The sequence below is a fragment of the Nocardia crassostreae genome, assembly GCF_001613405.1.
GTDB lineage: Bacteria > Actinomycetota > Actinomycetes > Mycobacteriales > Mycobacteriaceae > Nocardia > Nocardia crassostreae.
In genome coordinates this window covers 1-48,828 of the sequence record NZ_BDCH01000032.1, presented here as the reverse complement: position 1 = coordinate 48,828, position 48,828 = coordinate 1, and the positions used below count along the sequence as shown (strand labels likewise).

The following is a 48,828-nucleotide window of genomic DNA, read 5'->3' as shown; positions in this document are numbered from 1 at the left end:
GATGGCGTTGGCTTCGGCGGTGTCGCCCACCGAGGTGGCGGTGGCGTGGGCGTTGATGTGGGTGATGTCGGATCGTGACAGGCCCGGGATTTGCATGGCTCTGGTCATGGCGCGCGCGGCACCGGTGCCGTCCGGGTCGGGGGCGACCAGATGGTAGCCGTCGGAGGTGATGCCCGCGCCGAGCAGGCGGGCGAGGATGGTGGCGCCGCGGGCTCGGGCGTGGGCTTCGGTTTCGACGACCATGAGAGCGCCCGCCTCGCCGAAGACGAAGCCGTCGCGGTCGGCGTCGAAGGGGCGGGAAGCGCCCTTCGGGTTGTCATTGCGGGTGCTCATGGCGCGCATCATGGCGAAGGCGGCGATCATGACGGGGTCCAGCGGGCCTTCGACGCCGCCGGTGACGACGATGTCGGCATCGCCCATGACGATCATCTGCCAAGCCTTCGCGATTGCTTCCGATCCGGAGGAGCAGGCCGAGACGGGGGTGATGACCCCGGCGCGGGCGCACAGCTCGAGGCCGACCACCGCGGCCGGGCCATTGGGCATCATCATCTGCACCGCCAGCGGCGACACCTTCCGATAACCACCCGCGGTCATGGCGTCGCGTGCGTGCACCACCGCGTCCGCGCCGCCCTACCCCGTGCCGATCGAGACCGCCAGCCGATCCGGATCGACCTGCGGGCTGCCCGCATTCCGCCATACCTGCCGCCCGAGCACCGTCGCCAGTTGCTCCACATAGGCTATCCGCCGCAATTCCACCCGGCTCAGCAGACTCTCGGGCTTGACTCGCAGCGCACCCCCGATCCGCACCGGCAGCCCATAGGCCCGCACCCACGGATCGGTGAGCTCCTCGATCCCGGATTCCCCCGCGAGCAGCCCGCGCCAGGTGCCGTCGACATCACCGGCGATCGATGTCGAGGCCGCCAGTGCCGTCACCACGACATCCGGAAACATGCCGTCCTCCGCGAACGGATTGCGCACTCGCACGGTGCCCTCCCGCTTTTCCACCCAGTGTGAGCCAGGTCGTACTCGCGAGATACCCGGACAGCGGCGAATTTCTCCAGCTGCGGGGATTCTGCGTGTCGTACAGGTGAGTCCCCGCAAACATTGTCGGCTGCGCGACACTGGTACCTAGGCTGGTCGCGTCGATCCGCGATCCGCCCAGAAGAACGGAGGGATTCGGTGACAGTCATGGCGAATCGGCCGAAGGCTGCGGACCAGCCGCAGATGTCCGTCGCGGACTTCGAGGAGCTAGCGCGTCTGGCACGAAATGCCGAGTTGGGGGCCAGACTCGAATTCATCGACGGGAAGCTGGGGGCGAAGCCGATGCCGGACGGGGATCATGACGAGATCTTCCAATGGCTGCTCGACCAGTTCCGCGAACAGCGCGGTGAGCGCTCGGTGTATCCGGAGGTCGGTCTCAAGGTCGCGGGGTACCGGAGTGGTCGGGCACGCACCGACGCGGTGCTCGCGCCCAAGCGAGCCTTTGCCGGTCAGGGTGAGTGGAAGGATCCCGACCCGGTATTGATGGTGGTGGAAGTTACCTCCTTCGATTCCGATACGGACCGACGCGACCGCAGGGAGAAACCGCGCGCATATGCCGGGGCGGGCATCCCGGTCTATTTGCTGATCGACAGGGACGTCTGTGAGACCTTCGTCTACAGCGGGGTCGTGAACGGGGTGTACTCGTCGACGGTCCACTTGCCGTTCGGATCGAAGGTCGAACTTCCGAAACCGGTAGGGGTGGTGCTCGATACCGAGCCCTTGAAGGATCTCGTTCGCTGAGCCAGGGGTGGGCGGGCCCCGGGCCGGTGGGGGTGAAAACCCGCTGGACCGGGACCGGTAGGCTGGATACCTGTGCAGACCCACGAGATTCGACGGCGCTTTCTGGAGCATTTCGTCCGTGCCGGACATACCGAGGTACCCAGTGCCTCGCTGATCCTGCCCGACCCCAACCTGCTGTTCGTCAACGCAGGCATGGTCCAGTTCAAGCCTTACTTCCTCGGACAGGAAGCGCCGCCGTACTCTCGAGCTACCAGCGTGCAGAAGTGCGTGCGCACCGGTGATATCGAAGAGGTCGGCGTCACCACGCGGCACAACACCTTCTTCCAGATGGCGGGCAACTTCTCCTTCGGCGATTACTTCAAGGAAGGTGCGATCACCTTCGCCTGGGAGCTCATCACCAAGTCGCAGGAAGAGGGCGGCTACGGTTTCGATCCCGAGCGCATCTGGGTGACCGCCTACGAGTCCGATCCGGAGGCCGCCGAGATCTGGGAGCGCGTGGCCGGGATCCCGAAGGAGCGCATCCAGTTCCGCGACGGCAAGGACAACTACTGGGATATGGGCGTGCCCGGTCCCGGCGGTCCCTGCTCGGAGATCTACTTCGACCGCGGCCCGGCCTACGGCAAGGAAGGCGGCCCGGTCGCCGACGAGGATCGCTACCTCGAAATCTGGAACCTGGTGTTCATGCAGGACATCCGCGGTGAGGACAGCCCCAAGCTGGGCTTCCCGCCCATCGGGTCGCTGCCCAAGAAGAATATCGACACCGGTATGGGCGTCGAGCGCGTCGCCATGCTGCTGCAGGGCGTGGAGAACGTCTACGAGACCGATCTGCTGCGCCCCATCATCAACAAGGCCGAGGAGCTGACCGGTAAGTCCTACGGCGTCGAGCACACCGACGACGTGCGCTTCCGTGTCATCGCCGACCATGCCCGCTCGGCGGCCATGCTCATCTCCGACGGCGTGAATCCGGGCAATGACGGCCGCGGCTACGTGCTGCGCCGCCTGCTGCGCCGCATCGTCCGCTCGGCCCGTCTGCTGGGTGCGGACAAGCCGGTCATGGGCGCGTTCATGAAGGTCGTCAGCGACCTCATGTCGCCGTCCTATCCGGAGCTCGCCACCGATTTCAAGCGCATCGAGAATGTCGCCGTCGGTGAGGAGACCGCCTTCCTCAAGACGCTGTCCACCGGCACCAAGCTCTTCGACGAGACAGTCGACGAGGCCAAGGCGCAGGGCAGCAAGAAGATCAGCGGCACCGATGCGTTCACGCTGCACGACACCTACGGCTTCCCCATCGATCTCACCCTGGAGATGGCGGCCGAGGCCGGGCTCGAGGTCGACGAGGCGGGTTTCCGCTCGCTCATGGCCGAACAGCGTCAGCGCGCCAAGGACGACGCCCAGGCCCGTAAGCACGCGCACGCGGATCTGACCGTCTACAAGGAACTGGTCGATCGCGGCGCCACCGAGTTCACCGGTTTCGATGAATTGGCCACCGAGGCAACGGTTCTCGCGCTCATCAAGGACGGCGTGCGCGTCCCGGTCGCCGAGGCCGGTTTCGATGTCGAGGTCATCCTGGACCGTTCCCCGCTGTACGCCGAGTCCGGCGGCCAGATCGCCGACCGCGGCTCCATCTCCTCCTCGCACGGTCTGAAGCTGCGCGTCAACGATGTGCAGAAGATCGCCAAGAAGCTGTGGGTGCACAAGACCACCGTCGAGGCCGGTCAGATCACCGAGGGCGACACCGTCCTCGCGAGCGTCGATCCGGCGTGGCGGCGCGGCGCGACGCAGGGCCACTCCGGCACCCACATGGTGCATGCCGCGCTGCGACAGGTGCTGGGCCCCAACGCCGTTCAGGCCGGTTCGCTCAACAAGCCCGGCTACCTGCGCTTCGACTTCAACTGGCAGGGCGCGCTGTCGGAGCAGCAGAAGGCCGATATCGAGGCCGTCTCCAATGACGCGGTCGCCGACGACTTCGCGGTCAACACCTTCGTCACCGATCTGCCCAGCGCCAAGAAGATGGGCGCGCTGGCCCTGTTCGGCGAGAACTACGGCGACGAGGTGCGCGTCGTGGAGATCGGCGGACCGTTCTCCATGGAGCTGTGCGGCGGTACCCATGTGGGCCACTCGTCGCAAATCGGACCCATCACGGTGCTGGGCGAGTCCTCGGTCGGCTCCGGCATCCGCCGCGTCGAGGCCTTCGTCGGCTTGGACTCCTACAAGTACCTGGCCAAGGAGCGCGCGCTGCTCGCCGGTGTGGCGTCCTCGCTGAAGGTGCCCTCGGAAGAGGTCCCGGCGCGCGTCGAGCAGCTGGTCGAGCGCCTCAAGGTCGCCGAGAAGGAACTCGAGCGCACCAAGATGGCGGCCGTGCTGTCGAGCGCGGGCGCCTTCGTCGAGCAGGCGCAGCGGGTCGGCAAGGTGCTGCTTGTCGCGGCCGCCGCGCCGCAGGGCGTGGGCGCGGGCGATCTGCGCACTCTGGTGCAGGACATCAAGGGCCGCTTCGGTTCCGAGCCCGCCATTGTGGCGCTGCTCGGCAATGCCGACGGCAAGGTGCCCTTCGTCGTGGCGGTCACCAAGGCGGCGCAGGATCTCGGCGTGAAGGCCGGTGATCTGGTGCAGTCCTTCGGTCCGAGCATCGAGGGCCGCGGCGGCGGCAAGCCGGAGATGGCGCAGGGCGCGGGTTCCAACCCGGCCGGTATCGAGGCCGGATTGGCGGCCTTGCGGGCACGGGTGGCCGAGCTCGCCGGGTGATGCACGGTTCCGACTCCTCGGACACACCGGGCGCCTCTTTCGAGGGCGCCCGGACACCGGCAGAAAAAGACGCGCGGTTCGTCTCGGACCGTCCGTCGCCCGCCGCCGATCCCGGACGCGGACGGCGCATTGGCGTCGATGTCGGCACTGTGCGAATCGGTGTCGCCAGTAGCGATCCGGACGGTATTCTCGCCACTCCCGTGGAGACCGTGCCGCGCGCCAAGAAGGTCGCGCCCGGCACGCTCGCACCCGACCTGGCGAGGATTGCCGAGATTGTGCGTGAATACGAAGCCGTTGAAGTGATCGTCGGTCTGCCGCGCACCTTACGCGGAGAATCCGGCTCTTCGGCTAAGCTGGCGGCCACCTTCGCGGGGCGTTTGCGGACCTTGATCGCGCCGGTGCCGGTGCGGCTTTCCGACGAACGTTTGACTACGGTGTCTGCTGCACGCGCGTTGCGGGACAGTGGAGTTCGTGCGCGTGGGCAGCGGCAGGTCATCGATCAGGCGGCCGCCGTATCGATCCTGCAAGTCTGGTTGGACGAACGGAGTGCACTTTTGAAGCCCCGCGGGGATGATGCATGACCGACCGCTGGACGCGAGCCGAGGAACGCTATCGGCAGAACGCGGAGCGCCGCTACCGCCGGGATGATCTGGACTGGTCGGACGCGGACGATTACGAGGACGACACCACCGTCATCCCGCGCTACGAGGACGAGGACGACGAACCGCCGCTCGAGCCCGAGCCGCGTCGTCGTCCCGCACCGCAGCGGGCCGCCGGTGGTCGCCGTCCCGCCTCGCCGCGTTCCGGTGCCCGCTCCTCGGGCGGTCGCGCCGCCGGATCGCGGCAGAAGCGGTCCCGGGTCGCCTCCCGCAAAGCGGCCGAGCGCAAGCGCCGCCGCCGCAATCTGTGGGTCGTCGCGGTCGTATTCGCCCTGCTGATCGCCGCGGGCGTGGGCTTCGTCGCGTGGAAGTTCATGAATCGGCTCAGTCCCGCCGAGGATTTCGCCGCCGGTTCCGCCGGTCCGCTCGCGGTCGTGCAGGTGAAGGATGGCGATACCGCCACCCAGATCGCCGAGGCCATGTACGACAAGGGTGTCGTCGCCAGCAGCGCGGCCTTCTACGAGGCGGCGGTGCGCAACTCCAATATGAACTCGGTGCAGCCCGGGTACTACGCCATCGCCAGCCACAGCCCGGCCGCCGAAGCGGTGACGGCCTTGGTGGGCAAGGGTTCCCGCGTCGGCAATGTGGTCATCTCCGAGGGCCGCCAGCTGCACGACTCCACCGATGTGCACACCGGGGCGCGCAAGGACGGCATCTACCGCAAGATCGCCGACGCCAGCTGCGTGGGCGCCGGGACCGCCGCCAAGTGCGTGACCTACGAACAGCTCGAGGCCGCGGGCACGAATACCGATCCGGCCGCGCTGGGCGTGCCGTCGTGGGCCATGGACCGGGTGCGTTCGGTGCCCGATCGCAGCCGTCAGCTCGAAGGGCTGATCCGTGCGGGCACCCTGGATTTCGATCCCAGCGGCAGCCCGGAGCAGATCCTGAAGCAGCTGGTCACCGAGAGCGCCGCGAGCTACGAATCGACCGGGCTGCTGCAGTCCGGCGGCTCCAACGGCCTGTCGCCCTACGAGACGCTCATTGCCGCCTCCCTGGTGGAACGCGAAGCGCTGCCCAATGACATGTCCAAGGTCGCGCGAGTCATCGTGAACCGCTTGGCCGTCGACCAGCCGCTGCAGTTCGACTCCACCGTCAACTACACCCTCGACAAGACCGAGGTCGCCACCACCGACGCCGACCGGGCCACCAAGACGCCGTGGAACACCTACGCCATGGCCGGTCTGCCCGTGACGCCCATCTCCGCGCCGTCGCTGGATGCGTTGCGCGCCATGGAGAAACCGGAACCCGGTAACTGGCTGTACTTCGTGACCATCGACCAGCAGGGCACGACGCTGTTCACCGACGACTACAACGAGCACCTGCGCAATATCCAGAAGGCAATGCAGAGTGGAATTCTCGACAGTGGCCGGTGAGGTGACAGGGGCCGGTGAGGTTCGCAAGGCCGCCGTCCTGGGCAGCCCGATCGCGCATTCGCGATCGCCGCAACTGCACCTGGCGGCCTACCGCGCACTCGGTCTGAACTGGACCTATGAGCGGATCGAGTGCACCGGTGAGCAATTGCCGGGCCTGGTCGACGGCCTGGGACCCGAATGGGTCGGACTGTCGGTGACCATGCCCGGCAAGGTCGCCGCGCTCGAGTACGCGGGGGAGCGCACCGACCGCGCCGAACTGGTGGGTTCGGCGAACACCCTGGTGCGCACCGCATCCGGGTGGCGCGCGGACTGCACCGATGTCGACGGCGTGCGCGGCGCGCTCCAGGGCGCGGGCGTCGAGGAGATCGAGCGTGCGGTCGTGCTCGGCGCGGGCGGCACGGCCCGCCCCGCCCTGCTGGCCCTCGCCGAATTGGGCGCGCACACCGTCACCATCGTGGCCCGCGACAAGGGCCGCGCCTCCGACACCCTGGAACTCGCCGAGGGCCTGGGCATGTCGGCCGAAGTCATCGACTTCGACCCGGACGGCCTCGGCTTCGTCTGCTCCGACGTCGATGTCGCGGTGAGCACCGTCCCCGCCGATGCCGCTGCGCCCGTGGCGGATTCGGTCGCCAATGCACCTGTAATCCTGGACGCCATCTACAACCCGTGGCCGACACCGTTGGCGGAGGCCGTTATTCGCGCCGGGCACACCGTCGTGAGCGGCCTCGAGATGCTCCTGAACCAGGCCTACGGTCAGGTCGAGCAGTTCACCGGTCAGCCCGCCCCGCGCACGGAAATGGCTGAGGCCCTGAAGGATTGATCAGTTCTCGAAGTAGTGCCCCGCCTCGAGATCCTCGATGAGACCGGGCTGCACGGGCTTCCAGCCGAGTCGCTCCCGCGTCAGCGCGCTCGAGGTGGGGTTGTCGAGCGTGATGAACCGTGCCAGCCATTCGAAATGGCTGGGCGCGTCCGCCGCCATCGACCTCACCGGCAGGCCCAGTCCACGGCCGATCGCCGCCGCGATCTCCCGCACCGGCACGCCCTCGTCGTCCACCGCGTGCACCCGGGTGCCCGCCGGTGCGGGTTCGAGCGCCAGCCGGTATGCCTGTGCGACATCCAGCCGATGCGCCGCGGGCCATCGATTCGCGCCATCGCCGACATAGGCCGAAACACCCGTGGCGCGGGCGGTTCTGATCAATGCGGGGAGGAATCCGTGCCGATCGCCCGGCCCGTGCACCTGTGGCAATCGCACGGCGCAGACGCGCACCCCGCGCTCCGCCCACGCCAGGGCCGCCCGCGCCCCGGCGGTGCGCGGCTGCGCGCCGGTCTCCCCGTCCTCCTCGGTCCCGAGCCGCCCCTCCGGCAGCATGGCGGTCCCCGAGGTGACGATCAGCGGGCGGCCCGAATCCGCCAGTTCGGCGCCGAGCGCGTCGATGGCCGCGCGATCGGTGGCGCAGGCGGCCTCGTAGTCGGCGAAATCGTGAATGAACGCGAGATGGATGACGCCGTCCGCCGCCCGCGCGGCGGCGCGCAGGGAGTCGAGATCCTCCAGTGCGCCTCGATGCGCTTCGGCCCCGGCGGCGGCCAGGGCCGTGGCCGTCGCCTCCGACCGGGCCAGCCCGACCACGTGATGACCGGCCTCGATGAGTTCGGCCACGACGGCGGAGCCGACGAATCCGGTTGCGCCCGTGACGAATACCCGCATGATGTGTTCTCCTTCGCTGAGGATCCGGCGGTCGCCGGTGCCTCCACCCTGCGAGCCGGACGGGCGACCGGTCCAAGACCTGTTTCGCACAGCGCAATACATTTCGGGTATCGCCGCAGTTCATGCCATCTGTCCTGGTGCGGTGTGCAATCGCGGGCCGGTACTGTGGGGTCATGCCCGAATCAGCGCCGGTGGATCTGCGGCTGGTGCGCTACTTCACCGTGGTCGCCGAACACCGGCACTTCGGTCGCGCGGCGGCGGCGCTGCATATCGCCCAACCCTCGCTGAGCCGTCAGATCCGTAGTCTGGAACAGCAATTGGGTGCGCGGCTGCTGGAACGGACCCCGCAGGGCAGCACGCTCACTGAGGCCGGAACGGTCTTCCTGCCTCGGGCGCAAGCCTTGTTGCGCTCGGCCGCCGAGGCCGCGGCCACCACCCGGGCGGCCGCCCGCCCGGGCCGGATCGCCGTCGGCTACACCACTAACCTGATCGTCACGCCCGCGGTGCGTGACCTGCGCCGCCGCCACCCGGAGGTGGAAGTCCGTGCGCTGCACCTGGATTGGAACGATGTGCACACCGCGCTGCTCGAGCATCGGGTGGACGCGGTGCTGGCCCGGCTGCCGTTCCCGTCCGACGACCTGCCCATCACCGTCGTCTACGACGAACCCCGGGTGCTGCTTATCCCGCGCGGTCATCGCCTGGCGGGCAAGGAATCGGTGTCCCTCGACGATATCGCCGACGTACCCGTGCCCCGCCTGCCCGATCCGGCGTGGAATGCCTTCTGGCGCATCGATCCCCGCCCCGACGGCCGCCGCGCCCCCGACGGCCCGCTGGTCGCGGCCGTCGAGGACAAGCTCGAATACATCGCGGATGGGCAGGCCGTCGCGATCGACCCCGCCTGCGTTCCCGCCAGCCCGGACCTCACCACCGTGCCCCTGTCGGACGTCGGCCCCTGCCATGTCGTCGTCGCCACCCGCGCCGACGAGCGCAGGCGCGTGGTCGCCGACTTCCGCCGCTCCGCCGCCCGCCTGCTCGGCCCGGCGAAGACTCTCGCAGGGGCGTGATCAGCCGCTCCGACCTCACATACAGGCTCTCAGCACATCCACCTCGCCGCCGGGCATGAACGGATCGAACCCGTGCTCGACGAGCCAGCGGATCCCCAGCAGACTGCGCAACGACCACCACGCCCGGATCACGTCGAGATCGACCTCGTCGCCGTAACCGGCGACGACATCCCCGAGGCGCTCCCGGTGCCCGAGAGTCAGTGTGGCGAGGTCGAACAGGGCATCGCCCGGCCCCGCCTCGGACCAGTCGAGCACGCCGGTGACCTCGTCACCGTCGACGAATACGTGGGCGACCTGTAGGTCGCCGTGCGTGAAAACCGGTGTCCACGACCGGAGTGCGGTCTCGGCGACCTGGCGGTTGCGCGCGACGAGGTCGGCGGGAAGGACCTCGTTCGTGAGAATCCACTCGCATTCCTCGTCGAGATGCGTCGTGAGCTCGTCCAAACTCCGGCGGGGCCATGGCGGCAGCGGCGCGTCGTGCAGCATTCGAACGGCCGCGCCCGCCGCGGCCCACGCCTGCGGGGACGCGGTCGACGGCTGGCCGAGGCGGCCGAGAGCCGTGCCCGGGACGGGGGCGAGCGCGAGCACGGGCGGCTTCCGCCACAGGATCTCCGGAGTCGGGATCGGCGCCCAGGCCATTGCCGCGACCTCGAGGTCGGCGCGGGACTGATCGGCGTCGATCTTCAGGAAGACCTCCCCGACCCGCAGGGTGGCGCGCTCGTGATGGGCAATGATGACCTCGACCTCGTTCACTCCGACCATTATTGCGGGCAGACGCGGGGCTAGGCGGCCTGCTGGGGTTCGAAGGCGTTGCGGAAGGTGAATGCGTACGGAGTGGGCCCGTGCTCACGGAGGTGCTCCAGGCGTTCGACGCCCTCGTCGAGAGTTGGCTTGTGCCCCAGGGGAATCCACCACAGGGCGATGGGCGGCCGGCCGAGGGGAAGGAACCATTCGCGGCGGCGGCGCAGGAACTCCATATGCCCGCTGCGATAGGTGTAGTCGAACAGCGCGTCGCGCGATTCCCACACGCTCAGGTTCACGATGACGTCCGCATCCCAGCCGTCCGGGCGGAGCGAGAGCGCATTGTCCGACTCGCCGTCGACCATGCGCCAGACGAAACCGGGGGAAGTGTCGGCCAGTTTGTTGATCCGATCGAGGGCGTCGAAGAAGTCGGCGACCTTCGGATCGCCCTGGGGTGCGGCCAACCGGCCGATATTGAGCTCTGCGAGATGCATAATCGGGACTATAACTAACTTTCGTTTGTTTTAGAAAAGCTCACGCAGCATCGTCCCGGCGCCGCATCCATCCGGGCGGTCCATCCGGCCTCCGCGGCCGGGCGCTCGAGCAGCGCCAGATTCATACCGCAGACCAGCGGCGGGAAGTCGACCGCGAGCCGGTGAAAAGGGCAGTTGCGCAAGCGGATCACCGCGCCGTCGGCGAACGGTTCGTAGCCGCGCTCGCGCAGCACCTCCAGGAATTCGCGACCGTCCAGCGACGGACCGTGCGCGGCAGCGGTTTTCGCGATCGCATCCTCGAATCCGGCATGCTTCACCGCCTCCGCGAGCACCTCGGCGACCGTTCGATAGTCGCGGGCGGGCAGGGTGACCGCGAATTCCGCATCCGCGCGCCGATAGAACTTGGCGGGCCGCCCCGACCCGGGCCCGGTCCTGCCCTCCGGACGGCGGAACACCGCATCGAGCAATCCCGCCTCGGCCAGCTTGTCGAGGTGGAACACCGCCAGCGGCCGCTTGATCTCCGCCGCCTCCGCTGCCTCGTCCCGGCTCACATCGTGATCCGCCGCGGCCACGTAGTCGTAGAGCCGTCGGCGGATCGGATCCTGCAATAGCGCGACGGCGTCAATGCTCACCATGCATTTCTACCGCGCGTACCGCACCGGACCTCACCGCACCTCCAGCACCGCCTTGCCGTGCAGGCGGCGGGTGCGCAGCGCCTCGGCGGCCTCCGCGACCCGCGACCAGTCGCCGCGCCAGGTGATGGCCGGGTCCAACGCGCCCGCGGCGACCTGCCCGGCCAGCCAGCTCAGATCCGGCCCGAGGTTCGAACAGGTCAGCAGGAAGAAGGTGACGAGTGAGCGGTCGTGCCGGTCCTGATCGCCGAAAAGCGCTCCGTACGGGAAGATTTCGTCCGCTCCGGCCGAATGGCCGACCGAGACCAGCGTGCCGCCCGCGGACAACCGCTGATACGCGTCGACCAGTTGGCGGCCGCCGACCATATCCACCACGCCGTCGACGGGCGACCGCAGCTCCGCGGGATCGGCGAGAACCTCCGCCGCGCCGAGCGCCCGCAGGCTCGCACCGTGGGCGGCCGGATCACCGGTCGTGGCGATCACCTCCGCGCCACCCAGGCGCGCGAGCTGGACGGCATAGCGGCCGACGCCGCCGGTCGCGCCGGTGATCAGGACCCGCCGCCCGAGAATCGGGCCGAGCCGGTGCAATCCGCGCAGCGCGGACGCGCCCGCCACCGGAATCGTGCTCGCCGCACCGAGGTCCTCATCGGCGGGGACGATGCCGATGAGGTCGGTGTCCACCGCGCGCAGTTCCGCCCACGCCCCGTCCGGTGCGAGCGTCACCACCGGTGTGCCCGCCGCCGGGCCCGATCCGTCGGCGGCGGCCTGCACCACGATCCCCGCCGCATCCCAGCCGGGCACGGTGTCGTCGGGAGCTGCGGTCAGGACGGAGGCGACCTCGCCGTAATTGAGCGATATCGCCGTCACCTGGATCAGCGCTTGATTCGGGGCGGGCTGTGGGTCCGGGACCTTGTCCATGCGCAGGCCGGAGGGGGAGGAATGGTCGACTACCAATGCACGCATGCCAAGAATGTGCCACTGAGTGGCAAAAGCTGTCAAGGCGCGAAAGCCACTCGATGGCGACCGTCCGCTAAGCTCGCATGATGGCTGATGTTGCGACCGACCGGCTGCCGCTGCGTGAACGCAAGAAGGTGCGGACCAGGCAGGCCCTGGTCGACACCGCGCTCGAGCTGTTCACCGAACGCGGGTTCGGCGCCGCCACCCTCGACGAGCTCTGCGATGCCGTCGACATCTCCAAGCGCACGTTCTTCCGCAACTTCACCAGCAAGGAAGACGTCGCCATGGCGCCGTTGCAGGACCTGTGGTCCGCCTTCCTCGCCGAACTCGCGGAGCGCGAAAGTGGCGGCGGCACAGTGCTGGAGCTGGGTCAGGGCGCGCTGCTCGCCGTGGTGGATCGGATGCCGTCCGACGGCTGGGCCGAGCGGGCGCGGCGCAGCTATCGGCTCGCCGATTCGACGCCCGCCATGACCGCGCACAACCTGCAGTTCTGCGACCGCACCACGCGCGACGCGCTGTCGATCCTGCGGGAGCGCTTCGGTCTCGATATCGCCGCCGATCCGCGGCCGCGTCTCGCGATCGACATTCTCGTCGCGGCGTTTCACTGCGCGCTCGACACCTGGACCGTGCGCCCCGAACCCGCCGATGCCGCGAGCTTGTCCGCCGATCTGCGGACCGCGTTCGCGGCCATCCCCGGTGCGCTCACCCTGACCCCGGCTGGTGTCGGCTAAAGTTCTAGAACGAGTTTCAATTCGGCCGGGCGGCCGCGCGGGTTAAGGTGATCGACATGAATGCGTGGGTGTTGCGCGCCGTAGCTCTGGGGGCGCTGACCATTGTGCTGCGAACCCTGCTCGGCTTCGCCATGGTGTACTGGCCGACCGGTGGCTCCTGGATGCGGATCCTGAGTCTGATCATCCTGCTCGCGGCCATTGTCACCTGGGGCGTTCTGGACGGTCGCGCCGACCGCCGCGCCAATCCGGATCCGGAGCGCGGGGCCGACCTCACCATGCGCTGGCTGAAGGCCGGTATCGCGGGCGGGCTCGGCAGCGGGCTGGCCGCCTGGCTGCTGGACTACCTGCCCAAGTTCGACCTGGGCGACAACGGGCTGCTGTTCGAGATCAGCTCGGGCGCGTCGTTCATTATTCTGCTGATCTTCGTTCCCGCCATGATCGGCGTGACCATCGGCCGCTACCTGGTCGGGCGCGAATCCCAGCCCGCCGCGGCCGAGCCGGAAACCATTGCCCTGGAAAAGGAATCGGCCTCGGCCTGACCTCGTCCAAAACAGTGTGCCGATGTCTCCCGAAGTGACCATCCGCCCTGCCGCGCCCGGTGATGCCGACGCGGTCGGCCGGATCTGGTGGCACGGCTGGCGCGATGGCCATCTCGGCAATGTTCCGGATGCGCTGGTCGCCGTGCGCACCGAGGAGTCGTTCGGGACACGCGCGGTCGAACGGGTCGCGGATACCGTCGTCGCCGTGGCCGGTGATGTGGTCGCCGGGTTCGTCATGGTCACCGGCGACGAGGTCGAACAGGTCTACGTTGCGGGCGAGCATCGGGGGAGCGGTATCGCGAACACTCTGCTGGCCGCCGCGGAACAGCAGGTGGCGGCGGGTGGCCACACCCGCGCCTGGCTCGCGGTGGCCCCGGGGAATGCCCGCGCCCGGCGCTTCTACGAACGCAACGGCTGGGCCGATGAGGGCCTGTTCGATTACCCGGCCGCGAGTGCCGACGGGCCGATCGCGGTGCCGTGCCATCGGTACGTCAAACCTGTCGCGCCGCGCGACGCGTGAACGAACAATGCCCGCAGCCGCTTTCGAGCGACTGCGGGCATTGTGGTGCGTGGGTCAGAGCAGGATGCTGCTACCGCCGGGCGACTGCTCGCGGGCAATGGCCGAGTAAGCCGCGGCCAGCAGGCTCGGATCCGGGCCTTCCAGGCGGCCCGGCTTGGCCAGGCCGTCCAGGACGACGAAACGCAGCACGCCGGACTGGGTCTTCTTATCGGTCTGCATGGACTTGAGCAGATCGGGCAGCGCATCGGCGTCATAGCTGATCGGCAGGCCGATGCTGGACAGAATGGCGGCGTGCCGATCGGCCGTGGCATCGTCGAGGCGACCGGCCAGCCGACCGAGCTCCGCCGCGAACACCAGGCCCACCGAGACGGCCGCGCCGTGCCGCCAGCGGTAGCGCTCCCGGCGCTCGATGGCATGCCCGAGCGTGTGCCCGTAGTTGAGGATCTCGCGCAGATCCGATTCCTTGAGATCCGCGGCGACCACATCGGCCTTGACCTGGATGGCGCGCCGGATCAGTTCGGGCAGCACCTCGCCGGTGGGATCGAGCGCGGCCTCGGGATCGCGCTCGACCAGCTCGAGAATGACCGGATCGGCAATGAACCCGGCCTTGATGATCTCGGCCATACCCGCCACGATCTCATTGCGCGGCAACGACTCCAGGGTGACCAGGTCCACCAGCACCGCCGCGGGCTCATGGAAAGACCCGACCAGGTTCTTGCCCGCCTCGGTATTGATACCGGTCTTACCGCCGACGGCCGCATCGACCATGGCCAGCAATGTGGTCGGCACGTGCACGATGCTCACACCGCGCATCCAGGTGGCCGCCACGAACCCGGCCAGATCGGTCGCCGCGCCACCGCCGAGGCTGATGATCACATCCTTGCGGGTGAGCCCGATCCGCCCGAGCACATCCCAGCAGAACCCGGCGACCTGCAGATCCTTCCCCGCCTCGGCATCCGGAATCTCCACCCGATGCGCGTCGATCCCCTTGTCCGCCAACGCCTGCCGCACCGCCTCCGCGGTCTCGGTCAGCGACGGCTGATAGAAGATCGCGACGGTCCGCACCCCGGACCGCCCGGTCACCTCGTCGACCAGCTCGCCCAGCAACCCCCGCCCGACAATCACGGGATACGGGTCGCCGGTGCGGACCTCGATGCGGGTCGGCTCGCTCATAGGTGCTGCTCCGATTCTTCTCGTACGGATTGTTCTGGCATATGCCGCGCCCCGGCCCTCAGCTCTGGATTCTCCTGCGTCCCGGCCCGAGCGCGTGCCCGCGCCCGACGAGCCCGCGCCCGCCGAGAACGCCCCGCACCCGGCGGAGGCGTAGCCCCGGCCGAATCCTGCACGCCCCCCACGGAATCCGAGGAACTGCGGCCACTCTGATCGGCGCCGGATTCCGTGCTGCCGGTGCCCGAGGCGCGCCGGGATCGGCCCGCGCCCGAACCACCGGCGACTGCCATGGTCGGCGAATTGCCGAGTGCGGCGGGAGCGCCGTCCGCCGCGTTGTTTGAGGGCGAATTCGTGCTGGGGGCAGGTGGATTCGTGGGAGCGCCTGTCGCCCGCGAGGCGCGTCGGCGGCGGCGGTTGCTCGTCACGCCGGACCCGGTGGCCTGTGCGGTGCCGGACCCGGTGCCGTGTGTAGCGCCGACGGTGGAGGTGATTTCCGCTGCCGCAGCGGAGTCCGTCATCGCATCGACTCCGGTCGCGGATGCGGAGGTCGCGCCCGAGCGGCGGCCGCGGCGGCGGGAGCGACGGTTGCGCTTGGCGGGTTTCGCGGCATCGGAGGCGGGGTCACCGGCGGAGGGCGGTCCGGCCGCCGCGGCGGAGTCTGCCTCGGCGGTGGTCGAACCCGTTGTCGCGGTGGTCTTCTGGGCGTCGGTGCGGCCGCCGCGGCCACGGCGGCGGCGGGCGCGACGCGAGCGGGCGGCGCCGGTGGTGGGCGTGGTCGGCTCGGTGGCCGAATCCTCCGGGCGCACCACCGATTCCAGGCCGAGTTTGGCGAGGATCATGCGGACCACGCGGCCGGGGCTGCGGCCGTCGGTGCGGACTCGGACGGTTGCCACCTCGCGGTAGAGGGGGCGGCGGATCTTCATGAGTTCGCGGTACTTCTTGGCCGGGTCGTCGCCGTTGAGGAGGGGGCGGTTGGTGCTCGCGCCGGTGCGGCGGAGGCCTTCGCCCACACTGATTTCCAGGTAGACGACGGTGTGGCCGCGCAGGATTTCGCGGGTGGCGGCGGACAGCACGGAACCGCCGCCGAGGGAGACGATGCCGCGGCCCGCCAGGACGGCGTCGCGGACCACCTGTTCCTCGATGCGCCGGAATTCGGGTTCGCCGTCCTCGGCGAAGATTTCCGGAATGGTGCGGCCGGTCTGCTCTTCGATGCCGGCGTCGGTGTCGTAGAGGTCCACGCCGAGTTCACGGGCGAGCTTGCGGCCGATCGTCGACTTGCCCGCCCCGGGCGGACCGACCAGCACCACGCACGGCGGCGACCGGTCGGGCTCGCCGGTCACTGCGGCGCGTTCGAAGGCACGTGCGGGCGTGCGTTGATCCGCTTCAGGTAGGCGGCGATATTGTCGACCGTCTCCGGCAGCGAATCGCCGCCGAACTTCTCCAGCACCGCCTGCGCGACCACCAGCGCCACCATGGCCTCGGCGACCACACCGGCCGCGGGCACCGCGCACACATCCGAGCGCTGATGGATGGCGACGGCCTCGCCGCCGGTGGACATGTCGACGGTGGCGAGGGCCCGCGGCACGGTGGAGATCGGCTTCATGGCGGCGCGCACACGCAACGCTTCGCCATTGGTCATACCGCCCTCGAGACCGCCCGCGCGGTTGGTCGAGCGCAGCACGCCGTCCGGGCCGGGCTTCATCTCGTCGTGGGCCTGGCTGCCGCGGCGGCGCGCGGTCTCGAAACCGTCGCCCACCTCGACGCCCTTGATGGCCTGAATGCCCATGAGCGCGGCGGCTAGTCGCGAATCCAGGCGCGCCTCACCGCTGGTGAACGACCCGAGTCCGACGGGCAGCCCCTCGATCACGACCTCGACCACACCGCCGAGGGTGTCGCCGTCCTTCTTGGCGGCCTCGATCTCGGCGATCATGGCGGCTTCGCCGTCCTTGTCGAAGCAGCGCACCGGGCTCTCGTCGATGGCGGCCAGATCCGAACCGGTCGGCACCACACCGGAGGTATTGGCCGCAGCGCCGATGGACACCACGTGCGAGATCACCTCGACCCCGAGGGCCTGCCGCAGGAAATTCTTGGCAACGGTGCCCGCCGCGACCCGCGCGGCCGTCTCGCGGGCGCTCGCGCGCTCGAGCACATTGCGGGCGTCGTCGAAGCCGTACTTGAGCATGCCCGAGTAATCGGCGTGCCCGGGCCGCGGCCGGGTGAGCGGCGCATTGCGAGCCAGCTCGGCCAGCTCGGCCTCGTCCACCGGATCGGCCGACATGACCTGCGTCCACTTCGGCCATTCGGAGTTGCCGACCTCGATCGCCACCGGTCCACCCATGGTGCGCCCGTGCCGCACCCCGCCGATCATGGTGACCGCATCGGCCTCGAACTTCATCCGCGCCCCGCGCCCATACCCCAGGCGGCGGCGCGCGAGCTGCGCGGCAATGTCGGCAGAGGTCACCTCGACCCCGGCCACCATCCCTTCGAGGATCGTGACGAGAGCAGGACCATGGGATTCTCCGGCAGTTATCCAGCGCAACACGGGTTACATCTTTCCACGAGAATTCGCTCGGCCGGACACGCGGTCCGCCGTAAGGCGATACGACTCACCTCCACCCCTCGTTCAGCCCCTCCCGAGCTGCCCGCCGTGGTATGCCGACCGCTGCCGCACCGGGCCCGGGCTCGCCCGGCGGTGTCACTCGCCTGTAAAGAGCGCAAGGACACTCGCCGCTGTCGATCGGACGGGCCGCGGAGCGCGCCGTACTCCGCGCCACCCCGCCGTTGGTTCGCGTCGGGTAGCCAAAGGTGTGGCAATGCGGAGTCGGTGATCGGTCGTGGCGCAGCGAGGTGTCGTCGGCCGCGTGGCCGCCCGGAGTAGGCCGAGGCCAGCCGCCGCCGTCAGCGCGGGTGTGGCCTCGCCCGGCGCTGTCCCTTCGCCCAGTCCAAGCGCGAGAACACTCGCCACACACATGGCCGGGCCGTGCGGGAGCGTGCGGGGCACCACCGCGGATCCGGAACGGTCGCGGTGCGTGTCGTGCTCTGCGCCGCCCCGCCGGTTGTTCCTGGGTAGCCAGGGGTGCGGCGTCGCGGAGGCCGCCAGCAGTAGGCCCAGGCCGGTCGCCGCCGTCAGCACGGGTGCTCCCACCGCCGCCCACACCCAGGATTCGGCCCCGCCCAGCGCGGTCGCTCCGCCCAGTCTGAGAGCGAGTTTCACGTCACCGGCGCCGAGTGCCGCCGGATTCCACAGGTGCACGAGGAGATACGGAATCGCCAGTAGGGCCGCGCCGAGGACCGGGACCAAGGGCCGATCGGTGACAGTCCCGTAGACGAGGACGAGCGCTGCGCCGGGCAGGGTCAGGGCGTTGGGTAGCCGCCGGGAGCGCAGGTCGAACCAGCTCAATGCCGCACACCAGGCGGTGAATATCAGCAGGGGCAGGGGTTCCATGGTTCGAGCCTGCCGCGCCGAGCCCCCGCGCGGGCCGCCCATTCGCGAAATGTGGAGAACCGCTTGGCATGTGAACATCGCAGCTTTCGCAAGGCGGCGCCCGTCTTCGTGTTGGGTGTCGGAGATGCCGCGTGTCGGCGGTAGCTTGGACGCATGTCTGCTGATCACGATCCGGTCCGGCGTCCCGACTACGCACTGCGCCGCGCCTCCCTGCGCAATCTGCTGGTCGAAAATCGAGTGGACGCGCTATTGGTGACCGATCTGATCAATATCCGGTACCTGACCGGATTCACCGGCTCCAATGCCGCCCTGCTGGTCTACGCCTGGGACATCTCCGAGGACCGCACCGTCATCTGCACCGACGGCCGCTACATCACCCAGGTCGGCGAACAGATCCCGGACCTGCGCGCGGAGATCAATCGCGCCAGCGCCCGCCGCGTGGTGGAGATCGCGGGGGAGTGGCAGACCGGCCGCGTCGGTTTCGAGAGCCACATCCTCACCGTCGAACAGCATCAGGCCTTCACCGCGCTGGGCACCGTCCTGGACCTGGTCCCCGTCGCGGGCCTGGTGGAACAGCTGCGCATGGTCAAGGACGACTACGAGGTCGGCCGCCTGGCCGCCGCCTGCGATGCCGCCGACGCCGCCCTGGCCACCCTGCTCGAACGCGGCGGTCTGCGCCCCGGCCGCACCGAACGCCAGGTCGCCCGCGAACTGGAATGGCTCATGTTCGAGCACGGCGCCGATGCCGTCTCCTTCGAGACCATTGTCGCCACCGGCGCGAATTCGGCTGTCCCGCACCACCGCCCGACCGGTGCGGTGCTCGCCACCGGCGATTTCGTGAAGCTCGACTTCGGCGCCACCGTCGACGGCTACCACTCCGATATGACCCGCACCTTCGTGCTCGGCCAGCCCGCCGACTGGCAGCGCGAGATCTACGACCTGGTCAATGCCTCGCAGGCCGCCGGTCGCGAGGCGCTCACCGTGGGCGTGGCCACCAATGCGGTCGATGCCGCCTCCCGTTCGGTCATCGAAGCCGCGGGCTACGGCGAGTACTTCGTGCACGGTCTCGGACACGGCGTCGGCCTGCAGATCCATGAAGCGCCCGGAATCGCCAAAACGGGCACAGGTACACTGCTGGATGGCGTGGCGGTGACCGTCGAGCCAGGTGTGTATCTCCCCGGCCGCGGCGGCGTCCGGATCGAGGACACGCTCGTGGTTCGCAAGGGGGGCCCGGAACTGCTCACCCACACCAGCAAAGACCTGACCGTCGTCGACTGACGCGCGGTTTGACCGACTAGTAGGAGATCCGAGGACAGTGGCGGACACCAGCGACTTCAAGAACGGCCTCGTGCTGAAGATCGACAATCAGCTCCAGCAGATCGTCGAATTCCAGCACGTGAAGCCGGGTAAGGGTCCCGCCTTCGTGCGTACCAAGCTGAAGAACGTCGTCTCGGGCAAGGTCGTCGACAAGACCTTCAACGCGGGCGTGAAGGTGGAGACCGCGACTGTCGACCGTCGCGATATGACCTACCTGTACCACGACGGCTCGGACTACATCTTTATGGATGGCGAGACCTACGACCAGATCCACCTGGGCGAGACCACCCTGGGCAAGAACGCGGGCTTCCTGCTGGAGAACATGCAGGTCCAGATCGCCATGCACGAGGGCGAGGCGCTGTTCGTCGAGCTCCCGGTCGCCATCGACGTCATCGTCACCCACACCGAGCCGGGCCTGCAGGGCGACCGCTCCTCGGCCGGCACCAAGCCCGCCACTGTGGAGACCGGCGCCGAGGTGCAGGTGCCGCTGTTCATCAACCAGGGTGACAAGCTGCGCATCGACACTCGCGACGGCTCCTACATCTCCCGCGTCAACTCCTGACGCGCGGATAATCGTGACCGTGGCCGATCAGCCCGACAAGAAGTCGAATTTCAAGAAGCTCGGCGCGCGTCACAAGGCGCGCCGCCGGGCCGTGGACCTGCTCTTCGAGGCCGAGGCCCGCGATATCGACCCCGCGGAACTGCTCGCCGAGCGCGTCTCGCTGTCCGTGCGCGACGATTCGGTGGCCCCGGTGAACCCCTACACCCGCGTGCTGGTCGAAGGCGTCGCCGACGATCTGGACCGGGTGGACGGCACCATCGAGTCCTACCTGCAAGATTGGGCGCTGTCCCGGCTGCCCGCCGTGGACCGCGCGATTCTGCGGGTGGCGGTGTGGGAGTTGTTCCACGCCAATGACGTTCCCCCGGTGGTGGCCGTCGACGAGGCGGTGGAGCTGGCCAAGGCGCTGTCCACCGACGATTCCCCGTCGTTCATCAATGGCGTGCTCGGCCAGGTGGTGCAGGTGGCGCCGCAGGTCCGCGCCGCGGCCGCGGCCACCCTGGCCCCGCGCCCGGCCGACGACGAGCAGCAGTAATACAGAGGAGAAGCGCAGGGTGCGCAAATACCTGGTGATGGCAATGCGCACCCCGCGCTTCGATTCGTCCGTGGCACAGCCACATCGAGAATGGCTCGACGTCGTGCGCTCGCGCGGCCAGCTGGTGGAGACCGGCAAGTTCACCGACAACAGTGGCGGCGCCTACGTCATCCTCGCGGAAAACCTCGATGCCGCACGCGAATTGGTCTGCACCGACCCGATCCACACCACCGGCGCCTCCGAACTCACCGTCTACGAGTGGGAAATCACCGGCTGAGCGTTCCGGTCAGGGGTGTGCGAGTCCCACCCACCCGCTGGTGAGCCGCTGCACCGCCGAACCGTCCAGATCGGCGAGCTTGGTTCCGGCGAAATCGCGTGCCCACTCGGTGGTTTGGACCCGGAACGGCGGATTCTCATCGGTGAGCGCCGCAATGATCGAACCAGCCGCATCCGCTGGAGTCTGCGCCACGCTGAACGCCTTCAGCGTGCGGTCGATATAGGCCCGCAAGGCCGGTGCGTACGGCCCGGCCGCCGCGACCATCGCGGGAATATCGAGCTGCTGACCGGCGACGAATTCGCTTGCCACCGCACCCGGTTCGACCACCGAAACCCGCACGCCGACCGAAGCGGCCACCGGCGCAAGCGATTCCATGAACCCCTCGACCGCGAACTTGGCCGCACAATACGCCTCGTTGAACGGCTGCCCGATCACCCCGCCCACACTGGTCACGGTGACCAGCCGTCCGCGCGATTCCCGCAGGTGCGGCATGGCCGCGCGAGCAACCTCGACGACCCCGAAGTAGTTGACCTCCATCGCCGCCCGCACCGGGTCCATCCCCGCGATCTCGATGGTCCCCACCGTCCGGCACCCGCATTGTTGACCACCGCATCGAGCCCCCCATGCCCGGCCACCACCCCGGCAATACAGTCGCCGACCGAACCCGGATCGGTGACATCCAACCGCGCGACCTGCACCAGATCGTCGACACCCGCCTCCTTGGCCGCGGTTACCAGCGCGTCCGCGCGACTCGGATCACGCATGGTAGCCACCGTCAGCCAGCCCATCCGTGCCGCCGCGACGGCGGTGGCAAGGCCGATGCCCGAGGAAGTGCCGGTGATCAGAACGGTTTTCGCAGTACCCATGATCTCGCCTCCGGTTGCTGTCGAACGGCGCCCTGCCGCCGCGTCCCGGGATGTCCGAACTGCGGCGGTCTCAGCGTAGACCTCCGGTGGCAGACCGCTGCCGCGCCGCGGGTTCGGGCCGCTGTCAGGACGTGGGGCCTGGCCGCAGCACGATCGTGCCCAGGGCGGTGCGCTCCTCGACGAGCTGGTGCGCGGTGGCTGCTCGAGCGAGCGGCATTACGGTTGCGGTGAGTGGGGTGAGTGATCCGCGGGCGGCGCGCTCCAGGGCTGCGCCGCGGGCCCGGTCCACTCCGGCCAGCCAGTCCGGACCGGCGCAGCCGATGAAGGTGAGGCCGCGCATGGTCAGGTCCGTGGCCGTCACCTGGGCGAAGGATCCGGACAGCAAGCCGTAGCCCAGCATTCGGCCGCGCAGTGGGGTCATCACGTCCAGGAGTGTGGCGGCGATGTCACCGCCGATGGCGTCGAAGACCACGTCCAGCGTTGTGCCGCCGAGGATTTCGGGCAGCCGCTGCGGCCATTCGGGATCGCGGTGGTCGAGTACTTCGTCCGCGCCGAGTTCGCGGGCCCGGTCCATCTTGGCTGGGCCGCCCGCGGTGACGATGACTCGGGCCGCGCCGAATTCCTCGGCGAGCTGGGTGAGGTAGCCGCCGACTCCCGTTGCGGCGGCTTGGATCAGCACGGTTTCGGTGCCGGTGAGCGCGGCCGTCTCCAGTAGGGGGATCGCGACCGAGGCGCTCATGGTCACCGCTGCCGCGTCTATGGCGGACAGGCCGTCCGGGATGGTGGTGACGGATTCCGCGGGGACGCACACCCATTCGGCGTAGGTGCCGAAGGTATTGCTGGCCACCATGACTCGCTGCCCGATCAGAGTGGCGTCCGTGCCCTCGCCGACCTCGGTGACCACGCCCGCGGCCTGGGTGCCGAAGACCAGCGGCAGCGGTGCGGGCATCGGAAACGCGCCCGAGCGCAGCATGGTCTCCGGGTACAGCACCGGAATCGCCTCGGTGCGTACCAGCACCTGGCCCGCGGTCGGGCGCGGCGCGGGCACTTCCCGCGGTGCCAGCACTTCGGGTCCACCGGTGGCGGTCATTACGATTGCCTGCATCGAAACTCCATAAATTGACTGACGGTCCAGTTGCTTCGACGACTATATGGACCGCCGGTCAACTTGTCTACGGAAGCCGAGGAAATGCCTGCTCAGCAGCCCAAGGAACGCGCCGATGCCGCGCGCAATCGGCGCGCGATCCTGGATGCCACCCGCACGCTGCTGGTCGAGAACGGGGCCGAGGCGCTCAGCATGGATCGGGTGGCCGCGGCCGCCGGGGTCGGGAAGGGCACGATCTACCATCGCTTCGGCAGTCGCGCGAACCTGCTCTACGCGCTGCTCGCCGAACCCGCCGAAGCGCTCATGGCCGCCATATCTGAAGGCCCGCCCCCGCTGGGGCCCGGTGCCTCCGCCGCGGACCGTCTGGTCGCCTTCTTCGACGCGATGACGCTGATGATGGCCGACAATGTCGAGCTCATGGCCGCCTACCAGGCGGTTCCCATGCCCCCGCACCCGCGCACCGCCGAGTTTCACGGCGCCTGGGACACCCACATCACCGCGCTGCTGCACAAGGTGCGCCCCGAAATCGATGCCGAGCCGGTCGGCCGTCTGCTGCTCAGCGCGGTGGGTTCGGAGCTGTCCCGGGGCATGGTGCGCGCCGGGGAGACCGACCGGTTGCGCGCCTCCATTCGAGAGATGGTCGAATCGGTATTGCAGCGACGCTGACGAATGGCTCACGAAAAAGTCATAATCGCCTGGCTACGATTTGCTGGTTTCATTCCGCTCCATCGAGAGGTGCGAGGAATCGACCATGCGCCACCGAACCCGACTCGCGGCCGTCACCGCGGCAGTAGCGCTCCTGCTCACGGGCTGCTCGAATGCCGAGCAGCCCGCCGATCGATCCGGTAAGAACGCCCCGGACGGCGCGGAGGCCACGCCCCTGGCCGGTCTCGCCGAATACCAAGGGCAGCAGATCGATTGGCAGCCGTGCCCCGAACGCCCCGACGCCGAGTGCGGCACCCTGCGCGTGCCCATCGACTATGCCGATCCGGGTGCGGCGGCCATCAAGATGCCGCTGGTCCGGCTGGCGGCCACCAATCCCGCCGCCCGGCTCGGCGTGCTGACCACCAATCCGGGCGGACCGGGCGAATCCGGCTTCGATTCGGTGCTGCTGCTGGAGAACGACGATCCGGGCCTGGGCCGCTTGCGCGAACGCTACGACCTCATCGGCTGGGATCCGCGCGGCGTCGGCCGCACCGCGGGCATCAAATGCCTCAGCGATGCCGAGATGGACGCGTACCTGGCGACCGACTTCACTCCGACCGATGAGGCGGGCAGGCAGCGAGTCGCGCAGGCGCACAAGAACTATGGCGAAGGCTGCCAGCGCAATGCGGGCAAGCTGCTCGGCTTCGTCGGCACCGAGGTGCTGCCGCACGATATGGACGTGATGCGGGCCGCGCTGGGCGACGACAAGCTGAACTACATCGGCTTCTCTTACGGCACCCGGGTCGGCCAGTACTACGCCGACCGCTCCCCGGATCGGGTCGGCCGCATGGTGGTCGATTCCGTGGACGATCCCGGCGAGAACGACGGCCTCTCGGACGAGCCGTCGGAGGACACCGGACTCGAGCCCGAACCGCAGGAGCTCACCCAGGACGAGCTGTCGGTCCGCACCATCCTGTCCTCGTGCGCCGCCGAACCGTCCTGCCCGGTCGGCACCGACCCCGAGGCCGCGATGGCGCAACTCCAGCAGCTGGTGCAGCGCGTGGACGCCAATCCCATAACGCTGCCCGACGGCCGGGTGCTCGGCTCCAACATGGCCTTGACGGGCGCGTTCCAGGCCACCTACGACACCGCGGACTGGACGGTCTTCGACCACGCCCTCGCCGATGCGCTCGCGGGCAATGGCGCCGAACTGGCCGCCCTCGCCGACGCGTACACGCACCGCAATGCCTCCGGCGAATTCGACACCGCCTCCTACGCGTTCTCGGCGGTCAGCTGCCTCAACGGCGATCCCGCCAAGTACCGCTCCAAGTCCGACGAGCAGCTGCTGTCGGGTCTGGAGCGTGATGCCAAGCAGGCGCAGGCCAGTTCACCGCTGTTCGGTGTGAACGGCGTCTACAAGGGCGCCCTGTGCGAGTTCTGGCCGGTGCCGCCCTCGGCGAAGGCCACCGCCCTGAAGGCGACGGGCGCCCCGACCATCCTGCTCGTCAACAACACCGGCGACGCCGCGACCACCCTCGCCGCCGCGGAGAACGTCGCCGCGAACCTCTCGGACGCGGTGCTCGTCGTCAACGAGCGCGACGACCACATCGCCTTCGGTAAGGGCTCGCCCTGCGTGGACGACGCCATCCTCGGCTACCTCAACGACGGCAAGGTCCCGGCCCGCGGAACCCACTGCACCGCCTAGCCTTTCGCAACCACGGCAGCATGGTTCAGGTGAGTGAAGGCCGATCGAAGGACCACATGGCCGCGGGGCGTCCGGTGGCCTTGACCCGGACTCGTTCCCCGGTGCGGGCGAGACCGGGCAGGGCTGCCAGGGTGCGGTTGAGGTTGCCGGGGTCGGGGCGGGCGCCGTGCAACGCGGTGGTGAGTTCGACCGCGCGGGTCGCGGGGAACTGCTCGCCGGTCAGGGCTCGCGTGAAAACCAGGTCCTTCCACAGCATTTCGCCCAGTCGCAGCTGACCCGCGGCTACGATCTGGTTGTGATCGAAGGCGAGTGGGGGCAGCTTGTCGAAGGCCGCCCACCGGGCCTCGTCGCTCTCGTGGTCGCTCACCACCGCCCACATGGCAATGGACAGCGTCGGTCCGCGCGGGTCGCGGTTGGGCTCGTCGAAGGTGGCGATCTGCCCCACCGCCGCAATGGCTTCCTCGGGCACACCGAGTTTCGTGTGCACCGCCCGCACGGCGGCCTCCGCGAGCCGCTCGCCCCGCCCCAGCAGCACGCCGGGCAAGGCCAGCTCACCGGCGAACGGCTCCCACTGCCGGGGCGCGATACCCACGGTGACGGTCGCGTCGTCGCGCCCGTACCGCAGGGCGATCACATCGATGGATACCGCCGATTGTTGCTCCACAAATCGGTAATCATGCCGTAGTCGCACGGCGGGCCGGAACATCCGGGTCCGCCTGTCGGCGCCCGAGGGCCACCCGGTCGGCGCGATCGGGGCCGTATGCGGTGAGCGCCACCGGCACCCCGAGTTCGGCTTCCAGATAGCCGAGCACATCGGCGGGCAGGTCGGCCAGGACGGGCGCCGCGCCGGTGAGCAGATCGGTGAGCCGCCGCTGGTACAGCAGATCCCGCCAAGCGCCGCATTCGATTCGATCGGTATAGCCCTCGGCGGTGAGATAGCCGGTGGCGGTTTGGATTTCGCCGATCGCGTCGAGGTGGTTGACGGCCAGGCCGACGATGCCTCCGCAGGCGTCGACGGCGTAGCGCAGCAGGATCGGATTCAGGTGGCCGATGCGGAATTCGCCCTGATAGCGGCCGGTGCCATTGTGCCGCTCGGGAATCGACAGCGCCGCATCCTCGGTGGGGAACGGGCCCGCGCCGTGGCGGGTCATATACGCCCGGGTCACCCCGAGAACATAGCCGGGCGCGCCGATGCGGGCGAGCATGGCGCGGGCATGGCGTGGTTCCACCGTGGACCAGGTGGTGTACGGGTGCAGGCCGCGCCATTCGTCCAGGAGCGCCCCCTGCGCGCCCTCGAACACCAGGCGGCCGTTGTCCGCGAAGGCCCTCAGCTGATCACCGGGCAGGATCGCCACCGCCTGCGCGAACTCGCGGTACAGGTCGATGAGATCGTCGATGGCGTCGTAGCGGTGCGCGCCCCCGGCGAGCAGCGGACGGTAGTGCTCGGCGAGCGCGATCAGCTTGCGCCGCAGCACATCCGGCAGTCGGCAGTCGGCGACCCGGGGAGCGTCGTTGGTCAGGGCGTAATGCGCCGTCTCGCCGATGCCGATACCGCACGAACCGTGCCGGGAAGCACCCCTCGCGTCCTCCCGGCAACGGTTCGCGGCTCCGTGGATGGGCGTGGTGAGCAGCGCTCGTTCGTCCACGTAGAGCAGCGACAGCGGATCGGCCACGCCGAGCGCGGCCAGGTCCCGGGCTTCGGCGGCCAGGGCAATGGGTTCGACCAGCATGTGCCGCGACAGCAGGGTCGGCACGCCCGAGAATGTGCCGGACCCGAACTGCCGGAAGGTGTGGTGGCGGCCGTCGGCGGCCACATTGTGCGCCGCCTGCGCGCCGCCATTGAACCGCACCACGGCGGCGACATCGAGCCGGGCTTGCGGTGCGCACAGCCAGTCCACGGTCGCGCCCTTGCCCGCATCGCCGAATCCGAGGTCCACCACGATCACGTGCCGGTCGCCGAACATGCCGTTCCCCTTCTAGTTTCCGAAATCGACGTCGTCGTCGCCGGTGCTCGCGGCGGGCAGCGCGCCCGTGCTGCGGCCGGTCGCCGCACCGGTGACGGCGAGCGCTTTGCCGACCGCGTCGGCCTCGGCGACGGAGCCGATATCGCGCAGATCCGCCAGTCCCGCACCGAGATCCACCCGGTCCTCGTTGATGCCGATGGTCAGTGCGATGAGCTCGCACACCGCCGCGGGATCGTCGAGCCGCAGGAACCGCTCGCCGAGCAGGCCGCGCCAGTGCTCACCGATCTCGGGATCGTTGTAGTAGCTGGACTGATTGGGCAGGATGTAGTGCACATGCCAGCGATCGGCCAGCTCGCGGTAGATCGAGGGCACCGAGATGTCCTGCCGCACTTCGTCTCCGATGACAGTGCGCACATGCCGCCGCGTCAGCCGCGCCTTGTTCAGTTCGTCGCCGACGATGAACAGATGGCCTTTGCGGCCACGCTTCTCCCACGCGTCGGTGGCGGTATGCCGGGCAATGAAATACGCGGCCAGTTCATAGCTTTCGGACTTCTGCCCGCCACCGCCGCCCTCCAGCAGGATCTGGCGCAGCTGCTCGTCCATCCGGTTGTCGGACTCGAACTGCCCCACCTGCAACGGAACCCGGTCACAGTCGGCATCCCCGATGGCGCCGAACATGATCTGCGGATCCTCCGCATACCCTTTGCGCTGCAATAGCCCGTGCAGCTTCGCGAGCTTCTCCTGCATGACGCGCGGCACCCGGCCCATCGACCCGGTGACATCGAACAGCACCGCGATGGGCAGCGAATTCCCGTGATCGTCGGAGTCTCTCGACTCCCGCATCCGCATCCCCTTGGGGTCGAGCGCGGGATGCGCGGCCCACTTGTCGTACGGCACCGACCGCATATCGGCCGTATAACCGAAATCGTCCAGCCCGCGCGCCGCCCGGAAGGTGCGCGCCGCATCGTAGGCGGTATCGTCCCAATTCCCGTAACCCATTGCTATCAATTTCCTTTCGGGAGCTCGAAGGGCCGGAAGCGTCGCTGTCCGTACAGTCCTTCGAGCAAGTCGTCGAATTCGCCGAGCAGATCGGCCGCATCGGGGCGCAGCCTCGGATTCGGCTGCAGGCATCCGGTGGCATAGGCCCGCATGGATGCGGGCGTGCGATCGCCGAGCATGGTGAGCATCAGCCGATGCGCGAGATACACATCGGTCGCGGAGGAGACCGCCTCGCGAATCTCCGGCGGATAACCGATGGTTCGTACGGTCGCCGCAGCGGGCGGCCCTGGCCGTGTGGCGAACGACCAACCGGCCAGCACCACGCCGTGCAGCCGAGGGTGAATGAGCACGTTCGCGGGCGCGATCGCCGTATGCACCCATCCGGCCAGCGCGGCCCCGGCCAGGCATCGCAGCAGCCGCCGATGCATCCATGCGTAATCGCGCGGATCCAACCCGCCGGGATACGCCAGCCGCACCTGCTCGAGCGTCACGAACTCGCCGGTGAGCGCACCGAGCATATTGACGGTGCGATGCTCGCCCGTGGCGGAGTCGACATGGTCGGCCGCGTCCACGAGTTCCGGAAAATACGGCCGCAACCAGTGGTGATCCCGGGCCACATCGGCGATGTCCCGCAACGCATTCCGCTCGCTCGCGAGCAGCCGATAGGCCGCCGCCCGGCGCGGAATCTTCACCACCAGGTCCGTGCCGATCCGGTACAGATCGGCCACCGACCCCCGCGCATGCAGTGCTTCGACCGGATAGGCGCCGTGCGAGCCACCCACTTCGAATGCTGTGGTGCTCGAGTCGATCCACTGCTGATACAACTCGGCCAGCCGCGCGAACGCCGTATTCGCCGCGGTGGTCTCCCCGGGGCCGACTCGGTCTGGGTGTACCAGGCCCGCGAGCCGGTGGTAGCGACGCTGCGCTTCGCGCTTCAGGTCGGAATCGCTTGTGGCAGCGCCGAAGAGGTCCTCGGGGTGCTGTGCCGCCCGGATTGCCTCAGCGGCGTCTCTCACCGTCCTCATTGTTTTAGTCTAGACGACTAAAACAATGTAATCCAGCCTTTGGGGTGACTTTCTTGTCCGAATGACAAAAACCTCAGTCGGTGGTCTATCCGCTGGCGGTCGGTGCTCCGGTCCTCGTCGGTGGCGGATCGGCTTCGCTCTCGTGCGTTCGCAGAACAACCCTGGAAGAGGGTCGCCTCGTCTGCCGTACCCGACCTTGGCTCCCCGGTTGGGAGCCGCCCCTCACGTTCCGGCCTGGCTGGATGGCTGTGGTTGCGTTCAGGGGCCAACCCCAAAGAGCAAAAGCTCGAGTCGCACCCGTATCGCTTGACATAACTGTGGGTTCACACCCATTGCTGTTGGTTCACACCCTGTATAGAGGGTGTGAACCTGCGGTAACGGGTGTGAACCGGGGTGGTTGACGGGGGTGGGGGCGGGTGATCTTGTTGGGGGTGGGCCGGATGCATGTTGGGCAGGCGGATGTTGACGGTGGGCTGGTTCGGCGGTTGGTGAGTGGGCAGTTTCCGGGGTGGGCTGATCTGCCGGTTGAGCGGGTTGGGTCGGGTGGGACTGTGAATGCGGTTTTTCGGCTCGGGGGTGAGTTGGCTGTGCGGCTTCCGCTTACCGGGGCGGGGGTTGCGGATCTGGAGCATGAGATTCGATGGCTGCCGAGGTTTGCCGGTGTGCTGGGGGTTGCGATTCCGGATGTTGTGGCGGTTGGGGATCCGGGGGAGGGGTATCCGTGGCGTTGGGCGGTGTATGGGTGGATCGAGGGGGAGAATCCGGGGGAGGGGCGGGTTGTGAAACCCGACCAGTTGGCTTGTGATTTGGCCGTATTCGTTTCGGCCATGTGGGGTATGGATATCTATCCCGGACCGATGGCGTATCGGGGCGGTCCTCTGGCTGCTGTTGATGTCGAGACGCGGACCGCGATCGAGGCGTTGCGGGGTACGGGCGAGAGAGTTGATCTCGACGCGGCCACGGCAGCTTGGGAATTCGCGCTCGGAGTTCCGGCGTAGTCGGGGGATCCCTGCTGGGTTCATTCGGATCTCATGCCGAGCAACTTGCTTGTCACCGACGGGCGGCTCGGCGGTGTGCTCGATTTCGCCACGGTGGGTGTGGGCGATCCGGCTTGCGATTTGATTCCTGCGTGGAACCTGCTGCCCGCATCGGCTCGGGAGATCTTTCGTGATGCTGTGGGTGTCGACTCGGCGACCTGGGCTCGGGGGCGGGGGTGGGCGTTGTCCATGGCGCTTGTTCAGTTGCCGTACTACCGCGAGACCAATCCGATCATTTCCGCCAATGCCCGTCATGTGCTCGGTGAGGTGCTGGGCTAGGGTGAGAGAAAGTGTGTTGTCGACTCTCAAAGGGGAGGTCGGGATGGTTGCCGATGCGGTGGCGGAGGGTGCTGAGCGGCTGCGGGCGCTGATGGCTGGGGGGTGTACTGCGGAGCAGGCGTGGGAGTTGTTCGACAGCTTGCCGACCGTGCGGGTTGGGGAGATCACTACGGGGCGGTGGCGGGGGGATGAGGTTGATACGGGGCATCCGTGGAAGGGGGTGCTGGTCGAATCGGGGTGGTTCGGCAAGCAGTTCGATGCTGCGGATGCGGTGCAGCCGTTGTTGTTCTCGGCGCCGGATGGGGCGGTGTTCGCGGTTGATCCGCGGCGGGTGCCGCTGTTCTTGGCGGGGAAGGTACCGGTGACGGTGTTGCGGCCGGTGCGGCGGGGGCTGGGGGTGTTGCGGTCGGTGTTGGAGACTCGGACGCCTCGGGCTCGGTTGCGGGATCTCGAGTTTCGGGGGAAGAGCAGTGCGGCGATGATTTATGACCATTTGCCGATCATCGATGTATTTCGCAAGGTTGACGGGGGGACGTTGCTGGGGGTGATGGATATGCGGGGGCTGCGGGAGCCGTATTTCTTCGTGTTGTATCGCGACCGGTAGGTCGGGACACGCGGGGCGGGGGCGGGATTCGGCTTACGCTGGTGGGGACCGGTGGTTGGCGCTCGGGAGGGAAGCCCGATGGAAAGCACGACCTGCCTTGTTGTGGGTGGCGGTCCGGCTGGAATGATCTTGGGGCTCTTGCTGGCTCGGGAGGGGGTGGAGGTGACGGTGCTGGAGAAGCATGGGGATTTTCTGCGAGATTTCCGGGGGGACACCGTGCATCCCAGCACACTGGTGCTGCTGGATGAGCTCGGGCTGCGGGAGGATTTCGCGAAACTGCCGCATCGACGTGTGAATTCGATACAGGTGCCGATCGGCGGTCGGATGCAGGCGTTCGCCGGGTTCGAGCATATTCCGGGGCGGTACAAGTACATTGCGCTGGTGCCACAGTGGGATCTGCTGGATCTGCTGGCTCGGGCGGGGGATGCCGAATCGGGATTCCGGCTGCGGATGAATACCGAGGCCATCGATCTGGTGCGTGATCGGGGGCGGGTGACGGGGGTGCGCTATCGGACGAAAGATGGTGCGACGGGGGAGATTCGGGCTGACCTCACGGTGGCGTGCGATGGGCGGAGTTCCACCTTGCGGGCGGCGGCCGCGCTCGGGATACGCAGTTGGCCTACGCCTTTCGATGTGTGGTGGTTCGGAATACCGCGCAATGCCACGGATCCCGCCGGGACCGTTGCGGTACTGACGGCGAACCGCGTTGCCATCATGATCGACCGGGGCGACTATTGGCAGATCGCTGCCCTGCTCGGTAAGGGGGGCGATCCGGAACTGCGGGCGGTCGAGCCGGTTGATGTGATCATGCGCAGCTTGGCCGAGGCTGTGCCGTGGCTGGCGGATCGGGTCGAGGCGGTGTCGTCCTGGGACGATGTGAAGCTGCTCGATGTCAAACTGGATCGGCTCGACCGGTGGTATACCGACGGGCTGCTGTGCATCGGCGATGCGGCGCATGCCATGTCGCCGGTCGGCGGGGTCGGGATCAACCTGGCCATTCAGGACGCTGTGGCGGCTGGGCGCATTCTCGCTCCGAAGCTGCTGTCCCGGACTCTCACGACCGGCGATCTGGCCCGTGTACAACGTCGCCGGATCATGCCGACGGTTGTCACCCAGACCTTCCAGCGCGTGGCGCACGCTCGCGTTATCGCTCCGGCCGTGTCGGGGCAGCTGAATCTGTCGAATGCGCAGCAGTCGCCGTTGGCGTTGCGCCTGTTCCGTCGGATTCCGGTGCTGCGCAGTCTGGTGCCGTTCCTGGTCGGTCGCGGCATCCTGCCCGAACACGCCCCGGACTTCGCCCGCCGACCCTGAGAGCGGGCGAAAAGTCCTGTGGCGGGCGGCGATTACGCGGGTACCCCGACCGGCGCGATGGCGGACAGGCGCGCGAACTGTTCGTCGGACAGTTGCACCGCACCGGCGGCCACGTTCTCCGCGAGGTGCGCCGCCGAGGTGGTGCCGGGAATCGGGAGCAGGGTGGGGGAGCGGTGCAGCAGCCAGGCCAGGGACGTCTGGGCGGGGGTCGCGCCCAGTTCCGCGGCGACTTTGGCGAGGGGACCCTCGGCGGCGGCGTGTGCGCCCATGGCGACCGGGAAGAACGGGATGAACGCGATCCCGTGTGCGGCAGCGTAATCCACGACATCCTCGTGGTGCCGATCGCCGAGGTTGTAGAGGTTCTGCATGCTGGCGATGGGCGCGATCTCGCGGGCCTCCCGCAGTTGGTCGACGGTCGCCTCCGACAGCCCGATGTGCCGGGCCTTGCCCTCGTCGACGAGCTGTTTCGGGGCTCCGATCTGATCCGCGAGCGGTACCGCTGGGTCGATGCGATGCAGCTGCAGCAGATCGATGCGGTCGAGTTTGAGCCGCCGCAGGGATAGTTCGGTCTGCTGTCGCAGGTAGGCCGGGTGACCCAGGGGGACCCACTCGGTGGGTGACGGCCGCAGCACGCCGACCTTGGTCGCGATGACCACATCCTCGCGATACGGATGCAGCGCCTGAGCGACCAGTTCCTCGTTCTCGCCGAGTGCATAGGAGTCCGCGGTGTCGATGAGGTTCACCCCCAGCTCGACCGCGCGCCGCAGCAATCCGGCGGCGGCCTCCCGATTCTCCGGAGCGCGCCAGATATGTCCGGCTCCCGGGTCGAAACCGGGTTCGGGTGCGGCCGCCAGGCGCATGGTGCCGTATCCGATCCGGTTCACCCGCAGATCGCCGCGTAGCTCGAATGTTGCTGACATACCAACCACTCCTGTTGTGACCTTGTCATTGTGGAGCGAATAAACTTTGGTCGTTCCTGTTTCATTCCCGGGCGGGCGGGTGTCCCCGGAAATGGGGGTGGAGCCGTCGCGGGTGAAACCCCTACCATTAGGCGCGACGGGGGTCGGGTGGTGCTCGATGGGGAGGAATCCAAATGGAGCGAACCACATGCGTGGTTGTGGGTGGGGGACCGTCGGGAATATTTCTCGGATTGTTGCTGGCTCGTGGCGGAGTGCAGGCGACCGTTCTCGAGAAGCACGCGGACTTCCTGCGCGACTTTCGCGGTGACACAGTGCATCCCACCACCATGGACCTGCTCGACGAGCTCGGTCTCGGTGAGGAATTCGAGAAGCTGCCGCAGCGGCACGTCAGTGAGGTGCAGGTGCCCGTGGACGGGCGGATGCGGACCTTCGCGTCCATGAAGCATCTGCCATTGCGGCACAAGTACATCGCCATGGTGCCGCAGTGGGATCTGCTCGATCTGCTCGCCCGCGCAGGCGATGCCGAGCCCACCTTTCATCTGCGCATGAATACCGAAGCGACCGGGGTGATCCGGGAACGCGGTCAGGTGGTGGGGGTGGGCTATCGCGGCAGAAACGGTGTGGCGGGCGAGATTCGCGCGGAGCTCACCATTGCCTGCGACGGGCGCTCCTCGGGGTTGGCCGCCTCCGCCGAATTGCCGTCGCGCAGTTGGGAAATACCGTTCGACGTGTGGTGGTTCCGGCTGCCCCGCAATGACGCCGCCGATCCGAGCGGCGATGTGCAGGTGACGGCGGAGCAGATGGTCGTCATGGCCGACCGGGGTGACTACTGGCAGTGTGCGGTCATCATTCCCAAGGGCAGTGACGATTTGCTGCGGCGCGAACCGGTCGCCGATATCACCCGCCGCATGGCCAAAGCCGCGCCCTGGCTGGCCGATCGCGCCGAGGCGCTGCACAGCTGGGGTGAGGTGAAACTCCTGGAGGTGCACCTGAATCGGCTCGACCGGTGGTACACCGACGGCCTGCTGTGCCTGGGCGATGCCGCCCACGCCATGCCACCGCTGGGCGGTGTCGGCATCAATCTCGCCATCCAGGACGCCGTTGCCGCCGCGAGAATCCTGGTGCCCGTATTGCGTTCCCGTCCGCTGACGGTCGCGGACCTGGCCCGCGTGCAACGCCGCCGCGAGTTCCCGGCCGCCGTCACCCAGCGCATGCAGCGCGCCATGCACTCCGCGGTGGTGAAACGCGCGCTCGCCGATGCCATTCGCGGCCCGGACGCCGCGCAGGCCCCGCCATTGCTGCGCATCCTGCGTCATATTCCGGTCGTACGGTCGATCCCGTTGTTCATGGCCACTCGGGGCGTAAGACCGGAGCATGCGCCCGATTTCGCGCGTCGGCCCGCTCGTGCGGTCACCAGACCCCTTGTGGCCGAAACTGAATACTGATTCGCGGCCCCACCGGCCGCCGTGTCTTCGGGACCGCGTGCTCCCAGGTGCGCTGGCAGGACCCGCCCATCACGATGAGATCCCCGTGCCCGAGCGGGTACCGAATGCTGCCCCCGCCACCGCGCGGCCGCAGCGCCAGCACCCGCGGCGCGCCCACCGACACGATGGCGACCATGGTGTCGGTGGTCGCCCCGCGCCCGAAGGTGTCGCCGTGCCAGGCGACGCTGTCGTTCCCGTCCCGATAGTAGCACAGCCCGGCCGTCACGAACGGCTCTCCGAGCTCGTCGCGATAGTGCTCGCTCAGGGCCTCCCGCGCCTGTGTCAGCACCGGATCGGGCAACTCCTGCCCCTCCTTGTACGAGCACAGCAGCCGCGGCACATCGACCACCCGGTCGTACATGGCCCGCCGATCCGCCCGCCACGGCACCTCGGCCACGAGCGTGTCGAACAACAGATCGGCCCCGCTCAGCCACCCGGGCAGCACATCGATCCACGCCCCGGCGCCGAGTTCGGTGCGCCGGATTCCGTCCAGCGTCCCCGGCTCGGCCTCGCCGAACCCATCGAGCAGTGATCCCTGTAGCGGTGTCGCCATGCCGCAGAATCTACCAAACTTCGAACAAAGGTTCGAAGAGGTTGGCGAGCGGAATTCGGACCTGTACCTTGCCGCCGCGGTCGCTCAGCTGCCGCTCACGTGGCCGCGCACGAAATCGACCACGGCATCGGTGAACTCGTCATTGGCGTCGCTGGCGGCGGTGTGCGCGGCCGCGCCGATCTCGGCGTATTCGGCGTTCGGGACCAGGGCGCGGAAGGCGTCGACGCCCGCCTGGCTCACCACGTCCGAGAGCGCGCCGCGCACCAGTAGCACGGGAATCGTCAGGTTGCGCGCGGCGTCCTCGAGGACAGTGCTGTGCAGGTCGATATCCTCGGTGCGGCCGGACATCATGGCCGGATCCCAGTGCCAGTACCAGCGGCCGTCGGCGCGCTGCCGCAGATTGCGTTGCAACCCTTCGGGATTGCGCGGCCGCCGCCGGTGCGGCAGGTAGGCGGCCACGGCGTCGGCGGCCTCCTCGAGGGTGGCGAAGCCCTCGGGATGGCCGCTGAGGAAGTTGAGCACGCGCTCCACGCCCGCGCGTTCCGGTCGCGGCACCACATCGACGAGCACGAGTCCGGTAATGCGGTCGTGGCGCGCGTGCGCGGTGGCGAGCAGGCCGGTGAGCCCGCCCATGCTGGCGCCCACCACGAAGGCGGGCCGCCCGAGCTGGTCGATCACGCCCATCAGATCCTCGACCATGGCCTCGCGCCGGTAGTTGCCGTCCGGCGCCCAGTCGCTGTCGCCGTGCCCGCGCGCATCCAGTAACACCGCCCGCATGCCCGCCTTCGCCAGCGCGAGGCCGGAGTCCTTCCATGAGTGGCGGGTCTGTCCGCCGCCGTGCAGGAAGGCCACGAGCGGTCCGTCTTCGGGCCCCCAGCTGTCGGCGGCGAGCGAGATTCCCCCGAATCCGCGGAAGGTCATGCGGACGGGGTCGTTCCAGGCGGCGTCATTGCTCACGTCATCGAGCATGGCACAGGGCGATATACGGTGTATAGCCCGATCTTGTCCGAGGCGGTCAGTGCTCGGCGTCGACCGCGGCGGTGAGCGTGAGATCGGCGGTCGCGTCCAGCAGCGGGCCGCTCAGTCCCGAATTCAAGTGCAGTACGCGCATCGGGTACGGAATGACGATGCCCTCTTGCCGGTAGCGCCGGTGGAGGGCCTTGATGAATTCGCTGACCAGCAGGTACTGGTCCTCGTAATTGCGGGTGCGCAGGATGACCCGGAACTCGATGCCATTGTCGCCGAAGGTGTGGAAACGGACTCGGGGGTCAGCGGAGGCGAAACTGCAGTCGAGTTCCTGCATGACGCGTTTGGCGATTTCGAGGGTCACCGCCTCGACGTGCTCGAGGTCGCTGTCGTAGCTGGTGCTGACCTCCACCGTGATGGCCATGTCCTGATCGGGGCGGTGGTAGTTGGTCAGGATGGCCTCGGCGAACTTGCGATTGGGCACGATGATGTAGTTGCCCGGAATGTCCTGGATCGTGGTGGTCCGCCAGTTCACATCGCTGACCCACCCGACGTCGCCGGTATCGAGCTTCACGAAATCGCCCGGACTCACCGTCTTCGGGGCCAGGATGTGCACGCCCGCGAAGAGATTGGCGAGGGTGCCCTCCAGGGCGAGCGCGATGGCGAGCGCGCCGATGCCGAGCGCGCCGAGCAGCGGAGTGATCTGGACGCCCGCGCTGTCGAGGGTGATGAGCAGGCCCAGCACCAGCACGATGGCCTTGGTGATGGTGGAGAACAGGCTCACCGATCCCGCGACCCCGGTAATGCGGCGGGCAATGGAGATGACGACCTCGGCGGCCAGCCGGGCGACCGCGAAGGTGATGGCGAGCATGAGCGCTGCGCTGAGAATGCGGCGCAGCATCTCCGGTGAGAACGGCAGTCCGGTCGGCATCGATACCGCGATCATCAGGCCGACCAGGGAGCAGACCGGGACCGCGAGATCACGGGCCAGACCGAAGGCCATGCGGTAGGCGGCGCGGGCCTGGATCGAGGACTTCGCTTCGAGGCGATCGACCAGTCGGCGCAGTGCGATACCCACCAGCGGACCGGCGACGGCGAAGGCGGCGGCGATCGCCCAGATGACCGGTTTGTTCATTGTGAGATTCCTCCCAGCATCCGGTGATGACGGTGGACCCCATGCAAACCAAACGTTCGGATCATAGCTGCGGGGTAGCTATCTCCGGCGCATCGGCCGTGGCAATCTGTGCGGGCGAATCCGCTGGTGCCGGGCGTGCGCAGCCCCGATCCGGACGAACTGGCCGGTCGCCGCCCGGCCGGTGGCGGCCGATCGCCGCGGCCCGCGCGAGCGCCGGTTGCCACAGGGGTGCGGTGCGTTCGCCTCACGGCGGCGCTGCTAGGCTCGCTAGCCGAAAAGACATCCTTTAACGGACCGTCCGGTGAGGCGGGGAAGGAGGTCGACATGGCTGTGCCCGAAGACCGGGCGGCCAAGTCGAGCGCTGCCGAATACTCGCAGCGGCACGACCCGGAACAGGTTCAGGCCGGACGCGAGCTGCTGTCCGATTCCGATGTGGGCCGGACCATTGCGCGCATGGCGCACCAGATCATCGAGAAGACCGCGCTCGATTGCGGCGATCCGAACGCCGCGCGCGTTGTTCTCGTCGGAATCCCCACCCGCGGCACCACTCTCGCCACCCGCCTGGCGAACAAGATCGAAGAGTTCGCCGGTGTGCGCCCCGCCATGGGCTCCCTCGACATCACCCTCTACCGCGACGACCTGCGCTCGCGCCCGCATCGCCCGCTGGAACGCACCTCGGTGCCCGAGGGCGGCATCGAGGACGCGCTGGTCGTGCTCGTCGACGATGTCCTGTTCTCCGGCCGCACCGTGCGCTCCGCCCTGGACGGCCTGCGGGATCTGGGCCGCCCGCGCGCGGTGCAGCTGGCGGTGCTCATCGACCGCGGCCATCGCGAACTGCCCATTCGCGCCGACTACGTCGGCAAGAACGTGCCCACCGCGCGCACCGAGGACATCTCGGTGCTGCTGCGCGAGCACGACGGGCGTGACGGCGTGTATCTGCGACAGGAGGGCGAGGACCAGTGAAGCATCTGCTGTCGGTCACCGATCTGGACCGCGCCGCCGCCACCGGACTGCTGGACGAGGCCGAACGCTTCGAGCAGGCGCTGCTCGGGCGCGAGGTCAAGAAGCTGCCGACGCTGCGCGGCCGCACCGTCATGACGGTGTTCTTCGAGAACTCCACCCGCACCCGCGTCTCCTTCGAGGTCGCCGGGAAGTGGATGAGCGCCGACGTCATCAATGTGAGCGCGTCGAGTTCCTCTGTCTCCAAGGGTGAATCGCTGCTCGACACCGCGCTGACCCTGCACGCCGCGGGCGCGGACGCGCTCATCGTGCGGCATCCGGCCTCGGGCGCCGCGCATCAGATCGCGCGCTGGTTCGCCGAGATGACCGATAAGAGCGGCGGTTACAACGGTCCCGGTCCGTCGATCATCAATGCCGGTGACGGCATGCACGAGCATCCGACCCAGGCGCTGCTGGACGCGCTGACCCTGCGCCAGCGTCTCGGCGATCTCGAGGGCAAGCGCATCGTGCTGGTCGGCGACATCCTGCACAGCCGGGTCGCGCGCTCGAACGCCTTCCTACTCAGCACTCTCGGCGCGGAAGTGGTCCTGGTCGCCCCGCGCACACTGCTGCCGGTGGGCGTCGATGCCTGGCTGGTGCGCATCTCGCACTCCCTGGATGCCGAACTGCCCGGCGCGGACGCGGTCATGATGCTGCGCGTGCAGGCCGAGCGCATGAACGGCGGCTTCTTCCCCTCGGCGCGGGAGTACTCGATCAACTACGGCCTGAACGAGCGCCGCCTCGGCATGCTCGACGAGCACGCGGTGGTGCTGCACCCCGGACCCATGCTGCGCGGTATGGAGATCGCGTCGGCGGTCGCCGATTCCCCCAAAGCGGCTGTGCTGCAACAGGTCAACAACGGAGTCCATATGCGCATGGCGGTGCTGTTCCGCCTGCTGGTCGGAACGGATGAGGTGGTCGCATGATCGGGTCAGGCTCGGAGGCGCCGCTCCACCTCTCTGCGCTTGCCTGCGTAACCACGGAGGTCCCCCGAGCATGCGAGAAGGAGACAGCATGACCGACGTGCTGATCAAGAACGTCCGTCTCTACGGTGAGGGCGAGCCGGTCGACGTGCTGCTCGCCGACGGCGAGATCCGGCAGATCGGCGCGGGACTGAACGCCGCGGACGCCGAGATCGTCGAGGGCGCGGGCCAGTACCTGCTGCCGGGCTTCATCGACCTGCACACCCACCTGCGCGAGCCGGGCCGCGAGGACACCGAGACCATCGACTCCGGTTCCGCCGCAGCGGCTCTCGGCGGCTACACCGCCGTATTCGCCATGGCCAACACCAACCCGGTCGCCGACTCCGCCGTGGTCACCGACCACGTGTGGCGGCGCGGGCAGGAGGTCGGCCTGGTCGACGTGTACCCGGTCGGTGCGGTCACCGTCGGCCTCCAAGGCAAGCAGCTCGCCGAAATGGGCACCATGGCCCAGAGTGTCGGCGCGGTGCGCATGTTCTCCGACGACGGCCACTGCGTCTACGACCCGCTGATCATGCGTCGCGCCCTGGAGTACGCGAACTCCCTGGGCGTGCTCATCGCCCAGCACGCCGAGGAGCCGCGCCTGACCGAAGGCGCCGTGGCGCACGAGGGTCCGACCGCCGCCCGCCTGGGCCTGGCCGGATGGCCGCGCGCCGCCGAGGAGTCCATCGTGGCCCGCGACGCGCTGCTGGCCCGCGATGCCGGTGCGCGCGTGCACATCTGCCACGCCTCCACCGCGGGCACCGTCGAACTGCTGAAATGGGCCAAGGCCCAGGGTATTTCGATCACCGCCGAGGTCACCCCGCACCACCTGCTCCTCGATGACTCGCGCCTGGAGACCTACGACGCGGTCAACCGCGTGAACCCGCCGCTGCGCGAATCCTCCGATGTGGCCGCCCTGCGCCAGGCCCTGGCCGAGGGCGTCATCGACTGTGTCGCCACCGATCACGCCCCGCACGCCGAACAGGACAAGTGCTGCGAGTTCGCCGCCGCCCGCCCCGGCATGCTGGGTCTGGAGACCGCGCTGTCGATCATCGTGGAGACCATGGTCCGCCCCGGCCTGCTGGACTGGCGCGGTGTGGCAAAGGTCATGAGCGAGAACCCGGCGCGCATTGCCGGCCTCGTTGACCAGGGCCGTCCCCTCGAGGTCGGCGAGCCCGCCAATCTGGTGCTCATCGACCCTGATGCGGAATGGACCGTCCGCAGCAAGGATTTGGCGAGTATCGCCAACAACACGCCGTTCGAGTCGATGACCCTGCCCGCGAAGGTGACCTCCACCTTCCTGCGCGGCGCCATCACCGCACGTGACGGCAAAGTCCTTGCCGGGGAGGCTCGGCGGGCGGGGAACCGAGGAGGACCGTAAATGGAGCTGGAGCGATGGCTGTGGATCATCGGGCTGCTCGCGCTGTTCGTACTGACCCTGTGGGGCATGTACCGCGCGTGGACCGGGCGAGCCAAGCGCCAGGCGGCGACGATCGGTGAGCTCCCGGCGGTGCCCGCGGACTGCGGTGCGCAGCTGCTGGAGCCGACCACCGGCCTCTACCTCGGCAGCACCCTCGCCCCGAGCTGGATTCAGCGAATCACGGTGGGCGACTTGGGCTTCCGGGCGACAGCCGAACTGACCCGGTTCGAACGCGGCATCCTGCTCGAGCGTGACGGCGCGGCCACGATCTGGATTTCCCAGGAGTCCATCACCGCCGTGCGCGCCGAGCGCGGGCATGCCGGAAAAGTAATGACGGAAGATGGTGTGCTGGTAATTCGCTGGAAATTGGCGACCGGAACCGAGGTGGACACCGGGTTCCGGGGCGACGACAAGACGGTGTATCCGGCATGGACCGGTGCGATGACGGGAGAAGAGGCATGAGCGGCAATACGGCGGTGATGGTGCTCGAAGACGGCCGCGTGTTCCGCGGGACGACCTTCGGCGCCGTCGGACAGACCCTGGGCGAGGCGGTGTTCTGCACCGCGATGACCGGCTACCAGGAGACCCTCACCGACCCCAGCTACGACCGCCAGATCGTGGTGGCCACGGCCCCGCAGATCGGCAATACGGGCTGGAACGACGAGGACGACGAATCGCAGCAGATCTGGGTCGCCGGGTACGCCGTGCGCGACCCTTCGCGCCGCGCCTCCAACTGGCGCGCGAACCGCACGCTGCAGGCGGAGCTGGAGAACCAGAACATCGTCGGCATTGCGGGCATCGACACCCGCGCCCTGGTGCGGCACCTGCGCACCCGCGGCTCCATGAAGGCGGGCATCTTCTCCGGCGATCAGCTCGCCGATATCGACGAGCTGCTGGCCCGCGTGAACGGTCGGCCCTCCATGCTGGGCGCGGACCTGGCCGGTGAGGTCTCCACCAAGGAGATGTACACCATCGAGCCGGTCGGCGACGCCCGATTCACCGTTGTCGCAGTCGATCTCGGCATCAAGGCCAACACCCCGCGCATGTTCGCCGAGCGCGGCATGCGGGTGCACGTGGTCCCGTCCAACGTGACCCTGGACCAGATCAAGGAACTCAACCCCGACGGTGTGTTCCTGTCCAACGGCCCGGGCGACCCGGCCACCCAGGACGATGCCGTGGCCCTCACCCAGGGCGTGCTGTCGGAGGGCCTGCCGCTGTTCGGCATCTGCTTCGGCAACCAGATCCTGGGCCGCGCCCTGGGCCGCAAGACCTACAAGATGAAGTTCGGCCACCGCGGCATCAATATCCCGGTCATCGAGCACCACTCCGGTCGTATCTCGATCACCGCGCAGAACCACGGCTTCGCCCTGGAAGGCGAGGCGGGGGAGCAGTTCGACACCCCCTTCGGCCGCGCCGAGGTCTCGCACACCTGCGCCAACGACGGCACCGTCGAGGGCCTGAACCTCATTGACGGCAAGGCGTTCTCGGTGCAGTACCACCCCGAGGCCGCCGCCGGACCGCACGACGCCGCCTACCTGTTCGACCGCTTTGCCATGCTGATGGAAGGAGCCTGATGCCACGCCGCACCGATCTCAACCACATCCTGGTGATCGGCTCGGGCCCGATCGTCATCGGCCAGGCTTGCGAGTTCGACTACTCCGGCACCCAGGCGTGCCGCGTCCTCAAGTCCGAGGGCCTGCGCGTGTCGCTGGTCAACTCCAACCCGGCGACCATCATGACCGACCCGGAGTTTGCCGACTCGACCTATGTCGAGCCGATCACCTGGGAATTCGTCGAGAAGGTCATTGCCAAGGAGCGCCCCGACGCCATCCTCGCCACCCTCGGCGGGCAGACCGCGCTCAATTGCGCTGTCGCCCTGCACGAGAACGGCATTCTGGAGAAGTACAACGTCGAGCTCATCGGCGCCGACTTCGAGGCCATCCAGCGCGGTGAGGACCGCCAGAAGTTCAAGGACATCGTCGCCAAGGTCGGCGGCGAATCCGCGCGCTCCAAGGTCTGTTACACCATGGCCGAGGTCCGCGAAACCGTTGCGGAACTGGGTTTCCCGGTGGTCGTGCGCCCGTCGTTCACCATGGGCGGCCTGGGCTCCGGTATGGCCTACAACCACGAGGATCTCGATCGCATCGCCGGTGGCGGCCTGGCCGCCTCGCCGACCGCGAACGTGCTCATCGAGGAATCCATCCTGGGCTGGAAGGAATTCGAGCTCGAGCTCATGCGCGACCGCAATGACAATGTGGTCATCGTCTGCTCGATCGAGAATGTGGACCCGATGGGCGTGCACACCGGTGACTCGGTCACCGTCGCCCCGGCCATGACCCTCACCGACCGCGAATACCAGAAGATGCGCGATCTGGGCATCGCCATCCTGCGCGAGGTCGGCGTCGACACCGGCGGCTGCAATATCCAGTTCGCCATCGACCCCACCGACGGCCGTCTCATCGTCATCGAGATGAACCCGCGTGTGTCCCGGTCCTCCGCATTGGCTTCCAAGGCAACGGGTTTCCCGATCGCCAAGATCGCCGCCAAGCTGGCCATCGGCTACACCCTCGACGAGATCGTCAACGACATCACCAAGGAGACCCCGGCCTGTTTCGAGCCCACGCTCGACTATGTGGTCGTCAAGGCTCCGCGCTTCGCCTTCGAGAAGTTCCCCGGCGCCGACACCACGCTGACCACCACCATGAAGTCGGTCGGTGAGGCGATGTCGCTGGGCCGCAACTTCTCCGAGGCCCTGGGCAAGGTGCTGCGCTCGCTCGAGAGCAAGGCCGCGGGCTTCTGGACCCAGCCCGACGGCGAGTGGACCGATCCGCAGGCCATTCTCGACGATCTGAAGGTGCCGACCGAGGGTCGCATCTACCAGGTGGAACGCGCGCTGCGCCTGGGCGCGAGCATCGAGGACACCGCCGCCGCCTCCGGCATCGACCCGTGGTTCGTGGCCGAGGTCGCCGGACTGGTGGAGCTGCGCCAGGAGATCATCGACGCCGCCGTGCTGGACGAGCCGCTGCTGCGCACCGCCAAGCATTACGGCCTGTCCGATCGCCAGATCGCTTCGCTGCGACCGGAACTCGCGGGCGAGGACGGCGTGCGGGCGCTGCGCCACCGGCTCGGCATCCGGCCGGTGTTCAAGACCGTCGACACCTGCGCCGCCGAATTCGAGGCCAAGACCCCGTACCACTACTCGGCCTACGAGCTCGATCCCGCCGCGGAATCCGAGGTCGCGCCGCAGCGGGAGCGCGAGAAGGTCATCATCCTGGGCTCCGGCCCGAACCGCATCGGCCAGGGCATCGAGTTCGACTACTCGTGTGTGCACGCGGCGCAGACGCTGCCGGAGGCGGGTTTCGAGACCATCATGGTCAACTGCAACCCGGAGACCGTGTCGACCGACTACGACACCGCCGATCGCCTCTACTTCGAGCCGCTCACCTTCGAGGACGTGCTCGAGGTGTACCACGCCGAAACCGAGTCCGGGACCGTCACCGGCGTCATCTGCCAGCTCGGCGGCCAGACCCCGCTGGGCCTGGCGCAGCGCCTGACCGATGCGGGCGTCCCGGTGGTCGGCACCTCCGCCGCCGCCATCGACCTGGCCGAGGACCGCGCCGAATTCGGTGATGTCCTTGTGGCAGCGGGTCTTCCGGCGCCGAAGTACGGCACCGCCACCACCTTCACCGCCGCCAAGAAGATCGCCGCCGAGATCGGCTACCCGGTGCTGGTGCGCCCGTCCTACGTGCTGGGCGGCCGCGGTATGGAGATCGTCTACGACGAGGCCACCCTCGAGGGCTACATCTCCCGCGCCACCGATATCAGCCCGGATCGCCCGGTGCTCATCGACCGGTTCCTGGAAGACGCCATCGAGATCGACGTCGACGCCCTGTGCGACGGCGACGAGGTCTACCTGGGCGGCGTCATGGAGCACATCGAGGAGGCCGGTATCCACTCCGGTGACTCCGCGTGCGCGCTCCCGCCGATCACCCTGGGCCGCAGCGATATCGAGGCGGTCCGGCGTTCGACGGCGGCGCTCGCCAAGGGCATCGGAGTCAAGGGCCTGCTGAACGTCCAGTACGCGCTCAAGGACGATGTGCTCTACGTCCTCGAGGCCAACCCGCGCGCCAGCCGCACCGTGCCGTTCGTCTCCAAGGCCACCGCGGTGTCGCTCGCCAAGGCGGCCGCTCGGATCGCGCTGGGCGCCACCATCGCCGAACTCCGCAAGGAGGGCCTGCTCCCGGCCGAGGGCGACGGCGGCCACGCCCCGTTCGACGCGCCGGTCGCGGTCAAGGAAGCGGTCCTGCCCTTCCACCGCTTCCGCCGCCCGGACGGCTCCGGCATCGACTCTTTGCTGTCGCCGGAGATGAAGTCCACCGGCGAGGTCATGGGCATCGACGCCGATTTCGGCACCGCCTTCGCCAAGTCGCAGGCGGGCGCTTACGGTTCGCTGCCGACCGAGGGCACCGCCTTCGTGTCCATCGCCAACCGCGACAAGCGCGCCATGGTGTTCCCGGTCAAGCGCCTGCACGATCTGGGCTTCCGCATCCTGGCCACCGACGGCACCGCGGAAATGCTGCGCCGCAACGGTATTCCGTGCGAGAGGGTGCGCAAGCACTCCGAGGACAGCGCCGACCAGCCGAGCATCGTGGACATGATCCGCGACGGTGAGGTCGATATCGTCTTCAACATCCCGTACGGCAACAACGGCCCCCGCGTGGACGGCTACGAGATCCGCACCGCCGCGGTCGGCGCGAACATCCCCTGCATCACCACCGTCCAGGGCGCGGCGGCCGCCGTGCAGGGCATCGAGGCCACCATCAACGGCGGCATCGGGGTGCGGTCCCTGCAGGAACTCCACGCCACCCTGCGGGGCTGATCATGACGACATTCGGTGTGCAGCTGCGGGAGTCGATGGCCGAGCACGGTCCGCTGTGCGTGGGCATCGACCCGCACCCGCCGCTGCTGCGGGCCTGGGGACTGAGCGAGGACGTAGACGGCCTGGCGCAGTTCACCGACGCCTGCGTCGCGGCCTTCGCCGGACGCGTGGCCTTGGTGAAGCCCCAGGTGGCCTTCTTCGAGACCTACGGCTCCGGCGGTATCGCCGTTCTCGAGGAAGCCATCGCCACCCTGCGCGCCGCGGGCACCCTGGTGCTCGCGGACGCCAAGCGCGGCGATATCGGCTCCACCATGGACGCCTACGCCCACGCCTGGCTCGGTAACGGCCCCCTGGCCAGTGATGCGGTCACCGTCTCCCCGTACCTCGGATTCGGTTCCCTCGCACCGGCTCTGGAGCTGGCGCGGTTGAACAACCGCGGCGTCTTCGTGCTCTCCGCCACCTCGAATCCCGAAGGGGCGGAGCTGCAGCGCATCACCGGCCCGGACGGCCGCACCATCGCCCAGCGCATGGTCGACGACGCGGCCGCGGTCAACAAGGGCACGGACTTCGGTTCCGTCGGCGTCGTCATCGGCGCCACCCTCACCGAGGCTCCCGACCTGTCCGCCCTCAACGGACCGATCCTCATGCCGGGTGTGGGCGCGCAGGGCGGCGGCGCGGACTCCATCCGCAAGCTGGTGCCCGCATCGGACCTGGGTGCCGTCGTGCCCAATGTCTCCCGCGAGGTCCTGAAGTCCGGTCCGTCGGTCGCCGCGCTGCAAGAACGCGTGGCCGAACTGACCGACGAATTCGCCTTCCTGCAGCGCTGATTCGTTTCGCGGCGGCCTGTCCTCCTGCGTGGGGACAGGCCGTTCGCCGTATCCGGACGGTGGAAAACCCCAACCGGAGAGGACAGTCCGGTACCGTGAGGGCATGTCTGCCGCGTTGCCGCCCAACGGATCTCGTCACACCCTCGTCCTCGGTGGGGGAGGTGCGGTCGGAATCTGCTGGATGGCGGGCCTGGTCACCGGGTTGCGCGATGCCGGTGTCGATCTCGCCCTCGCCGACAAGATCATCGGAACATCCGCTGGCGCGGTCGTGGGGGCCGTGCTGGCCGACGACGCCGATATGGGGCGATTGCTGATGCCGACTCCCGAGGAGGGAGCGCCGATCGCCGCGGACCAATCCGGATTCATGGAGATCATGGGCATTCTCATGACCTCCGGCCTGGAACCGGCCGAAGCCCGCAGGCGTGCGGGCGCCCGGACGCTGGAGATGGATCTCGGCGATCCGGCCGACCATATCGGCCGCATAAGCGGTCTGGTCGGCACCGACGAATGGCCGCGCATCGACCTGGAAGTCACCAGTATCGACATCGCGACCGGCGAACTCCGGGTGTGGACCCGTGCGGACGAGGTGCCGCTGTCCGCGGCTCTCGCCGCGAGCACCTGCGTCCCGGGCGTCTTCCCGCCCATCCCGATCGACGGCCGTCGTTACTTCGACGGCGGTCTGCGCACCTCGATCAATGCCGATCTCGCCGTGTGCGCGGAGGTGATCGTCGTGGTCGAGCCGCTGGCCCATTTGTTCCCGCGGGGTGCTCGCGATACCGAACTCGGCAGCGCCACATCGCTGTTCATCGCGCCCGACGCCGAGTCCATCGCGGCGATGGGGTACGACCTGTTCAGCGCCGCGGCGTTCCAGCCCGCCTATGAGGCGGCGGTCCGCCAGGCCGGGGAAGCGGCGGCGGATCTGAAGGCGATCTGGCCGACCCGCTGACGGTGGATGCGCCCGGGCGCCTACTTCGGCGTGGCGATGAGTAGGCGGGCGGGGATCGGCTTCTGCGGCAGGTCGCGGCGCTCGACCGTGCAGCCTGCGGCCTCCAGGGCGTCGACCACCTCGGAGACCGGGCGGAGTGTGAATCCGTATGGGGTGAATGGCATTTTGGCCATGGCATCCGGGTCGCCTATGCCGATGACCAGTCGTCCGCCGGGGCGGACCACGCGCACCAGTTCGGCCACGGCGGCGGGCAGGTCCGGGACGAAGTAGATCGTATTGACCGTGATGGCGGCGTCCAGGCCGTCGTCGGGGAGCGGTAGCGCGGTCATCGAGCCCTCGGCCAGGCGCAGCCGTCCGGTGGCGAGATCGCCCGCGTGGCGGGATCGCGCTCGGGTCAGCATGTCCGGTGAGATTTCGATGCCGTGCACGGCGCCGTCCACGCCGACTCGCCCTAGCAGCAGGTGGAGACCTGCGCCGCCGCCGAATCCGATATCGGCGGCGGTGGTGCCGGTGGTGAGGTCGGCGGCCTCGACCGCGGCCGTGATCACGGCGAGGTTGCCGCGGTTGAGCAGCAGGGCAACGCCTTTGCCGAGCAGGCCGTGCGGATTGCCGAGCTGTCCGGCGATGGTCGCGAGCAGGCGGTCGCGGACGGTGGTCATGGGGGACATCGTAGCGGGGGCGGGGGGTGAGGTTTTACGCGTGGGAGATGGGGTGGGTGACTGTTGGTGGACGAAATCTGTTAGCTGCTAGAAGATTTCGCGTCTGGAGCGGTATTGGCTGTGTTTGATTTGTGGGGGCGGGCCCCCACACCCCCCGCAGGGGCTAGCCCCCGCACCCCCACAAGGGGCTCCGCCCCTTGACCCCGATGACAGTTGGGGGGATCGCGGGTGGGGGCGACCGCGGGGTGACGGGATCGCGGGGTGAGGGGATCGCGGGGTGAGGGGATCGCGGGGTG

At 68.4% G+C, this 48,828-nt stretch carries 45 protein-coding genes and 4 pseudogenes; 27 read left to right on the top strand and 22 right to left on the bottom strand.

Annotated elements, in window-relative coordinates; translation table 11 throughout:
- Positions 1 to 951 (bottom strand): annotated as a pseudogene (locus tag NC4_RS30960) (beta-ketoacyl synthase N-terminal-like domain-containing protein); the annotation flags it as partial.
- Positions 952 to 1,188: 237 nt separating this feature from the next.
- Between NC4_RS30960 and NC4_RS30955 the strand changes: the two are divergent.
- The 5 genes from NC4_RS30955 (at position 1,189) to NC4_RS30935 (ending at position 7,376) form a co-directional block, all read left to right on the top strand.
- Positions 1,189 to 1,782 (top strand): Uma2 family endonuclease, encoded by a 594-nt coding sequence (locus NC4_RS30955; protein ID WP_067545429.1) that lies wholly within the window; start codon positions 1,189 to 1,191, stop codon positions 1,780 to 1,782.
- Between the two features lie 72 nt (positions 1,783 to 1,854).
- The gene (alaS, locus tag NC4_RS30950; RefSeq protein WP_067545426.1) at positions 1,855 to 4,524 is read left to right on the top strand and encodes an alanine--tRNA ligase; all 2,670 of its coding nucleotides are present in this window, start codon (positions 1,855 to 1,857) and stop codon (positions 4,522 to 4,524) included.
- On the top strand, positions 4,521 to 5,105 hold the full coding sequence (gene ruvX / locus NC4_RS30945; protein WP_245722050.1) for a Holliday junction resolvase RuvX: 585 nt from the start codon (positions 4,521 to 4,523) through the stop codon (positions 5,103 to 5,105). The genes alaS and ruvX overlap by 4 nt, the downstream gene beginning before the upstream one ends.
- Entirely contained in the window at positions 5,102 to 6,556 is a 1,455-nt protein-coding gene (locus NC4_RS30940) for an endolytic transglycosylase MltG (protein ID WP_067545423.1), read from the top strand. Before ruvX ends, NC4_RS30940 begins: the two co-directional genes overlap by 4 nt.
- Positions 6,531 to 7,376, top strand: coding sequence for a shikimate dehydrogenase (locus NC4_RS30935; RefSeq protein WP_245722049.1), 846 nt, complete (start codon positions 6,531 to 6,533; stop codon positions 7,374 to 7,376). The genes NC4_RS30940 and NC4_RS30935 overlap by 26 nt, the downstream gene beginning before the upstream one ends.
- Here the strand turns inward: NC4_RS30935 and NC4_RS30930 are convergent, their stop codons facing one another.
- On the bottom strand, positions 7,377 to 8,261 hold the full coding sequence (locus NC4_RS30930) for an SDR family oxidoreductase (RefSeq protein WP_067545417.1): 885 nt from the start codon (positions 8,259 to 8,261) through the stop codon (positions 7,377 to 7,379).
- A gap of 173 nt (positions 8,262 to 8,434) precedes the next feature.
- Here NC4_RS30930 and NC4_RS30925 point away from each other — a divergent pair, with 173 nt between their 5' ends.
- Positions 8,435 to 9,325: a LysR family transcriptional regulator gene (locus NC4_RS30925; protein ID WP_157555334.1), complete on the top strand. Its 891-nt coding sequence runs from the start codon at positions 8,435 to 8,437 to the stop codon at positions 9,323 to 9,325.
- A gap of 15 nt (positions 9,326 to 9,340) precedes the next feature.
- Here NC4_RS30925 and NC4_RS30920 read toward each other — a convergent pair whose 3' ends face one another.
- Genes NC4_RS30920 through NC4_RS30905 form a run of 4 tightly spaced genes read right to left on the bottom strand, consistent with a single transcriptional unit; the run spans position 9,341 to position 12,155 of the window.
- A complete protein-coding gene (locus NC4_RS30920) occupies positions 9,341 to 10,087 on the bottom strand; it encodes a phosphotransferase family protein (protein WP_245722048.1) in 747 nt (248 codons plus the stop codon).
- 20 nt (positions 10,088 to 10,107) lie between these two features.
- Positions 10,108 to 10,560 (bottom strand): DUF3291 domain-containing protein, encoded by a 453-nt coding sequence (locus NC4_RS30915; RefSeq protein ID WP_067545411.1) that lies wholly within the window; start codon positions 10,558 to 10,560, stop codon positions 10,108 to 10,110.
- A gap of 14 nt (positions 10,561 to 10,574) precedes the next feature.
- Entirely contained in the window at positions 10,575 to 11,195 is a 621-nt protein-coding gene (locus NC4_RS30910) for a helix-turn-helix transcriptional regulator (RefSeq protein WP_067545408.1), read from the bottom strand.
- Between the two features lie 30 nt (positions 11,196 to 11,225).
- Positions 11,226 to 12,155 carry a zinc-binding dehydrogenase gene (locus NC4_RS30905; protein WP_067545405.1) on the bottom strand — a complete coding sequence of 310 codons (930 nt, stop codon included), beginning with the start codon at positions 12,153 to 12,155 and terminating at the stop codon, positions 11,226 to 11,228.
- A gap of 77 nt (positions 12,156 to 12,232) precedes the next feature.
- Here NC4_RS30905 and NC4_RS30900 point away from each other — a divergent pair, with 77 nt between their 5' ends.
- Genes NC4_RS30900 through NC4_RS30890 form a run of 3 tightly spaced genes read left to right on the top strand, consistent with a single transcriptional unit; the run spans position 12,233 to position 13,939 of the window.
- Complete coding sequence (locus tag NC4_RS30900) at positions 12,233 to 12,880, top strand: TetR/AcrR family transcriptional regulator (protein ID WP_067545402.1); 648 nt, start codon at positions 12,233 to 12,235, stop codon at positions 12,878 to 12,880.
- Between the two features lie 56 nt (positions 12,881 to 12,936).
- Positions 12,937 to 13,419: a B-4DMT family transporter gene (locus tag NC4_RS30895; protein WP_245722047.1), complete on the top strand. Its 483-nt coding sequence runs from the start codon at positions 12,937 to 12,939 to the stop codon at positions 13,417 to 13,419.
- A gap of 22 nt (positions 13,420 to 13,441) precedes the next feature.
- A complete protein-coding gene (locus NC4_RS30890; RefSeq protein ID WP_067545395.1) occupies positions 13,442 to 13,939 on the top strand; it encodes a GNAT family N-acetyltransferase in 498 nt (165 codons plus the stop codon).
- A 54-nt stretch (positions 13,940 to 13,993) separates the two neighbouring features.
- Here the strand turns inward: NC4_RS30890 and aroB are convergent, their stop codons facing one another.
- The 4 genes and pseudogenes from aroB to NC4_RS30870 form a co-directional block, all read right to left on the bottom strand.
- Positions 13,994 to 15,112 (bottom strand): 3-dehydroquinate synthase, encoded by a 1,119-nt coding sequence (aroB, locus tag NC4_RS30885; protein WP_067545393.1) that lies wholly within the window; start codon positions 15,110 to 15,112, stop codon positions 13,994 to 13,996.
- Between the two features lie 818 nt (positions 15,113 to 15,930).
- A pseudogene (locus NC4_RS43450) lies at positions 15,931 to 16,449 on the bottom strand (shikimate kinase); the annotation flags it as partial.
- Positions 16,446 to 17,651 (bottom strand): chorismate synthase, encoded by a 1,206-nt coding sequence (gene aroC, locus NC4_RS30875; RefSeq protein WP_067545390.1) that lies wholly within the window; start codon positions 17,649 to 17,651, stop codon positions 16,446 to 16,448. The pseudogene NC4_RS43450 and the gene aroC, both read right to left, overlap by 4 nt.
- Before the next feature lie 153 nt (positions 17,652 to 17,804).
- Positions 17,805 to 18,554, bottom strand: a complete 750-nt coding sequence (locus NC4_RS30870) for a prepilin peptidase (protein ID WP_067545387.1) — start codon at positions 18,552 to 18,554, stop codon at positions 17,805 to 17,807.
- A 153-nt stretch (positions 18,555 to 18,707) separates the two neighbouring features.
- On the opposite strand from NC4_RS30870, the gene NC4_RS30865 reads away from it, so the two are divergent.
- Genes NC4_RS30865 through NC4_RS30850 form a run of 4 tightly spaced genes read left to right on the top strand, consistent with a single transcriptional unit; the run spans position 18,708 to position 21,242 of the window.
- Complete coding sequence (locus NC4_RS30865; RefSeq protein ID WP_067545384.1) at positions 18,708 to 19,832, top strand: M24 family metallopeptidase; 1,125 nt, start codon at positions 18,708 to 18,710, stop codon at positions 19,830 to 19,832.
- Positions 19,833 to 19,869: 37 nt separating this feature from the next.
- Entirely contained in the window at positions 19,870 to 20,433 is a 564-nt protein-coding gene (gene efp, locus NC4_RS30860) for an elongation factor P (protein WP_067545381.1), read from the top strand.
- A gap of 19 nt (positions 20,434 to 20,452) precedes the next feature.
- Positions 20,453 to 20,965, top strand: coding sequence for a transcription antitermination factor NusB (nusB, locus tag NC4_RS30855; protein WP_067545378.1), 513 nt, complete (start codon positions 20,453 to 20,455; stop codon positions 20,963 to 20,965).
- Positions 20,966 to 20,984: 19 nt separating this feature from the next.
- Positions 20,985 to 21,242, top strand: a complete 258-nt coding sequence (locus tag NC4_RS30850; RefSeq protein ID WP_218021344.1) for a YciI family protein — start codon at positions 20,985 to 20,987, stop codon at positions 21,240 to 21,242.
- Between the two features lie 9 nt (positions 21,243 to 21,251).
- On the opposite strand, the gene NC4_RS43445 is transcribed toward NC4_RS30850, so the two are convergent.
- The 3 genes and pseudogenes from NC4_RS43445 to NC4_RS30840 all read right to left on the bottom strand — a co-directional run bounded on the left by NC4_RS43445 (position 21,252) and on the right by NC4_RS30840 (position 23,213).
- Positions 21,252 to 21,824: an SDR family NAD(P)-dependent oxidoreductase gene (locus NC4_RS43445; RefSeq protein ID WP_281186529.1), complete on the bottom strand. Its 573-nt coding sequence runs from the start codon at positions 21,822 to 21,824 to the stop codon at positions 21,252 to 21,254.
- Positions 21,825 to 21,874: 50 nt separating this feature from the next.
- A pseudogene (locus NC4_RS44870) lies at positions 21,875 to 22,108 on the bottom strand (SDR family NAD(P)-dependent oxidoreductase); the annotation flags it as partial.
- 124 nt (positions 22,109 to 22,232) lie between these two features.
- Positions 22,233 to 23,213 carry a quinone oxidoreductase family protein gene (locus NC4_RS30840; protein WP_067545375.1) on the bottom strand — a complete coding sequence of 327 codons (981 nt, stop codon included), beginning with the start codon at positions 23,211 to 23,213 and terminating at the stop codon, positions 22,233 to 22,235.
- An 84-nt stretch (positions 23,214 to 23,297) separates the two neighbouring features.
- Here NC4_RS30840 and NC4_RS30835 point away from each other — a divergent pair, with 84 nt between their 5' ends.
- Positions 23,298 to 23,879: a TetR/AcrR family transcriptional regulator gene (locus tag NC4_RS30835; RefSeq protein ID WP_067545372.1), complete on the top strand. Its 582-nt coding sequence runs from the start codon at positions 23,298 to 23,300 to the stop codon at positions 23,877 to 23,879.
- 85 nt (positions 23,880 to 23,964) lie between these two features.
- Entirely contained in the window at positions 23,965 to 25,563 is a 1,599-nt protein-coding gene (locus NC4_RS30830; protein WP_067545369.1) for an alpha/beta hydrolase, read from the top strand.
- A 25-nt stretch (positions 25,564 to 25,588) separates the two neighbouring features.
- On the opposite strand, the gene NC4_RS30825 is transcribed toward NC4_RS30830, so the two are convergent.
- The 4 genes from NC4_RS30825 to NC4_RS30810 are packed head-to-tail and all read right to left on the bottom strand — an operon-like array spanning position 25,589 to position 29,551.
- Entirely contained in the window at positions 25,589 to 26,227 is a 639-nt protein-coding gene (locus NC4_RS30825; protein WP_245722046.1) for an NUDIX hydrolase, read from the bottom strand.
- A gap of 10 nt (positions 26,228 to 26,237) precedes the next feature.
- Positions 26,238 to 27,527: an adenylosuccinate synthetase gene (locus tag NC4_RS30820; protein ID WP_067545363.1), complete on the bottom strand. Its 1,290-nt coding sequence runs from the start codon at positions 27,525 to 27,527 to the stop codon at positions 26,238 to 26,240.
- A 12-nt stretch (positions 27,528 to 27,539) separates the two neighbouring features.
- Positions 27,540 to 28,526 carry a hypothetical protein gene (locus NC4_RS30815; protein WP_067545360.1) on the bottom strand — a complete coding sequence of 329 codons (987 nt, stop codon included), beginning with the start codon at positions 28,524 to 28,526 and terminating at the stop codon, positions 27,540 to 27,542.
- Positions 28,527 to 28,531: 5 nt separating this feature from the next.
- Positions 28,532 to 29,551 carry a hypothetical protein gene (locus NC4_RS30810; RefSeq protein WP_067545356.1) on the bottom strand — a complete coding sequence of 340 codons (1,020 nt, stop codon included), beginning with the start codon at positions 29,549 to 29,551 and terminating at the stop codon, positions 28,532 to 28,534.
- Positions 29,552 to 29,991: 440 nt separating this feature from the next.
- Here NC4_RS30810 and NC4_RS43440 point away from each other — a divergent pair.
- The 3 genes and pseudogenes from NC4_RS43440 (at position 29,992) to NC4_RS30795 (ending at position 32,782) form a co-directional block, all read left to right on the top strand.
- Positions 29,992 to 30,867, top strand: a pseudogene (locus NC4_RS43440) (aminoglycoside phosphotransferase family protein).
- 43 nt (positions 30,868 to 30,910) lie between these two features.
- Positions 30,911 to 31,471, top strand: a complete 561-nt coding sequence (locus NC4_RS30800) for a DUF4334 domain-containing protein (RefSeq protein WP_067545438.1) — start codon at positions 30,911 to 30,913, stop codon at positions 31,469 to 31,471.
- A gap of 78 nt (positions 31,472 to 31,549) precedes the next feature.
- Entirely contained in the window at positions 31,550 to 32,782 is a 1,233-nt protein-coding gene (locus NC4_RS30795) for an FAD-dependent oxidoreductase (RefSeq protein WP_067545353.1), read from the top strand.
- A 32-nt stretch (positions 32,783 to 32,814) separates the two neighbouring features.
- On the opposite strand, the gene NC4_RS30790 is transcribed toward NC4_RS30795, so the two are convergent.
- Positions 32,815 to 33,702, bottom strand: coding sequence for an aldo/keto reductase (locus tag NC4_RS30790; RefSeq protein ID WP_067545351.1), 888 nt, complete (start codon positions 33,700 to 33,702; stop codon positions 32,815 to 32,817).
- A gap of 173 nt (positions 33,703 to 33,875) precedes the next feature.
- On the opposite strand from NC4_RS30790, the gene NC4_RS30785 reads away from it, so the two are divergent.
- Positions 33,876 to 35,147: an FAD-dependent oxidoreductase gene (locus tag NC4_RS30785; RefSeq protein ID WP_067545348.1), complete on the top strand. Its 1,272-nt coding sequence runs from the start codon at positions 33,876 to 33,878 to the stop codon at positions 35,145 to 35,147.
- Here NC4_RS30785 and NC4_RS30780 read toward each other — a convergent pair.
- From NC4_RS30780 to NC4_RS30770, 3 genes are all read right to left on the bottom strand, one after another.
- Positions 35,113 to 35,739 (bottom strand): alpha-ketoglutarate-dependent dioxygenase AlkB, encoded by a 627-nt coding sequence (locus NC4_RS30780; protein WP_067545345.1) that lies wholly within the window; start codon positions 35,737 to 35,739, stop codon positions 35,113 to 35,115. The genes NC4_RS30785 and NC4_RS30780 overlap by 35 nt on opposite strands.
- A gap of 84 nt (positions 35,740 to 35,823) precedes the next feature.
- Positions 35,824 to 36,708 (bottom strand): alpha/beta fold hydrolase, encoded by an 885-nt coding sequence (locus NC4_RS30775; protein WP_067545342.1) that lies wholly within the window; start codon positions 36,706 to 36,708, stop codon positions 35,824 to 35,826.
- 46 nt (positions 36,709 to 36,754) lie between these two features.
- Positions 36,755 to 37,840 carry a mechanosensitive ion channel family protein gene (locus NC4_RS30770; RefSeq protein WP_067545339.1) on the bottom strand — a complete coding sequence of 362 codons (1,086 nt, stop codon included), beginning with the start codon at positions 37,838 to 37,840 and terminating at the stop codon, positions 36,755 to 36,757.
- Positions 37,841 to 38,164: 324 nt separating this feature from the next.
- On the opposite strand from NC4_RS30770, the gene pyrR reads away from it, so the two are divergent.
- From pyrR to NC4_RS30730, 8 genes are all read left to right on the top strand, one after another.
- On the top strand, positions 38,165 to 38,803 hold the full coding sequence (gene pyrR / locus NC4_RS30765) for a bifunctional pyr operon transcriptional regulator/uracil phosphoribosyltransferase PyrR (protein WP_067545435.1): 639 nt from the start codon (positions 38,165 to 38,167) through the stop codon (positions 38,801 to 38,803).
- Complete coding sequence (locus NC4_RS30760; RefSeq protein ID WP_067545336.1) at positions 38,800 to 39,765, top strand: aspartate carbamoyltransferase catalytic subunit; 966 nt, start codon at positions 38,800 to 38,802, stop codon at positions 39,763 to 39,765. Before pyrR ends, NC4_RS30760 begins: the two co-directional genes overlap by 4 nt.
- A gap of 88 nt (positions 39,766 to 39,853) precedes the next feature.
- Positions 39,854 to 41,182, top strand: coding sequence for a dihydroorotase (locus tag NC4_RS30755; protein ID WP_067545333.1), 1,329 nt, complete (start codon positions 39,854 to 39,856; stop codon positions 41,180 to 41,182).
- On the top strand, positions 41,183 to 41,683 hold the full coding sequence (locus NC4_RS30750; protein ID WP_245722044.1) for a PH-like domain-containing protein: 501 nt from the start codon (positions 41,183 to 41,185) through the stop codon (positions 41,681 to 41,683).
- Complete coding sequence (carA, locus tag NC4_RS30745; RefSeq protein WP_067545331.1) at positions 41,680 to 42,795, top strand: glutamine-hydrolyzing carbamoyl-phosphate synthase small subunit; 1,116 nt, start codon at positions 41,680 to 41,682, stop codon at positions 42,793 to 42,795. Before NC4_RS30750 ends, carA begins: the two co-directional genes overlap by 4 nt.
- Positions 42,795 to 46,100 carry a carbamoyl-phosphate synthase large subunit gene (gene carB, locus NC4_RS30740; RefSeq protein ID WP_067545329.1) on the top strand — a complete coding sequence of 1,102 codons (3,306 nt, stop codon included), beginning with the start codon at positions 42,795 to 42,797 and terminating at the stop codon, positions 46,098 to 46,100. Before carA ends, carB begins: the two co-directional genes overlap by 1 nt.
- A 2-nt stretch (positions 46,101 to 46,102) precedes the next feature.
- Positions 46,103 to 46,927, top strand: a complete 825-nt coding sequence (pyrF, locus tag NC4_RS30735) for an orotidine-5'-phosphate decarboxylase (RefSeq protein ID WP_067545326.1) — start codon at positions 46,103 to 46,105, stop codon at positions 46,925 to 46,927.
- A 103-nt stretch (positions 46,928 to 47,030) separates the two neighbouring features.
- The gene (locus NC4_RS30730) at positions 47,031 to 47,873 is read left to right on the top strand and encodes a patatin-like phospholipase family protein (RefSeq protein ID WP_067545323.1); all 843 of its coding nucleotides are present in this window, start codon (positions 47,031 to 47,033) and stop codon (positions 47,871 to 47,873) included.
- Between the two features lie 20 nt (positions 47,874 to 47,893).
- Here NC4_RS30730 and NC4_RS30725 read toward each other — a convergent pair whose 3' ends face one another.
- Positions 47,894 to 48,532 carry a class I SAM-dependent methyltransferase gene (locus NC4_RS30725; RefSeq protein WP_157555332.1) on the bottom strand — a complete coding sequence of 213 codons (639 nt, stop codon included), beginning with the start codon at positions 48,530 to 48,532 and terminating at the stop codon, positions 47,894 to 47,896.
- Positions 48,533 to 48,828: the final 296 nt, after the last annotated feature.

Coding starts and splice junctions, on each gene's coding strand:
- NC4_RS30955 (WP_067545429.1), top strand. CDS start 1,189: ATGGCGAATCGGCCGAAGGCTGCGGACCAGCCGCAGATGTCCGTCGCG.
- NC4_RS30940 (WP_067545423.1), top strand. CDS start 5,102: ATGACCGACCGCTGGACGCGAGCCGAGGAACGCTATCGGCAGAACGCG.
- NC4_RS30930 (WP_067545417.1), bottom strand. CDS start 8,261: ATGCGGGTATTCGTCACGGGCGCAACCGGATTCGTCGGCTCCGCCGTC.
- NC4_RS30925 (WP_157555334.1), top strand. CDS start 8,435: ATGCCCGAATCAGCGCCGGTGGATCTGCGGCTGGTGCGCTACTTCACC.
- NC4_RS30920 (WP_245722048.1), bottom strand. CDS start 10,087: ATGGTCGGAGTGAACGAGGTCGAGGTCATCATTGCCCATCACGAGCGC.
- NC4_RS30915 (WP_067545411.1), bottom strand. CDS start 10,560: ATGCATCTCGCAGAGCTCAATATCGGCCGGTTGGCCGCACCCCAGGGC.
- NC4_RS30910 (WP_067545408.1), bottom strand. CDS start 11,195: ATGGTGAGCATTGACGCCGTCGCGCTATTGCAGGATCCGATCCGCCGA.
- NC4_RS30905 (WP_067545405.1), bottom strand. CDS start 12,155: ATGCGTGCATTGGTAGTCGACCATTCCTCCCCCTCCGGCCTGCGCATG.
- NC4_RS30900 (WP_067545402.1), top strand. CDS start 12,233: ATGATGGCTGATGTTGCGACCGACCGGCTGCCGCTGCGTGAACGCAAG.
- NC4_RS30895 (WP_245722047.1), top strand. CDS start 12,937: ATGAATGCGTGGGTGTTGCGCGCCGTAGCTCTGGGGGCGCTGACCATT.
- NC4_RS30890 (WP_067545395.1), top strand. CDS start 13,442: ATGTCTCCCGAAGTGACCATCCGCCCTGCCGCGCCCGGTGATGCCGAC.
- aroB (WP_067545393.1), bottom strand. CDS start 15,112: ATGAGCGAGCCGACCCGCATCGAGGTCCGCACCGGCGACCCGTATCCC.
- NC4_RS30870 (WP_067545387.1), bottom strand. CDS start 18,554: ATGGAACCCCTGCCCCTGCTGATATTCACCGCCTGGTGTGCGGCATTG.
- NC4_RS30865 (WP_067545384.1), top strand. CDS start 18,708: ATGTCTGCTGATCACGATCCGGTCCGGCGTCCCGACTACGCACTGCGC.
- NC4_RS30840 (WP_067545375.1), bottom strand. CDS start 23,213: ATGCAGGCAATCGTAATGACCGCCACCGGTGGACCCGAAGTGCTGGCA.
- NC4_RS30835 (WP_067545372.1), top strand. CDS start 23,298: ATGCCTGCTCAGCAGCCCAAGGAACGCGCCGATGCCGCGCGCAATCGG.
- NC4_RS30830 (WP_067545369.1), top strand. CDS start 23,965: ATGCGCCACCGAACCCGACTCGCGGCCGTCACCGCGGCAGTAGCGCTC.
- NC4_RS30820 (WP_067545363.1), bottom strand. CDS start 27,527: ATGTTCGGCGACCGGCACGTGATCGTGGTGGACCTCGGATTCGGCGAT.
- NC4_RS30815 (WP_067545360.1), bottom strand. CDS start 28,526: ATGGGTTACGGGAATTGGGACGATACCGCCTACGATGCGGCGCGCACC.
- NC4_RS30810 (WP_067545356.1), bottom strand. CDS start 29,551: ATGAGGACGGTGAGAGACGCCGCTGAGGCAATCCGGGCGGCACAGCAC.
- NC4_RS30800 (WP_067545438.1), top strand. CDS start 30,911: ATGGTTGCCGATGCGGTGGCGGAGGGTGCTGAGCGGCTGCGGGCGCTG.
- NC4_RS30795 (WP_067545353.1), top strand. CDS start 31,550: ATGGAAAGCACGACCTGCCTTGTTGTGGGTGGCGGTCCGGCTGGAATG.
- NC4_RS30790 (WP_067545351.1), bottom strand. CDS start 33,702: ATGTCAGCAACATTCGAGCTACGCGGCGATCTGCGGGTGAACCGGATC.
- NC4_RS30785 (WP_067545348.1), top strand. CDS start 33,876: ATGGAGCGAACCACATGCGTGGTTGTGGGTGGGGGACCGTCGGGAATA.
- NC4_RS30780 (WP_067545345.1), bottom strand. CDS start 35,739: ATGGCGACACCGCTACAGGGATCACTGCTCGATGGGTTCGGCGAGGCC.
- NC4_RS30775 (WP_067545342.1), bottom strand. CDS start 36,708: ATGCTCGATGACGTGAGCAATGACGCCGCCTGGAACGACCCCGTCCGC.
- NC4_RS30770 (WP_067545339.1), bottom strand. CDS start 37,840: ATGAACAAACCGGTCATCTGGGCGATCGCCGCCGCCTTCGCCGTCGCC.
- pyrR (WP_067545435.1), top strand. CDS start 38,165: ATGGCTGTGCCCGAAGACCGGGCGGCCAAGTCGAGCGCTGCCGAATAC.
- NC4_RS30755 (WP_067545333.1), top strand. CDS start 39,854: ATGACCGACGTGCTGATCAAGAACGTCCGTCTCTACGGTGAGGGCGAG.
- NC4_RS30750 (WP_245722044.1), top strand. CDS start 41,183: ATGGAGCTGGAGCGATGGCTGTGGATCATCGGGCTGCTCGCGCTGTTC.
- carA (WP_067545331.1), top strand. CDS start 41,680: ATGAGCGGCAATACGGCGGTGATGGTGCTCGAAGACGGCCGCGTGTTC.
- carB (WP_067545329.1), top strand. CDS start 42,795: ATGCCACGCCGCACCGATCTCAACCACATCCTGGTGATCGGCTCGGGC.
- pyrF (WP_067545326.1), top strand. CDS start 46,103: ATGACGACATTCGGTGTGCAGCTGCGGGAGTCGATGGCCGAGCACGGT.
- NC4_RS30730 (WP_067545323.1), top strand. CDS start 47,031: ATGTCTGCCGCGTTGCCGCCCAACGGATCTCGTCACACCCTCGTCCTC.
- NC4_RS30725 (WP_157555332.1), bottom strand. CDS start 48,532: ATGACCACCGTCCGCGACCGCCTGCTCGCGACCATCGCCGGACAGCTC.